Source organism: Nostoc sp. NMS7, from assembly GCF_017115085.1.
Lineage (GTDB): Bacteria > Cyanobacteriota > Cyanobacteriia > Cyanobacteriales > Nostocaceae > Nostoc.
In genome coordinates this window covers 57672-103679 of the sequence record NZ_JABXKJ010000185.1, presented here as the reverse complement: position 1 = coordinate 103679, position 46008 = coordinate 57672, and the positions used below count along the sequence as shown (strand labels likewise).

The 46008-nt window shown below is 42.3% G+C and carries 41 protein-coding genes and 1 pseudogene (1 of these 42 cut by a window edge); 15 read left to right on the top strand and 27 right to left on the bottom strand.

From position 1 onward, the window contains the following. Positions 1 to 437 (bottom strand): DUF2231 domain-containing protein (locus HWQ38_RS20770; RefSeq protein ID WP_292797186.1); only part of this gene is annotated, 437 nt, incomplete at its 3' end. Next, the gene (locus tag HWQ38_RS20765) at positions 434 to 934 is read right to left on the bottom strand and encodes a DUF2231 domain-containing protein (RefSeq protein ID WP_292797184.1); all 501 of its coding nucleotides are present in this window, start codon (positions 932 to 934) and stop codon (positions 434 to 436) included. The genes HWQ38_RS20765 and HWQ38_RS20770, both read right to left, overlap by 4 nt. A gap of 981 nt (positions 935 to 1915) precedes the next feature. Here HWQ38_RS20765 and HWQ38_RS20760 point away from each other — a divergent pair. Continuing rightward, complete coding sequence (locus HWQ38_RS20760; RefSeq protein ID WP_292797181.1) at positions 1916 to 2488, top strand: chemotaxis protein CheB; 573 nt, start codon at positions 1916 to 1918, stop codon at positions 2486 to 2488. Positions 2489 to 2491: 3 nt separating this feature from the next. Then, entirely contained in the window at positions 2492 to 4534 is a 2043-nt protein-coding gene (locus tag HWQ38_RS20755) for a response regulator (protein WP_292797179.1), read from the top strand. Positions 4535 to 4611: 77 nt separating this feature from the next. On the opposite strand, the gene HWQ38_RS20750 is transcribed toward HWQ38_RS20755, so the two are convergent. The 4 genes from HWQ38_RS20750 to HWQ38_RS20735 form a co-directional block, all read right to left on the bottom strand. Beyond that, positions 4612 to 5790 carry an extracellular solute-binding protein gene (locus HWQ38_RS20750; protein ID WP_292797177.1) on the bottom strand — a complete coding sequence of 393 codons (1179 nt, stop codon included), beginning with the start codon at positions 5788 to 5790 and terminating at the stop codon, positions 4612 to 4614. 147 nt (positions 5791 to 5937) lie between these two features. Further along, positions 5938 to 7140, bottom strand: coding sequence for a nicotinate mononucleotide-dependent phosphoribosyltransferase CobT (gene cobT, locus HWQ38_RS20745; protein WP_292797175.1), 1203 nt, complete (start codon positions 7138 to 7140; stop codon positions 5938 to 5940). 49 nt (positions 7141 to 7189) lie between these two features. Beyond that, positions 7190 to 7927 carry a DUF2232 domain-containing protein gene (locus HWQ38_RS20740; RefSeq protein WP_292797173.1) on the bottom strand — a complete coding sequence of 246 codons (738 nt, stop codon included), beginning with the start codon at positions 7925 to 7927 and terminating at the stop codon, positions 7190 to 7192. Positions 7928 to 7940: 13 nt separating this feature from the next. After that, complete coding sequence (locus HWQ38_RS20735) at positions 7941 to 8642, bottom strand: Crp/Fnr family transcriptional regulator (RefSeq protein WP_292797207.1); 702 nt, start codon at positions 8640 to 8642, stop codon at positions 7941 to 7943. Positions 8643 to 9281: 639 nt separating this feature from the next. Here HWQ38_RS20735 and HWQ38_RS20730 point away from each other — a divergent pair. Further along, on the top strand, positions 9282 to 13253 hold the full coding sequence (locus tag HWQ38_RS20730; RefSeq protein ID WP_292797171.1) for a hypothetical protein: 3972 nt from the start codon (positions 9282 to 9284) through the stop codon (positions 13251 to 13253). A gap of 548 nt (positions 13254 to 13801) precedes the next feature. After that, entirely contained in the window at positions 13802 to 14455 is a 654-nt protein-coding gene (locus tag HWQ38_RS20725) for a sugar transferase (protein WP_292797169.1), read from the top strand. Positions 14456 to 14492: 37 nt separating this feature from the next. On the opposite strand, the gene HWQ38_RS20720 is transcribed toward HWQ38_RS20725, so the two are convergent. The 6 genes from HWQ38_RS20720 to HWQ38_RS20695 form a co-directional block, all read right to left on the bottom strand. After that, on the bottom strand, positions 14493 to 15329 hold the full coding sequence (locus tag HWQ38_RS20720) for a carbohydrate ABC transporter permease (protein WP_292797166.1): 837 nt from the start codon (positions 15327 to 15329) through the stop codon (positions 14493 to 14495). Between the two features lie 460 nt (positions 15330 to 15789). Next, positions 15790 to 16365, bottom strand: coding sequence for a 5-formyltetrahydrofolate cyclo-ligase (locus tag HWQ38_RS20715; RefSeq protein WP_292797164.1), 576 nt, complete (start codon positions 16363 to 16365; stop codon positions 15790 to 15792). 72 nt (positions 16366 to 16437) lie between these two features. Then, positions 16438 to 17382, bottom strand: a complete 945-nt coding sequence (locus HWQ38_RS20710) for a GDP-L-fucose synthase (protein WP_292797162.1) — start codon at positions 17380 to 17382, stop codon at positions 16438 to 16440. A gap of 23 nt (positions 17383 to 17405) precedes the next feature. Beyond that, complete coding sequence (gene gmd, locus HWQ38_RS20705; protein WP_292797160.1) at positions 17406 to 18485, bottom strand: GDP-mannose 4,6-dehydratase; 1080 nt, start codon at positions 18483 to 18485, stop codon at positions 17406 to 17408. Positions 18486 to 19104: 619 nt separating this feature from the next. Continuing rightward, on the bottom strand, positions 19105 to 19863 hold the full coding sequence (locus tag HWQ38_RS20700; protein WP_292797205.1) for a sugar transferase: 759 nt from the start codon (positions 19861 to 19863) through the stop codon (positions 19105 to 19107). A 112-nt stretch (positions 19864 to 19975) separates the two neighbouring features. Then, complete coding sequence (locus HWQ38_RS20695) at positions 19976 to 21118, bottom strand: glycosyltransferase (protein WP_292797157.1); 1143 nt, start codon at positions 21116 to 21118, stop codon at positions 19976 to 19978. Positions 21119 to 21555: 437 nt separating this feature from the next. Between HWQ38_RS20695 and HWQ38_RS20690 the strand changes: the two genes are divergently transcribed. Beyond that, complete coding sequence (locus HWQ38_RS20690; RefSeq protein ID WP_292797155.1) at positions 21556 to 22494, top strand: NAD-dependent epimerase/dehydratase family protein; 939 nt, start codon at positions 21556 to 21558, stop codon at positions 22492 to 22494. 43 nt (positions 22495 to 22537) lie between these two features. On the opposite strand, the gene HWQ38_RS20685 is transcribed toward HWQ38_RS20690, so the two are convergent. After that, on the bottom strand, positions 22538 to 23263 hold the full coding sequence (locus HWQ38_RS20685; RefSeq protein WP_292797153.1) for a Uma2 family endonuclease: 726 nt from the start codon (positions 23261 to 23263) through the stop codon (positions 22538 to 22540). A gap of 460 nt (positions 23264 to 23723) precedes the next feature. On the opposite strand from HWQ38_RS20685, the gene HWQ38_RS20680 reads away from it, so the two are divergent. Further along, complete coding sequence (locus HWQ38_RS20680) at positions 23724 to 24599, top strand: SMP-30/gluconolactonase/LRE family protein (RefSeq protein WP_292797150.1); 876 nt, start codon at positions 23724 to 23726, stop codon at positions 24597 to 24599. A gap of 104 nt (positions 24600 to 24703) precedes the next feature. Here the strand turns inward: HWQ38_RS20680 and HWQ38_RS20675 are convergent, their stop codons facing one another. The 5 genes from HWQ38_RS20675 to HWQ38_RS20655 form a co-directional block, all read right to left on the bottom strand. Further along, on the bottom strand, positions 24704 to 26440 hold the full coding sequence (locus HWQ38_RS20675) for an ABC transporter ATP-binding protein (protein ID WP_292797148.1): 1737 nt from the start codon (positions 26438 to 26440) through the stop codon (positions 24704 to 24706). An 86-nt stretch (positions 26441 to 26526) separates the two neighbouring features. Beyond that, positions 26527 to 28224: an ABC transporter ATP-binding protein gene (locus HWQ38_RS20670; RefSeq protein WP_292797203.1), complete on the bottom strand. Its 1698-nt coding sequence runs from the start codon at positions 28222 to 28224 to the stop codon at positions 26527 to 26529. A 73-nt stretch (positions 28225 to 28297) separates the two neighbouring features. Beyond that, the gene (locus tag HWQ38_RS20665; protein ID WP_292797145.1) at positions 28298 to 28474 is read right to left on the bottom strand and encodes a hypothetical protein; all 177 of its coding nucleotides are present in this window, start codon (positions 28472 to 28474) and stop codon (positions 28298 to 28300) included. 89 nt (positions 28475 to 28563) lie between these two features. Beyond that, positions 28564 to 30771 (bottom strand): DEAD/DEAH box helicase, encoded by a 2208-nt coding sequence (locus HWQ38_RS20660; RefSeq protein WP_292797144.1) that lies wholly within the window; start codon positions 30769 to 30771, stop codon positions 28564 to 28566. 611 nt (positions 30772 to 31382) lie between these two features. Beyond that, positions 31383 to 31592, bottom strand: coding sequence for a hypothetical protein (locus tag HWQ38_RS20655; RefSeq protein ID WP_292797141.1), 210 nt, complete (start codon positions 31590 to 31592; stop codon positions 31383 to 31385). Between the two features lie 199 nt (positions 31593 to 31791). On the opposite strand from HWQ38_RS20655, the gene HWQ38_RS20650 reads away from it, so the two are divergent. Then, positions 31792 to 32214, top strand: a complete 423-nt coding sequence (locus HWQ38_RS20650) for a DUF2442 domain-containing protein (protein ID WP_292797139.1) — start codon at positions 31792 to 31794, stop codon at positions 32212 to 32214. Between the two features lie 150 nt (positions 32215 to 32364). Here the strand turns inward: HWQ38_RS20650 and HWQ38_RS20645 are convergent, their stop codons facing one another. Continuing rightward, positions 32365 to 32718 carry a DUF5615 family PIN-like protein gene (locus tag HWQ38_RS20645; RefSeq protein ID WP_292797137.1) on the bottom strand — a complete coding sequence of 118 codons (354 nt, stop codon included), beginning with the start codon at positions 32716 to 32718 and terminating at the stop codon, positions 32365 to 32367. Beyond that, entirely contained in the window at positions 32715 to 33047 is a 333-nt protein-coding gene (locus HWQ38_RS20640; protein ID WP_292797135.1) for a DUF433 domain-containing protein, read from the bottom strand. The genes HWQ38_RS20645 and HWQ38_RS20640 overlap by 4 nt, the downstream gene beginning before the upstream one ends. Before the next feature lie 8 nt (positions 33048 to 33055). Between HWQ38_RS20640 and HWQ38_RS20635 the strand changes: the two genes are divergently transcribed. The 3 genes from HWQ38_RS20635 (at position 33056) to HWQ38_RS20625 (ending at position 34825) form a co-directional block, all read left to right on the top strand. Next, the gene (locus HWQ38_RS20635) at positions 33056 to 33211 is read left to right on the top strand and encodes a hypothetical protein (RefSeq protein WP_292797133.1); all 156 of its coding nucleotides are present in this window, start codon (positions 33056 to 33058) and stop codon (positions 33209 to 33211) included. A 154-nt stretch (positions 33212 to 33365) separates the two neighbouring features. Then, on the top strand, positions 33366 to 34274 hold the full coding sequence (locus HWQ38_RS20630) for a hypothetical protein (protein WP_292797131.1): 909 nt from the start codon (positions 33366 to 33368) through the stop codon (positions 34272 to 34274). 188 nt (positions 34275 to 34462) lie between these two features. Beyond that, a complete protein-coding gene (locus HWQ38_RS20625) occupies positions 34463 to 34825 on the top strand; it encodes a hypothetical protein (protein WP_292797129.1) in 363 nt (120 codons plus the stop codon). 107 nt (positions 34826 to 34932) lie between these two features. Here the strand turns inward: HWQ38_RS20625 and HWQ38_RS20620 are convergent, their stop codons facing one another. The 4 genes from HWQ38_RS20620 to HWQ38_RS20605 all read right to left on the bottom strand — a co-directional run bounded on the left by HWQ38_RS20620 (position 34933) and on the right by HWQ38_RS20605 (position 39477). Continuing rightward, positions 34933 to 37668 (bottom strand): HD family phosphohydrolase, encoded by a 2736-nt coding sequence (locus HWQ38_RS20620; RefSeq protein ID WP_292797201.1) that lies wholly within the window; start codon positions 37666 to 37668, stop codon positions 34933 to 34935. A gap of 170 nt (positions 37669 to 37838) precedes the next feature. Continuing rightward, complete coding sequence (locus tag HWQ38_RS20615; RefSeq protein WP_292797127.1) at positions 37839 to 38783, bottom strand: ADP-ribosylglycohydrolase family protein; 945 nt, start codon at positions 38781 to 38783, stop codon at positions 37839 to 37841. 84 nt (positions 38784 to 38867) lie between these two features. Then, positions 38868 to 39329 (bottom strand): type II 3-dehydroquinate dehydratase, encoded by a 462-nt coding sequence (aroQ, locus tag HWQ38_RS20610; RefSeq protein WP_292797124.1) that lies wholly within the window; start codon positions 39327 to 39329, stop codon positions 38868 to 38870. A 7-nt stretch (positions 39330 to 39336) separates the two neighbouring features. Next, complete coding sequence (locus tag HWQ38_RS20605) at positions 39337 to 39477, bottom strand: hypothetical protein (RefSeq protein WP_292797121.1); 141 nt, start codon at positions 39475 to 39477, stop codon at positions 39337 to 39339. 173 nt (positions 39478 to 39650) lie between these two features. On the opposite strand from HWQ38_RS20605, the gene HWQ38_RS20600 reads away from it, so the two are divergent. Then, positions 39651 to 39869 (top strand): hypothetical protein, encoded by a 219-nt coding sequence (locus HWQ38_RS20600; RefSeq protein ID WP_292797118.1) that lies wholly within the window; start codon positions 39651 to 39653, stop codon positions 39867 to 39869. Positions 39870 to 40085: 216 nt separating this feature from the next. On the opposite strand, the gene topA is transcribed toward HWQ38_RS20600, so the two are convergent. Further along, a complete protein-coding gene (gene topA, locus HWQ38_RS20595; protein WP_292797116.1) occupies positions 40086 to 42737 on the bottom strand; it encodes a type I DNA topoisomerase in 2652 nt (883 codons plus the stop codon). A gap of 98 nt (positions 42738 to 42835) precedes the next feature. Continuing rightward, positions 42836 to 43081 (bottom strand): hypothetical protein, encoded by a 246-nt coding sequence (locus HWQ38_RS20590; protein ID WP_292797114.1) that lies wholly within the window; start codon positions 43079 to 43081, stop codon positions 42836 to 42838. Here HWQ38_RS20590 and HWQ38_RS20585 point away from each other — a divergent pair. The 4 genes and pseudogenes from HWQ38_RS20585 to HWQ38_RS20570 all read left to right on the top strand — a co-directional run bounded on the left by HWQ38_RS20585 (position 43074) and on the right by HWQ38_RS20570 (position 45094). Further along, complete coding sequence (locus tag HWQ38_RS20585; protein WP_292797111.1) at positions 43074 to 43247, top strand: hypothetical protein; 174 nt, start codon at positions 43074 to 43076, stop codon at positions 43245 to 43247. The two genes, HWQ38_RS20590 and HWQ38_RS20585, sit on opposite strands and share 8 nt — an antisense overlap. Positions 43248 to 43256: 9 nt before the next feature. After that, on the top strand, positions 43257 to 43550 hold the full coding sequence (locus tag HWQ38_RS20580) for a hypothetical protein (RefSeq protein ID WP_366933333.1): 294 nt from the start codon (positions 43257 to 43259) through the stop codon (positions 43548 to 43550). Continuing rightward, positions 43537 to 44030: pseudogene (locus HWQ38_RS20575) on the top strand (DUF6745 domain-containing protein). The gene HWQ38_RS20580 and the pseudogene HWQ38_RS20575 overlap by 14 nt, the downstream one beginning before the upstream one ends. 353 nt (positions 44031 to 44383) lie before the next feature. Further along, positions 44384 to 45094 carry a PEP-CTERM sorting domain-containing protein gene (locus HWQ38_RS20570; protein WP_292797106.1) on the top strand — a complete coding sequence of 237 codons (711 nt, stop codon included), beginning with the start codon at positions 44384 to 44386 and terminating at the stop codon, positions 45092 to 45094. Between the two features lie 153 nt (positions 45095 to 45247). Here the strand turns inward: HWQ38_RS20570 and HWQ38_RS20565 are convergent, their stop codons facing one another. Then, positions 45248 to 46008, bottom strand: partial view of an iron uptake porin gene (locus tag HWQ38_RS20565; RefSeq protein WP_292797104.1) — the 3' portion only. 865 nt of this gene lie beyond the right edge of the window; the window shows 761 of its 1626 coding nt (coding positions 866–1626); the start codon falls outside the window, past its right edge — the gene reads right to left on this strand; its stop codon occupies positions 45248 to 45250.

Below are 46008 nucleotides of genomic sequence, written 5' to 3'. Positions count from 1 at the left end.
TGTTTGCCCCAAACGAAGCGCTGCCATCCTCTCCAGATGGTCATGCCAACAATCAGCGCTAATAACAACACACCACCTACACCATGCCAAATCATGGTTTGCATTGCTTGTAATCCCCAAGCACTCTTCATATCAGCTGGTGGTGCTGCTAAAAGCATTTCGTAAAAGCCTGCTGCCACGGTGAAAAATGTAATGATGCTGGCAGCTAGCATGTTGTACCAGCCAACATCAAATAATTTGTCACGTTCCACAGTAATTGCCAAAAATTTGAAGACCCATTTTTCAAAGGGGAACAGAACACCAACGATATCGAAGGTAATCCCAATGATGAATAAACCCAAGGTGAGATGGACTAAGTTGGGATGAATGGGAATTGTGTAAGGTAATCCGTTTGCGCCTAAAGAGCCGGTCAATTGGTCAATTAATTCTGAGTTCATCGCAACACACCATCCTTTAGTGCTTCTACAACTGGCACTGTATGCAATCCATATACCCAAACAAGTTGATCTCCGAGATATACCTGCAAGCCAACTATCAGGATTAAAACTAGTCCGGCTCCCAAATAATAAATTGGTACTTTTTGCGGGTTGCGGCTACGAATTACATAACGCCAAGCTGTAATTGCGGTGATGATTCCCGAAAGCGACCAACCAATCAGCGTATGCAAATTCAGCGCCGATTTAGCTAGGGTGTAAGGCTGTGCTAAACCCGCTTCAAACTGACCAAAAATGATCGCGGCGAAGATAGCGATCGTGGCAACTAACATATTCCACCAACTCACCTCAAAAAGACTGGCTTTACCAGTAAAATAGCCAACTACATCGCAGAAAAAAGAAAACAATACCATCGCAATTACGAAGTGGACAAGGATGGGATGAATCGTATCTGGATAGGGTAAATTGTGGTCGTTCAAAGATGTAAAATACTCAAGCATTGTATTCTCCTGGACATATCTACCGCACTTTGGTCAATCAATCTTGGATTTTAGATTTATTCCGTCCCTGACGAGATATAAACCAGAAGACCCTAATCCAAAATTCAAAGTCGCAAATCTAAAATCGTTAGTGAAACTTTAATGATTTATGGATACTCACTAACCTCACCACAAGTATCCATCCATAATTGACCAGAATCTGTTCAATATCTGCGCCGTGCAATATGCTTAATTATGTCTTAGCTTTTTGTAGACAAATATAGTAAGCTTGCCTAGATTGAATAACTTCGGTTGCGATTAATTTTCTCATGTCAATAGTCTGTAACAGCAATTTTTGATGTAGCTAAACTAAATCGCTGTCCTTTGTTGATTTGCTTAACCTATCTTTTAGCTTAAGTAAATTTTTATGAATTGTCAAAGCAATAAAAATTAAACTTTTAAAAGTAAGTTATTTAGCAAAAAAATATTTTCACAATGTATCGATTCTGGCATTAATAAATATTTTAAAAAGCCTAAATATAATATTTTAATGCCAAGTACTTTACAATGATAAAATATTGAATTGTGATCCAAATGACAAAAATATATAATTTTGAGTAGTTGGTATAAAAGCGAATCAAGGTAAGTTAGTAGCTGTGGTGATGGAGAATGCTGAAAGGATTTTATCAGCCATTAAGTCATACTAAAAGGATGTTTGGAAAGTCTCTAGACCGGGCGATTAAAAATCGCGGCTATACAGACTTGTGTTGAGCGCAGTCGAAATACAAAACCCACACTTCGACCCTTCTCTACGAGACGGTGCGCGAAGGGCTCAGGGCAAGCAAGCTCAGTGACCGCCTGCATGGGTTAAAAACTCTTGATTTTCTCTTATTCTACGGAGTTTAACTAAGTTTTGTGTAGTGACAAATTATATTCGGCCAATACTTTTAAAACATCCTCTAAGATTGAAACCCACATTCTACAGGTGGGAGAACTAAACAAGTGTCGTTTAAAATTGTGGTGATTGGTACTTCTTTGGGCGGATTATCAGCATTAAAAATTATCCTGGGGAACTTACCAGCAGACTTTTTAGTGCCGATCGCAATCGTACAACACCGTCACAAGGAGTCTAATAACACACTCCAGGAGTTATTACAAGAATCCAGTTTGTTGCCGATTCGAGAAGTGGAAGACAAAGACGAAATACTATCAGGACATATCTACCTAGCTCCAGCAGATTATCACTTACTAGTTGAACTAGATCACTTTGCTCTTTCGACTGATCAGCCTGTTTCCTATGCCAGACCATCTATCGATGTGCTGTTTGAGTCAGCAGCCGATGTCTACACTGAGCAAGTTATTGGTGTAATATTGACAGGGGCAAATCAAGATGGTATGCAAGGTCTGAAGAAAATAAAAGCACGGGGAGGATTGACTATTGTCCAAGAACCTGCCACATCTGAGTGCAATGTTATGCCAGAGGCAGCAATTTCTGCTGTTGCAGTAGACTGGATTTTGACACTCTCAAACATTGCTTCCCAAATGGTCAAGCTTTGTCACTCATCACGGAAATAAACCATGCAGATGGAACCGAAAGTAAACATCCTCCTAGTGGATGATAAACTAGAAAATTTGCTAGCACTAGAAGCAATCCTAGAAAAACTAGGGGAGAATCTGGTGAGAGCTACTTCTGGGGAAGAAGCTTTGAGGTGTCTGCTAAATCAAGACTTTGCGGTGATTTTGCTGGATGTGCAAATGCCAGGGATGGATGGCTTTGAAACTGCTACGTTGATTCGCAATCGGGGGCGATCGCGTCACACTCCAATTATCTTTCTCACCGCCTTTAGCACCAGCGACCAAATGCTGTTTAAAGGCTATGCCTTGGGTGCAGTTGATTATTTGCTCAAACCATTAGACCCGAATATTTTGACTTCTAAAGTCACAGTATTCGTAGAACTATTTAAGAAAACAGAAGCCGTCAAGCAACAAGCCGCGCAACTGGTAGCCGTGAATGCAGAGCTCAGGCAAAGTGAAGAACGATTGCGATCGCTGAGTACTTGTTCACCCGTTGGCATTTTTGAAATTGATACTGAAGGAGGATGTAGGTATACGAATCCCCGCTATCAGGCAATTTGTGGTTTGCAAGCGGCAGAGAGTTTAGAAAAAAGATGGCTAGAATCAGTTCATCCAGAAGATCGAGAACGAGCAGTTAGCAGTTGGTCTAACTACATTCGTCAAAGTCGTGACTACTCCGAAGAGTTTCGCTTTCAAACTGCTGACGGTAGCATCCGTTGGGTTCAGGTTCGCTCATCACCAATGCTTTCCGGTCAAGGAGAATTGCTGGGATATGTCGGCACTCTCGAAGATATTACTGAACGCAAACAAGCAGAAGATGTCCGCGCTCAAGTGATTCGAGAACAGACGGCAAGGGCCGAAGCAGAAGCAGCAAATCGGATGAAAGATGAGTTTCTCGCCGTTCTCTCCCACGAACTCCGCACACCCCTAACCTCAATGCTGGGCTGGTCAAAAATCCTCCGCTCTAAGAAACTTGATGATAAAGCCACTGCCCGCGCCTTGGAAGCAATCGAACGCAATGCGATATCTCAGATGCAACTAATTGAGGATATCTTAGATGTATCCCGAATTATCCGGGGTCAGTTGCGGTTAAATGTAGCTGCTGTGAATCTGATCACAGTCATGGAGGCAGCCTTAGAAGCAGTGCGTCCCCTAGCAGAAGCAAAAGATATTAAGTTAAATACTGTCCTGGATACTTCGGTAGGGTCAGTTTATGGCGATCCAGCCCGTTTACAGCAAGTTGTCTGGAACTTACTAACTAATGCGATTAAGTTTACCCCCAAAGGTGGCAAGGTAGAAGTGAATCTGTCAGTAGTCTGTGGTGAAGGACAACAAACAACTCACAGATACGCCCAAATTCAAGTTATTGATACGGGCATTGGCATCAGTTCCGAGTTTTTACCTAAAGTATTTGAGCGTTTCCGGCAAGCAGACAGCACCACAACGCGATCGCACAATGGACTAGGACTAGGGTTAGCGATCGTCCGTCATCTAGTGGAACTGCACAAAGGTACAATTTTTGCCCAAAGTTTAGGCACTGGACAAGGAGCAACCTTTACTGTCAGACTGCCACTGCTACAAGACAATCGGGGTAGCAGGTGGAATGGAGAAGCAGGACAGATTTCTTCCCCTGTGCCATCGACACCCCTTGCAGGATTAAGAGTTTTAGTTGTAGATGATGAAGCAGATACCCGTAACTTTCTCAGTTTTATGTTTGAGGAGTATGGAGCGATCGCCACTGCGGTAGCATCAGTTGATGAAGCGCTAGCAGTAGTTGAACAAGCAAAACTAGATATCCTAATTAGCGACATCGGCATGTCAGAGCAAGATGGTTATACGCTGATTCGGAAACTGCGGTCTTTGGAACCAGAAAAAGGCGGACGTATCCCAGCGATCGCTTTAACAGCATACACGCGAGAGGAAGACCGCCTAGAAGCCCTAAGAGCAGGGTTTCAGCAGCATTTATCTAAGCCAATTGACCCCACTAAATTGATTGCTATGGTTGCCAATGTATTAAAACTACCTCTGGAAATTTCAGCCAGTTGATTTGGGAGTGGGGAGTCTTACTTGTTTACTCAGGACTGGAAACTCGGAAAAGAGCAACTGTTTTGCTCAATGCCCAATTAAACCTTAATTTTGGCGAATAAAGACTCGTATTGTTTTATTACTGATGGGGGTAAGGGAAGCAAAAATTCACTTTTATTGAAAATTTGGCGATTGCTCTCCAACAGGCTCCATAATGGTTCTTCGATATCCGAAGCGACAATATCTCTAGAAATTGGCGAATTACTTTTGGTCAGCAGCGAAATTTGTTTAGCTGTGCTTCGTTGCCAACAAAAATCAATCCATTGAGTTGATAAAGTATTCGTAGTAATACCTGCCGGACGTACCCACAAGTCTGCCCAGATTGCTGTTCCTGACTGGGGGATAACTGCTGCAAGTTGTGGATAACGTCCCAGAACTGGCAGCACATCACTTGACCAACCAACGGCTAGCCAAGTGTCTCCCATAATTAGAGGTTGCAAGTAGTTATTGGAACTGTAAAACTTCACCTGTTGGTTTAATGTCTGTAATTCTTTTTCCAAGTCAGGTACTTGGTCAAGATTCTCTGTATTGTAAGATTTTCCTAGCTTCTTTAAGACCAGACCAATAACTTCTCGTGGTTGATTAAGTAGGGAAATGTGCTGCTGCATTCCATCTCGCCATAAATCACTCCAATCTTTGGGCGTCCATCCCAATTTTCGCAACTTGTCACGGTTATAAACAATTACCGTGCTACCCCAACGGTAAGGCGCACCCCACACCTTCCCTTGAGTGTCCAAGTTACCTTGGTCGTTCCGCGTTACTAATTTCTTCCAGCTTTCATCTAAAACAGACCACTGCTTTAATTGGTTTCCCTCTACCTCTTGGAGTGGTTGAATCAATTTCTGCTCAATAGCTGCTTTTAGCCAGTAATCGCCCAATGTCACTAGGTCTGCCTCAGCCGTTTTTTGATCTTGTATAAAGGGTATAAAGCGACGTATAAAGGGTATAAACTGCGTCCATTCCTGCTCATCGGTGACTTTTGGTTTCTGCTGCCAATTTTGTAATTGCTGAAATAAATCCTGTATCTGCTCAACTGGAGCAAACTTTAACTGCACCTGTTGCTGCAAACCTTTGTGGAACTGATTCACCACCTGACCAGGTATAGAACCTTTTAATAACTGTACTTTTAGTTGCCTCTGGTTCTTTCCACCACAGCCAAAAAGCAGTTGTGAAAGTGCCAATGTGCTTGTGCCTAGCAAAAAAGACCGTCGATCCATTGATTTTAAATTTGAGATTTTTGATTATTTGGCTAAGTAAAGCTTTGCGTATAATTGTAGTGAATTGAGGGTTGAAATTTAAACCCATAGGGGCGGCGCGATCCGCAGCGTAAGGGCGCAGACGTAGGCACACAATGTTACTACAACTTAATCAAATGCTGTACTTAGCCGTTGAAGTTGGGCTTCAATGGCTGCCAAAAGTTGGTGTTGCTGCCAATCTTGGCTAAGATGGGCGGCTATGCAAGCGGCTCCAGCACCCATGCCTTCTTTGACAAAGCCCTGCTCATAAGCTCTCAATTGGGGATAACGAGAATCAGCAAAGCTCAGATGAGTTGCTAATAGGGGAGGGGTTCCTCCACTCTGAGTTAAGCTGCCTTTTCCTAAACTGAGGGCTAAGTCAACTGTAGCGCCAGTGGGGTCTTCTGCCACCCAGCGAGTTGTACCGACAACTACTGCCTCTGGTCGCCATGATAAAGTGTAAGCTTGAGCGATCGCACTCACCAGTGCATAAACCGCCAACATTTGCGTCCCACCAGCCAGCATTACACCACAACTACGACTAGCTGCGATCGCCATTCCAGCTACCACCACTTGCATCGGATCACCCACGCCGGCAACGAGTTGTAAAGGATCAACGGAATTTTGGCTTTGATATTGGAAGTTTATCTCGCCCGGCTCCCTACTCCCCATCATCTTCTCCAGTCCCGTTTGCACTAAGTCCCACTTTTGCGCGTGGTTACAAACAGGGTGGCTACTGTTAACTTTTCCGGCAGCATCTATACCTAAACCAGTTAAGATTGCCAGGGCTGTTGTGGTACCTCCAACGACGCACTCACCGAGAATCAGATACCCCTGTTGGATATTGGCAGCAAGGCGTTCTCCCCAAAGTAGCCCTTGTTTAAACAAGTGGTGTACCGTTGTGATTTCCATAGCAGCACCTCCACTTAAACACTTAGCGGCAGCGCCACCCAAATCAATTACTGGCACAGCAGGAGGCTGGGGTAAACCAGCATTAAACAAATGAACTGGTATTTTTAGCGACTCAAAGACAGCGCGAGAAATTAGCACAGGTGAAGCCCCAGCCGCTAATGGTGGTAGGGGATATTGGGCTTTATGTTCTGCGCCGTAATACAAAAACTCGGCATCGGCACAAGCGGTATATTTTCGATCCTCTGGGGTGCGACCAGCGGCTGAAATTCCTGGAATTAAACCAGTTTCAGTAAATCCTAAAACACAAGCAAATATGGGTAGATAACCACGATACCGTCGTAGCCATTCTTCACCCTGTTCTTTTTGGGTATAAATCCGAATTTGGGCACTTCTACTGGGCGAAGCCGAAGTATTGGGCATGGGGCATTGCTGATTAGCTAGGACTCATCATTTAACGAAATACTAATGACTAACCTTCATAATCCATAAGGACTTGTACCCAGCGTGGGGGACGGGGAATGGGATTCCCCAAGCGGTCGAAAAGGAACCATGCTGCCAGGTGTACTACAAAAAGGTAGATAAAGTTGTTGAGTAGAATTAAAGCGATCGCACTCACTTGAATCAAAAACACACTGGGACTCGCTAATAAACTCAAGTTAAAAAATACCCACTCAAGGATCTCAGTTGCCTGGGTAATTCCATAAATCCACAGGTCTTGACCGGACAAAACAGACAGCAACCACAGCTGAAAAAAGACTCCCAAAGTACCCAACAGCGTACCCAAGGTAATAGAAACAATCCAGGGAACACGACGATACCACGCCGCCCCCAAAAGCACGCCCATAAACCCGTAGGGCATGACAAACAGTAAACTGCGAGACGGCCCCATCAGTACCGTCAGCAGTAACCCGCAGGTGAGTGCCGCCATCCATGCCGCACGTTTGCCCCAACGCAAATAAACTAGTGCGATCGGTACCGGAAAAAATATCCGCAAAACTGGCCCCAAGGGAAAGTAGAAATTAATAAACCAAATCAAGCTAGCGGTACTCGCTAAAAATGCCGTTTCTACCATCCTCAAAGGTGCATCAGCCTTGACTTGAGGAGGCATTAACTGCTGTTCTTTGTCTAACCAATGATTGTGGGGAGTTGGAGATTTAGGCGATGGATCTTTCTCCGGCTCATCTGGCAGAGAATCTAAAATACTCATATCTGACAAGTTCTTAAACGATCATTCTTTCCAAGGCTGACAAATCGGGAATACAAACAGTATCTTGATCCCGTTTAATCAAGCCTTTTTTTTCTAGCCTTGTCAACACTCGTGTCACGGTTTCCCGCGCCAGTCCGCTCAAACTACTCAATTCCCGATGAGGTAAATTGGGTATTTCGGTTCCTGTTTGCCCTTTTTTTCCCTGTCCTTCTGCTAAAAATAGCAACGTATCTGCTACCCGTGACTGGCTATCAGATTCCCGCAACCGCAATCGCCGATTTACTTGCCGCAAACGTCGCGCCATTAGTTGCGCTAATCGAACTCCCGCTAAGGGTTCTATCTGAAGCAACTTGACAAAATCTTGAGCAGGCATACTCCCAATTACTGTTGCGGCTAAGGTAATCACATCTGTAGATCGAGGTACTTCATCTAGCGCCGCCATTTCACCAAACAATTCCCCTTTGCCAAGAATATTCAGCGTTACCTCTTTTCCTTCCAGATTGTAGGTGCGAATTTTTACCCATCCGTCCAGAATAAAATACACAGAACCGCCCCAGTCATTTTCCAGCAGAATCACCTGATTGGCTGGGTGAGTGCGGGTGACAAGATGGATCAGGGCTGATTCCACAGCAGCTTCTGGCAACCCTTGAAAAAAGGGAGCCGAGTTGATCATCCAGGGATTAGCCTGTGCTTGCAAGCTATATCGGTCTTCCATTACGACATTTTTATTCAAGCTGCTATATACACACAACAAACAAGGGACTTCCAATAAATAAATTATTCAATCTTGTGGGGTGGGCGACACGAGAGCCTTTGGCTATGAGCGGGCAAGATGCCCACCCCACAAGAAGTAGTTGAGTATTTTTTTATTTGTCAGTCCCCAAGAGCGCCATTTTTAGCCTAAGCTATCATTGCATAGCTCCCTTTCAAAAAGAAAACTAAACTATGCTACATAAGAAAACGACAAGAACGTTTTTCTAAATAATCTTTACCTATAAGTTTAAATGGGGTAAAGTTTTGCAAAAAGTAGTTTATAGTCGGCGGTTGTATTGCTTAGGGGTTAGTTAAGAATATAGGCAAACAACATCAATGATACTAAAGTGAGTAAATTATTGCTCAGGTATTTTAGTAATTTTCCAAAATAGGCAACCAATGAGCTGCAAAACTAAGCTTTTTAAACAAACGCTGACTGAAGATTGCCACGACTCCCACTAATCCATAACATAATGACAGTTACAAGTTCTAGCAGTGGCTTTTGCCACTCAAAACTTCTCCCATGGTCGAGGCTGCGCGAACGTGATTGTAAAGTAATTGTCACATTATTTGACATAAATTTCTAGATAAGGTAAGAAAAGTGACTTTCAGTGCAGATGAAATTCAAAAGCTGATCGCAGACATTGACAACTTACTTGCCAACGGTGGCAAGCGCTTGTCTAGATTTCTGTCTGGTCAGGCGCAAGAGCCTAAAGAAGTTTTAGAACGAATTCGCAGCTTCTTGGTGAGGTTACAAGAAAAAGAAGCATTAGAGAGCGGCATCCCAAATCAGTCTTCTGAAGAATTGCGTTCGCCTTCCTTAACAAAACTTATTGATCATGGTAATAACCAGTATCCTCTACCGCCGCTTGAACCCAGCCAGGAACAGAGTACTGTTGGAGCAGAACAATTAAAAAGTGAATTTTCGAGATTGATTGAGCCATTGCGATCGGAATTAGAAGGGCTATTGCAAGAAAGAGCCACTCTCATACAAGAAATTCGGCAGTTAGAGCAAAGGCGATTGCAAAACTTCTCCTTAGCGCAGCAGTTGACAAACCAGGATCAGATGATTACCGAGTTTTTACAGGTACTCATGAGTCGTCTTGTGCCAACTTTAACGCCACTGGTAGCACAGACGGGGGAAAATTCCGCCAGTTCTTCAGGAGTAACTAATCACGCAACCTCTGCAACTCAACATTTTTTAGAATCACCAGAGGGTGCGGAGCAGTTAACCCAGCTAGCCAGGGAGTTGGATCAACGCCTATTATCACTAGATGGGACGGTGAATGTAGTCTTTGATGCGCTACAGCGCAACATTAATACTTATTATGAATCTCTGTCGCAAGCTGTGGCAAGAATGCATAGCAAGGGGATGCAAGGCGAACAGGTGATGGCCAGCTTTTTCAACAATTTGACTCAGAATTTACAGCAACAATCCCCTAGTTCCCAGTCATCTTTGCTGGGGGTAGAATCTGAGACACCACCATCATTGCTTGAAGTTGCGCCCCATCCCTTGGACTTTATACAGCCAGAAACTTCATCTTCACTCACAATTAATTCTGAGCAACAGGAGACTACCCTCACAGAAGATTTAGATGCAGCGCTGTTGCAGGTTGGTTTACACTCCTCTCAATCTTCTGAAACCGCGACGGAATTACCGCAAGATATTTCTGCGTTAATTGGTGATGAAGTAGACCAACTTTACGCTAGTTTGTTTGGTACTGATGATGTTAATAATTCCAGCCTCGATGTTGACTTATCTGCTTCTACAGCCTCCCCCTCAACGCTGAACATCGCTGAGGGCACACCTGTACCTTCAATACTAGATATGGATCTTTCAACCCAAGAGACTTTAGTAGAAAGCAGAGATTCATCATCAGAGCCACAGTCAGAACTATTTTTTCAAGAGGATACTGACCAAAATTCGCTTGTTAGCTTGTTTACGCCACAAACAGACAGTTTCCCGGTGCAATTCGACACTCAGCCAGCTAATGTTGATACAATTAATATCCTAACTGACCTATTGCCTGACACAGGTAGTGAGCAGCAACTGTTGGAAGTATCATCTTCTGGGGATAATCCTACAACTACAGCACCAGTTACTCCAGAAGTAGCAGAAATTGCGATCGCATACCCCTACGAGCCAGCGAGCTACGCGCAACCTCTGGTAGAGACGCCTAGCGAAGGTATCGCCACATCGGAAGTATTAATTAACGATGATCAGCCAGAACCTTCTTCAGATAACTACATTACTGCTTCACCCCAAGAAAACTTGCTTTCTGTTGAGTCAAACCAGTCTCCAGTCGTACCTGATATTTCTTTAGACGAAGAACAGTTGCAGCAATTAGATCGAGATTTGGCTAATTTTGATCGGCAGCTAAATTCGGAGTTACAGCCAGATGCTAACTTGAATATTTTCTCGGAACTAATTAGTAACACTCAAGATACAATCCCTACAAGTTCCCCGGAACGGCAAACAGAAAATCTCCAAATAGTAGAGAATATTTCAACTACTCTTCCCCAGGTAGAAACTGAACAAAAGGAAGTCATAACTCCTGTTCCCGAAAGTTCTTTATCTTCAATTTCCAACTCCATAAATAATCCAGAAGTTTCGCTCAATCTTCTAGAATCAGTTTGGTATTTAGGAATTGATTTAGGTACAACAGGAATTTCTGCCGCATTATTAAATCGCTCAACTTTTGTTGTACATCCTATCTACTGGTCAGCAGAAAATCCGCCGGGAACAAGTTCCTTTCAGCAATCATTTCGTTTACCAACAGAGGTTTATCTGCCTACAGCTTCTATACCCCAGAGTGAAAATGAAAGTATCGAAGCACATGAACAGATAGCACCTGCGGCTGTTGCCCAAGATAAAGCCCCTGACCACTCGGCCACCAGTTCTGCAACATCGAGATCAACAGTAGAACCGACGACAAATAATCTCTACTCGGCGCAGTTGAAGCCCTATTTACAAGTAGCTATTCCCTACAAGAGTGAACGGCAAAAATGGGAACCTGTTTTGCAATTAAATGAATTTTCGGCAGGACCTTTGATTTGGGTTGTGCGATCGCTCTCTAAACTACTATTAACCCTCAAATCTGACCAAACAAGTACTACACCTAGTTTAATGGTTGCTGCTGTGGGGATCAGCGAAGAAAATTTTCCGCAGATTATCAGTAATATTGCTGGTGTAATTTGTACCTGTCCATCTAGCTGGTCGGAACAATACCGCTTTAACGTGCGCGAAGCTTTACTCACTAGCAAACTGATTCAACATCCGCAGCAAGTCTTTTTTGTGGAAGAAGCGATCGCTAGTCTACTCCCAGAACTCGATGCTGGGAACGGTGAGCAAGTAAAATTAAGCGATAGTCAAGGTGATCATCCGGCAAAAACCAGTGAACATCCGATTGTTGGCAATACCCTGGTGATGAATATTGGAACAGCTGCCACAGAAATGTTGCTGGTCGATCTCCCAGAAACCTTACTGCAATTGACATACAATGATTTCATGCTCCACAGTTTTGCTTATGGTGGCAAGGGAATTGAACAAGATATTATCTGCCAGCTGCTATTGCCACCTAAATCTCGGCAATCACGCCCCGAAACACCAAGCGATCGCCAAATTATTACCACTAATCCTTGGCAATGGCAACCCTCAATTCCGGGTTTAGACCAAATGCGTTGGCAGAGTTTAGGGTTGGAAGAATTAGAACTACCCAGAGTCGGAGAACCAGATATTATCGCTCGGATTCGCCTCCAGCAACGTCTAGAAAGTTCTCTACTGGGACAGGCGGTATTAGATGCGGCACTAGCCCTAAAGTTGATTTTGCAACACCAAGATTCTTTTACCCTGGAATTGGCCGATCAGCAGTGGATTTTGCAGCGACGAGATTTAGAAAGCCAAGTATTTATCCCCTTTGTGCGCCGCATCAACCGAGAACTCAACAAATTATTGGTAGCTCGTGGCATCCCTACAGAAGCAATTAATCAAGCTATCCTGACTGGTGGGGTGGCTTGTGTGGGGACGGTGAACCGATGGCTACGGCAAAAACTCCCCAACGCTAAGATTATCCAAGATTTATATCTTGGCGAAAACGGCGCTCCTAATTGCAGTCGGGTTGCCTATGGTTTGGCAATGCTGCCTTTACATCCCCAGATATTAGATATACCCAGGCAACAATACACTGATTATTTCCTATTTACAGAATTGCTGCGGCTGCTACCAGATCGACCCTTATCTTTCGGTGAAGTTATCCAGTTATTTGAAGGTCGTGGGATCAATACTCGCACTTGTCAGGAACGCCTGCTAGCTTTTTTAGAAGGTGAACTGCCTTCAGGCTTGATACCTTCAGTCACAGACTCAGCTTGGCTTACCCAGAGTTCGCAACAAAATCCCGACTATCAGGCGATCGCCACAGCACCACTTTTTGAAAAACAAGGGAGTCTCACTTATCGTCCTAATTCCCAACAACTTTTGTCTTTGCGTCGCTATTTAGATGCGATCAAGGCTAGTAATCAGCAATCACTGGAGGAACCATATACGGTGAATTTCGACTTAGAGGTTCATCGTTGAGACTAGAACATCACGCTGTAAATAAGCATACTACTACTACTTTGTCAAGCAAGTAATGAAGAGTTTGTAGTAAGCACTAAAGTTAAAGTCCTTATACCAATTTGAAAAATGATTGCGACAGATGAAAAGCTGAAACACTTATCCAATGGATGTTTCACAATCCAAAATCTAAAATCTAAAATGGTATTGCCCTTCTTTTGAAGGAAAGCCGAGTCGTTTTTCATCCCCGCACCTTTAGTACCAAAGGCGCAACTATGTTGCTGTTTCTCAGGGGCGCTTATTCTCCCGTTTCTTTCGTGTAATTTTTGCGATTTCTAGCATAGTAGAGTCGTATCTTTTTTATTTGATATAAAAAATACTGTAAATTTATAATCTATCATCTTAATTGAAAGATTCTGTAAACTTTGGGTTTTGGGTTTTTATATTGTTTAAATTTTGTCTATGTTAACACTCAGTAGGAGTGACAAAACACGTAAAAATCCCCTAAAAATTATGTCCATGTCTACACTACTAATACAAAAAGTCCTGTTGTAGATAAGTTAGCCATTGTGAATAATCTTTATCTTTATTCAGTTAATTCCTCGGAACAGCCTTTACACCCGTCAACTTTAAGCGTCAGAAAACGATTAATTGACATTGTTGGAGCCATTGTGGGGCTGATTATTACATTTATAGTAGCAATTCCCGTAGTAATTGTTACCTTTATAGATGAGCCAAGTCCAATATTTTATTCCCAAATTCGCTGTGGTTTGAACGGAAAAACTTTCCGCATGTGGAAATTCCGCTCCATGATCGTCGATGCTGATAAACTCAAGCATTTGGTTGAAAACCAAGCCAAAGGTCACATCTTTAAATCTGTTGACGATCCTCGCATTACTCCTGTGGGTAAGTTTTTGCGGCGTACTAGCTTGGACGAATTACCCCAATTTTGGAATGTTTTGTTAGGCGACATGAGTTTAGTTGGTACTCGTCCACCTACTCTTGATGAAGTCAGCCATTACGATCTACACCACTGGGATAGATTGCGAGTCAAAGCAGGCATTACCGGAGAATGGCAGGCTAATGGACGATGCAGTATTACAGACTTTGAAACCATTGTCAAGATGGATATAGATTATCAGCAGAAGTGGTCTGTAACTTATGACCTAAGTCTGATTATTAAAACTATCTGGGTAGTATTGAAAAAGACTGGTGCTTATTGAATTGGGCATTGGGCATTGGGCATTGGGAGAGAGATTTTTAACCCTTTACGCCGCTACCAGTTTCTGTGGGTACAATGTAACGTTGTAAAAATAAGAATAGTAATAATACTGGGGCGATCGCAATTACTGAACCAGCAGCTACCAACCGCCAGTCAAGGGAAAATGTCCCTACTAGCTTTGCGACTCCCAAGGGAAGAGTGTATAAATTTTCGTCTTGGATGACAATTAAAGGCCACAAAAAGTCACTCCAAGCACCAATGAATACGAAAATAGCTAAAGTTACCAGTGCTGGGCGAACTGCTGGTAACATAATATGCCACCACAAACCTAACTCCGAACTGCCATCCATCCGGGCGGCTTCTTCTATCTCTTTGGGGACACTCATGAAAGCTTGGCGCAACAGAAAAATACCAAAGGCAGAAGCTAAACTCGGAAAAATCATTCCCAAATAACTATTTGTCAAACCCAACTGGACTGTCAAAATATACAGGGGAATCATCACGATTTGGAAAGGAATCATAATCGTGGAGACGATCGCTACAAAAATCCAGTCTCGCCCCACAAACGACAATCTTGCCAACGGATAGGCAGCTAAAGCGCAAAATAGCACATTTAAGCCCACAGTCAGCACTGACACCAAAGTACTGTTATACAGGTATTGTCCAAAAGGTAGAGAGTTCCACACACTAGAGAAGTTATTTAGTGTTGGTGACGCAGGCAATAACTGTGGCGGCGACTGAAAAATATTTTCCGTAGGCGATTTTAAGGATGTGCTAATTAGCCATAGTAAAGGAAAGAGCATCAGCAGTGCGATCGCTCCCAATAGCGCATACATTAGCAGAATCTGCGATCGCGATTTTTTCCAGTTCAGCATTTGATTTTGCAAATTTTATTTTGTAATTCAACAGAAATGTAAACACTCATACTACTTGCAGTTTATTTTGAAAAATATTTAAGGTATTAATAATGCAAGCTAAATGTGTAACAGATGATCATCAAAAATCTGGTTAAAGCAATTCACTTAATTGTGTTATTGAATTTATTCAGATGAGAAAAGGCATTGTGTTGCATAAATTAAAATATTATCAGATTTTTTCATATTGGAGGCTAGTTGTGATCATCTCGTCAATTATTGCTTGCTGCTCAGTGTAGATGACGTTCGATTAGTTATAAAACATTTGATAAACTGTCTTCATCAGACCTCTTGCAAAAGTTCCTAACACCCCACCCCCAGCCCCTCCCCGCGTGCGGGGAGGGGAGAATTTGACGTAAGTCAAAGGCGGGGGTGGGGTTCTTTTTTTTGATTTATGTAAGAAGTCTATTATCTGAATCCTTCAGCCTTTTGGACTCAATCCGGTTTCGGTAGAAACAGCTTGTAGTGGTTTATCCCAAGATTCAATCGGTATTTGGGACAAATAGGCAAACTCAAAGACAATTCCGATAGTCGGCTTTGTCTGCCACTGCGGTAAACTGAGCAAGCGATCGTAATATCCGCCGCCATAACCCAAACGATATCCTTGATAGTCGCAAGCTACACTGGGGACGAGAATCAAATCTATTTCAGCAGCATCTAAGATTGGAGTGTCGGGGTGTGGTTCAGTAATGCCATAAGCGCCATTTTGCACAGAATCATTCGGTGTCCAAATATGCCAATATAGGGATTTATCAACGCAGCGAGGAAATCCCCAACGGTATTTGGTGTCTGCAAATAGTGGACTGAGGTCAGGTTCTTGACGAAAGCTGAAATAAGCGAGTATTGTTTTTGCTTGGGTTAATAAAGTAGAGTTTTGTAAATGAGAGCATAAGCGATCGCTTTTTTCTCTCCACTCTCCAACGGACATTGATTGACGTGTTTTGAGTAAAGTGCGGCGTAGTTGTGCTTTATTTAGTTGATGATTAATTTTGTCCATAAAAATTTATAGCGTCAAATAAATAAGCTGGGCATTGCCCAGCTTAAGTACACTACACTCATTGGTACATCGTTATGCAGCGTGTTGACGATACCATTCAATGGTATTCTTTAGCCCTTCCTCAAAGCTCACCTGAGCCGTGAAATTAAAGCCTTGTTTCGCCCTTTCAGTATCTAAACAACGGCGTGGTTGACCATTAGGCTTGTCAGTTTGCCAAACAATTTCACCCTTAAACTCCATCAATTGGCAGATCAAAGTTACTAAATTAAGGATGGAGATTTCCTCACCCGTTCCCAAGTTAACTGGTTCTGATTCGTTATAGAATTGAGTCCCCATAATAATCCCCCGCGCTGCATCTTCTGAATAGAGAAACTCGCGCGTAGGACTGCCATCACCCCAAACTGGAAGTTGCTTTTCTCCCTTAATTTGGGCTTCGTGAACTTTGCGAACTAATGCGGGAATGACGTGGGAACTTCCAGGGTCAAAGTTATCTTCTGGGCCATATAAATTTACTGGCAGGAGGTAAATCCCATTAAAACCATACTGCTGGCGGTAAGATTGCAATTGGACTAAAAGTGCTTTTTTAGCAATTCCGTAGGGGGCGTTAGTTTCCTCTGGATAGCCATTCCAAAGATCATCTTCTTTGAATGGCACTGGGGTAAATTTAGGATAGGCGCAGATTGTGCCAATACATACGAATTTTTGTACTCCCGCTTGATAGGCAGCGTGAATTAGCTGGGTTCCCATAATCAAGTTATCGTAAAACAACTCTGCGGGTTTTTCGCGGTTTAGACCGATGCCACCGACATGAGCTGCTAGGTGAATGATTATGTCTTGCTGGTCAACTGCACGTTGGCTATTTTCCCAGACACGTAGATCGGACGATTGCGATCGCGGTATTGTAATCTTCTCACGATCAGCTCCTGCTTTACACAGTTGATCGATCACCTGACGACCTAGAAACCCCGACCCACCAGTGACCAGAATACGTTGATTTTTTAGTTCTAAGGCGGTCATATTTTTATCCTCTGTGGTGCGAATCAGAAATGGAGAGCGCCCAGTTCTTGACGAGTAGTAGCAATATCATGTGGAAATTGCGAGCCATTTCCATTCGGTGAAGTGTGACCCAATGCTTGTAAATCTGCTTCTACCATTAGGGAAACTAGTTCTTCAAAGGTTACTGATGTTGTCCAGCCCAATTTTTGCCGTGCTTTGGTAGAATCGCCAATCAACAACTCTACCTCAGATGGACGGAGGTAACGCTCATCAAACTCTACATAATCTTCCCAATTGAGATTTACATAATTAAATGCCAGTTCCAAAAACTCTCGCACCGAGTGGGTTTCACCAGTCGAAATTACGTAATCCTCTGCTTGGTCTTTCTGCAACATCAACCACATTGCTTTCACGTAATCCTTCGCATAGCCCCAATCTCGCTTGGCATCTAGATTACCCATGTAAATTTTTTTCTGCTTCCCAGCAACGATACCAGCCACGGCTCTAGTAATTTTGCGGGTTACAAAGGTTTCACCGCGCCGTGGTGACTCGTGGTTAAAAAGTATGCCGTTACAAGCAAACAAACCATAAGACTCACGGTAATTTATAGTTTGCCAATGGGCGTAAACTTTAGCACAGGCATAAGGACTGCGGGGATAGAAGGGCGTTGTCTCATTTTGAGGTATTGCTTGTACTAAACCATACATTTCTGAAGAACCCGCCTGGTAAAATCGCACCTGAATTCCAGTACGCTGTTGGTAGTCCCGAATTGCTTCCAACAGACGCAGCGTGCCCATTCCTACAGCATCCACCGTGTATTCTGGGGAATCAAAACTGACTCTGACATGGGATTGAGCGCCGAGGTTGTAAATCTCTACTGGCTTGACATCTTCTAAAATCCGCCGCAACGTCGTACCATCGGTTAAGTCGCCGTAGTGTAGAAACAACCTTACTCCGTCTTTGTGGGGGTCTTCGTAAATATGATCGATACGGTCTGTGTTGAAGGTAGAAGTCCGGCGAATGATGCCATGAACCTCATAACCTTTTTCTAGCAAAAACTCACTTAGATATGAACCATCTTGACCAGTAATACCAGTAATCAACGCTCGTTTCTGTTGCGTCATGCTCAATTATTCCTTATTGTTCTTTGATTAAAAAGTTACAGGCAATCTGATACAACCTAGCAATTAATTGCTGAATTGCCTAATGGGAAACCTACGAGTTCTTATTGTTAAAACACTTTTTGCCTAAATAAATATACTTAACAAAAAGGAATTTAACACGTAAGCCAACCTGAGATAGATGAAGATTATTTAATTATGTATATTTTTTTAGATAAAGATTCTTTTTGTGTACGTTGTTTTTTGTCAAAACTTCATATATCTCTAGTTTTGTGAAGATTCAATAAAATAGGATTTTAAATTAGACTTCTGGCAAAAATCTGAATATGAGCAAAACGAACCACAGAGAGAAGTTTCAGCTAGGTAGAAAGACATAAACCTCGTCCATTTTGAAAACTGAAGTAAGTAGTACAGGCAGCGTTCGACTGACTTGTACTGAGCTTGGCCGCTACTACCTGCATTTTAGCAAGATGCTGCCGCTACTTTTAAAACTATAGTTCTCAAAATAGATGGAGTTTAAATAGAGATAACTATATAAAGCAAAGATGAACAGTCGTTTAGTCTAGGGCAATTGGTACTTAGGGGCATTAACTGCCCCCCAGAATCCACCCTAAGTAGTTACTCAGTATGCCCCGTTATTTTTGGGCAGAATGACCACATCAACAGTTTTCAAGATGATCCATAAATCAAGCCAGAAATTCCTAAATTTCACATAATGCAGGTCTATTTGGACTCGCCGAGGGTAGGGAATATCATTACGCCCAGACACCTGCCACAATCCAGTAATTCCTGGACGGATTGTTAAAATCTCATCAATGTGACAACCGTATTTTGGCAGTTCTTCTGCTACTAAGGGTCGGGGGCCGACTACACTCATGTCCCCTTTTAAAACGTTCCAGAACTGGGGAAATTCGTCTAAGCTAGTAATTCGCAAAAATCGACCAATTTTGGTAATCCGGGGGTCTTGTTTCAGCTTAAAACTGCTCTCAAATTCTTGTCGCAACTGGGGAGATGTTTCCATCATTTGCACCAGGATTTCGTCTGCATTGCTCACCATTGTTCGGAATTTAATACAATAAAACGCTTTGTAATTTTTCCCTACCCGTTCGTGGACATAAAAAATTGGACCATCTGAGCTCAAAGCAATCAGCAAGGCCAAGATTAAGTAGACCGGGAAGAACAAAATTAACACCGACAGCGAAAACACTATATCGAACAGTCGCTTGGCAAACTCTCCGTTTAAACCCTGAAAGGATAAACCTTTGGGTTTAACTTTTGGCGTCTTTGTTTTTTGACCGCGTTTTAAGAAAGTCCGCGTAGACGCTCTAGTGTCTTGCCGTACGCCTCGCTTGCCGGAGAGGAGTGAGCTCTGGGCAGTCATCATACTCCTTAATAATCCACACCACACATAGTCCCAATATTAAAGCGAAAATGAGGTGCTTCTGGGGGGAAATTGCCAAAAGCCTAAAAAAATAAGAGATTAACCAAGACCATCATTCCAAAAACGGTCTTTTTTCGTTGCACTTGTTTACAAAACCGAGAAAACGATCTGCAAAGATTTGCGGTGAAAACTGGGCGGCGTGCGATCGCATATACTCAGAACTGAAAGAACCCTCATACATTTCAAATTTTTCTACTGCCTCCACCAAAGCCGCCTCTGTTTGCGTCCTGAAAAATATACCTGTCCCTGTATCCACACAAGAACGGATATCTCGCACTGTTTCTAAAGCACCTCCTGCACCATAAGCAATCACTGGCGTGCCACAAGCCTGTGCTTCCACTAGGGCAATACCAAAATCTTCACAAGCTGCATACACAAACGCCTTAGCCCTAGACATATATTTTTTTACCACATTATCGGGTTGCCATCCCAGTATTTCGATATTGGAGTTTGCCATCTCGCGGATTTTTTCCATTTCATCTCCTGTACCAATGACTACTAATGGTCGTTTTAGTTGATTAAAAGCGTTGACAATCAACGATACTTGCTTATAACTCACTAACCGGGAAACTGTCAGGTAAAAGTCCTCTTTCTCAGACAGAAACGGAAATTCCGCAATATTCACTGGTGGGTAAATGACTGTGGCTTCTCGCCGATAGCAACGCCAAATTCGCCGAGCTGTATACTGCGAGTTGGCAATGAAGTAATCAACGCGATTGGCACTCAATACATCCCACTGGCGCAAACGATGTAATAAATATCGCGTTAACCACCCAGGTAAACCACTACCCAGTTTGCTGTGGCGCAGATAATCAAAGGTCAAGTCCCAGGCATAGCGCATCGGGCTGTGGCAGTAGCAAATATGCATCTGTTCGGAAGTGGTAAGGATTCCTTTGGCAACAGCGTGGGATGAAGACAGAATTACGTCATAATGGCGCAAATCCAGTTGTTCAATTGCCAACGGCCACAAAGGCAAGTATTTTTGTACGCCGTTGCGGGCATAGGGAAAGTGCTGGAGAAACGTCTTGCCAATCTGACGCTTGTATAAATAACTTTCTCTATTGCTGGATTCAAAATCGATTAGAGCATATAAATCAGCATCAATATGATTCAAAATTTCTCGGACAACGAGTTCTGAACCACCGGTGGCTTTGGGTGTCAGCCACTCATGAACTAAAGCATATTTCAAGGGCACAGCTAAACAATTCAAAATTCAAAATGACGCTCTCTACCAGACCCTTCGGCAAGCTCAGGGCATCGCGCTGCGCGTAGCTTGTCCTCCGCAGGAGTACGCGGACTCGCTAACGCTACGCTAACAAAATTCAAAATTGAAGGAAGATAGTCTTCTTAGACTCCGACTGAAAAGTTTCAGTTTCTCCTTGTGATTAATTAACGGGAAGCGCCCTAGATTAGCAAATGGGACGCAATCTTTCCCCCAGAGGTTCCAGATAGATGCTGTAACCTGATAACCTCAGATTGGGCATTGGGCATGGGGCATTGGGCATTGAGCATGGGGCATTGTCTCCCTCATCTCCCTAATCTCCCTCATCTCCGTCACTCCCCAGTACAGACGCGATTAATCGCGTCTCTGCCCACTCCCTTAACAACAACTGATATAGAAAGGGGAAACTTATGCGAATTCTAATTATGGGTGGTACTCGGTTCATTGGTGTCTATTTGACTCAACTACTAGTGGAACAAGGACACGAGGTGGTGCTGTTCAATCGTGGGAATCGGCCAGCACCTTCTTTACAGGGAGTAGGACAAATTATAGGCGATCGCACGGATGCTACCCAAATAAAAGCAAAATTATCACCAGAAAAGTTTGATGTCATTTTTGACAATAATGGGCGGGAACTGACTGATACTCAACCACTGGCAGAGATTTTTCAAGATCGAGTGCAACATTTTGTGTATATGAGTTCTGCGGGGGTGTATCTCAAATCTGACCAATTGCCCCACATAGAAGGTGATCTAGTAGATCCCAAAAGTCGCCACAAGGGTAAGCATGAAACAGAGGCTTACCTGACTCAATTGGGATTGCCCTTTACCTCTATTCGTCCTACTTATATTTACGGACCCCGTAATTATAATGAGTTGGAAGGCTGGTTTTTTGACAGAATTGTGCGCGATCGCCCGATTCCTATCCCCGGAAATGGCTTACATATCACCCAGCTAGGTCATGTGAAAGACTTGGCAAAAGCTTTAACTCAGGTTTTAGGTAATAAACAAGCTATAGGACAGATTTATAATATATCTGGCGATCGCTTTGTCACTTTTGATGGTTTAGCCCGTGCTAGTGCTGTAGCTGCTGGCAAATCACCTGATGCTGTAAAAATCGTCCATTACGACCCGAAAAAGTTTGATTTCGGCAAGCGCAAAGCTTTTCCAATGCGAGTGCAGCATTTCTTTGCTTCGGTAAACAAAGCGCAAACAGAATTAAACTGGCATCCTGAATATGATTTAATTTCTGGGTTACAAGACTCTCTGGAAAATGATTATTTGGCGAATGCAAAAGACAAAGCCGAAGTAGATTTCTCTGTAGATGAGGAGATTTTACAAGCTGTTTAACAACAAGATTCCCGACTTCTCTAAAAAGTCGGGAATCTGAGCCTTATATTTCATCTGGATTGATACCTAATTCGCGCAATTTTGCTGCTAATTTATCAGCCCGTTGCCTTTCTTGTTCTAGCTGTGTAGAAATCCAATTTCCTCTTTCATCGTACCAACGTAACCACGAACGATCAATACCTTGGTAAGCGCCTTGCCAAAGTCCCAAACCTAATTGTATTCCTGGCATCCACACTCTAGAAGTAGTTACATCTATTTCGTGATAACTATCTGCAACTAGTTGAAATGCTTGCAGCTTATCAGTGTAGCGGTCAAAAACAATATAATAGGGAACTCTTAAAATTCGTTCATAAACTTCCCATTTGGTCGGTGGTTGGTTAACTTCTCTGAGAGTTTGTCCCAAGTCTTCTTTTTCTGTCCCTGGAGACAAAAGTTCTACCATTACGAAAGGCGCAACCCCTTCTTGCCAAATCACATAACTTAAACGTAAATCTCGCTGTTCATAAAGGCGGGAAACTCCGACTACTGCAAACCAATCTGGGCGTTTGTACCACAGTGGATGGTGCAGGTCATAATAAATATTTAAGTCAGAGGCAACCAATACCTGATCTGCTAGATATGTCGGAGGAGAGAAGGTATCGCCTAAAAGTCGGGGTTGCAAAATGTGAAATTCGTCAGGCAAGCCAGAGTCCTCCGGGTATTCACTGGGAAGATCATACATGGTAGGTAGGACTTCTTTGGGGGAGAGAGGCGGGTCTGTTTGGTACATAAGGGGAATCTTGACCGACTAACTTTAAGTTAACGGATCAGGGCAAAGGTTTGGTCAAAGTCAAAAGAAAGAATCTTTTCTTTGACCTGGGAAAGACACGATTAATTGATTTTTAGTTTTTACGGGAACAGCAATAAAGATTTTCTCTTTTTATTTATTTTCAATATAAAGTTAGTAATGCAGAATTTTGTGGTTATACCGCATATTTTATCTTAAAAAAAGCACCTAATGAATTAAACACAACAAAATTAACTAATAATAAAGCTCAAAATCGAAGCTGGATATTGACAAACCCAACAATCAGAGATTAGGATTGTACCCATGATTTAATTAGTTTGCTTGCTAATCAGTAAACAACAGATATGAATAAAGTGGAGTATCTTATTCTCAAGTCTGTTTTAGATTTTCATGAAACTCTCAAAAATGTTGCAGAAGATCACAAAATATCTCATAACTGCTTATGGGACAATATCCACTCCACAATGTTCTAGAAGCCCGTGCCCGTTTAGGCGAAAGCCCGATCTGGGACTCTACACAAAACCTACTGTACTGGGTCGATATTTATAACCATCGGGTGCATCAGTTTCATCCTGCTACGGGGAAAAACTGCTTTTTTGATGTGGGAGATGTCGTAGGTGCGATCGCAACAGCAGGTGCAGGTAGATTAATTATGGCACTGCGTCATCACCTAGCATTTCTCAACACCCAGACAGGTGAAGTTACCCCCATTTTGGAGATTGAAGGAAATCTGTCAGATAACCGTCTTAATGATGGCAAATGCGACTCTCAAAGACGCTTTTGGTTTGGCTCAATGTGTTCCTTAGAAAAACCCCAGGCTAGCCTCTATCGCTATGACCCTGACAATTCATTGCATGTCATAGAAATAGGATTAACTATCTCTAATGGTCTGGGGTGGAGTCCTGACGAAAAGACGTTTTACTTGACAGATTCCCCCCATAAAAAAATATACGCTTACGACTTTAACTCAATAACAGGAAACATTAGTAATCGCCGTATTTTTGTTGATTTAACTAATGAATCCTTCTACCCAGATGGGTTGACAATAGACAGTCAAGGACATCTCTGGTCAGCTATGTGGGATGGATGGTGTGTGATTCGTTTCAACGCCAAGGGTGAAGAGATACTGCGGATAAAGCTACCAGTGCAATTGCCAACTAGCTGTACTTTTGGGGGTGAGGATTTGCAAACACTTTACATTACCACTGCTTCAGTTGGACTCAGCCAAGCAGAGATTGAAAAAAGTTTCTACTCTGGTGATTTGTTTGCTCTCCAGACTGATGTTAGTGGATTACCTGCATATACTTTTCAGGGGTAATTAATACTAATTCGTGATTATAGCTAGTAAGTTGGGTTGAACAAAGTGAAACCCATTATTTCCTTGAATTCCAAAAGTTTTCGATTTACTGAGTTTTGGGAAAACTAAACAAATGTCCCAAATTGTAGACCATACAAATTGGCGTATACACCCTGTTTAGCAATCAACTCTGCATGGGTTCCACGCTCAACAATTTTACCTTGCTCAACTACCAGTACTTGGTCGGCGTTAATCACCGTGCTAAGGCGGTGAGCAATGACAAAGCTAGTGCGATCCTTAAACAGCCGAGCAAGTGCTTCCTGAACTAGGGCTTCGGTACGAGTATCAATGCTGCTGGTGGCTTCATCCAAAATCAAAATTCGAGGATTAATTAAAACCGCTCGCGCAATACTAATTAGTTGTTGTTGTCCTTGACTCAGGCTAGTTCCCTGCTCTCCCAAACGAGTTGCATAACCTTGGGGTAAACTAGTAATAAACTCGTGAACATTGGCAATTTGTGCTGCTTGTTCAATCTCTGCTTGGGTGGCATCTTTTCGACCAAAGGCGATATTTTCGGCAACTGTGCCACTTAACAATATTGTATCTTGCAAAACTATCCCAATCTGACGCCTTAAACTTGCTTGTGTGACACGCCGGATATCAATATTGTCAATAGTAATCATACCACCCAAGACATCATAGAAGCGCAAAATTAAGTTGATGATTGTGCTTTTCCCTGCTCCAGTTGCACCCACTAAGGCAATCATTTGTCCTGGTTTGGCATGAAAATTTGCCCCCTTAAGAGCCAACTGGTTATGAGCATAGCCAAATGTTACATACTCAAACTTGACTTCACCCTGAATTGCTGGCATTTCTATTGCATCAGGCGCATTTTGCAGCAATGCAGGTTCATCGAATAGGAGAAAAATTCGTTCTAATCCTGCGATCGCTGATTGGGCTTGGGTGTAAAATTGACTAAGAATTTGAATTGGCTGAAAAAATTGCTGAACGTAAATTAGGAATGAAGTTACAGTTCCTACTGTTGCTTCACCTTTTACTGTCAGATACCCCCCATAAACTAGCACCCCTGCTGTTCCTACGGTGTTAAGAAAATCAATTGAGGGTAAAAAGGCAGAGGTAATTCCTACAGCTTGTACATTCGCATCCCGATTCGCAGCATTGAGAGTATCAAATTGCTGCATATTATATTGGATGCGATTAAATGCTTGTGCTTCCCGAATACTGTTAATATCTTCCTCGAACCTCGCCGAAAGTTGACCGATAGTCTGTCGCGTTACCCGAAATCTTGTTTTTGCCCATGAAGCAAACAATCCTGTGGCAAAAATCATCAAGGGTACAACTAAGTTGCTCATCAATCCCAATTGCAGGTTGAGCAAAAGCATGGCGATGATAATCCCAATTAAGCTGAATACATTGCCAATAATTTGAGCGATCGCCATTCCAAATGTTTGCTCTACAGTACTGACATCATTCAATAAACGACTCATTAAGTCACCCGATTGGCTACGATCAAAAAAGCCCAAGGGTAAGCTTTGAATTTTTATGAAAATATCACGACGTAATTGACCCAAAAGATGCTGCATAATCCAGCCAATCTGCCTAATTTGACTTCTGATAATCAAACTACCAGTAACATAGACAACTGCTAGCAGAATTAACATCTGCATTAAACCCCGCCAGTTCCCACGTATAATCAAATTGTCAATTGACCAACCGACAAGAAATGGGCCTGTGGCTTGACACGCAGCACCAGCAATTACCAATCCTATAGTCATCAAAATATCTTGGCGATAAGGGAGAAAGTATTGCAGAAATCGTCGCAGTGTTTGGTAAGAAGGCAAAGTATCTTTTGATCTAAAAATATTTTTTTTAATCACTTTAAATTCGAGGTTTCTAATAAAATGAGAACTCCATAAACCCGATTTATTTAAGAAACCGAGTTTATTTGTTTAACTTGTGATTCTAAAATAGAACCGTACAAGGGACTCCCCAGCATCAACTCTTCATGGGTTCCCTGAGCAACAAGTTCTCCTCCATCAATCAAAAGAATCCGGTCAGCATTTTTGACTGTACTGATACGTTGAGCGATCGCAAATACTGTACAAGTTCGACTCTTCATTAATTTATCAAGAGATGCGTAAATTTGCCTTGCGGTTTTGGCATCGACCGCAGATGTGCTATCATCTAAAATTAAAATTCGATAATCAGTCAGAAACGTGCGAGCGATCGCTATCCGTTGTTTTTGCCCTCCTGATAAACCTACCCCGCGTTCTCCCACAATTGTTTCATAGCCATCTGGCAAACTGATAATAAATTCGTGAATATGGGCAATTCTAGCGGCTTCCATCACTAGCTCTAAGGGAGCATTGGGTATAGCATAGGCAATATTATCGCGGATGCTACCTGAAAAGAGCCTCGTTTCTTGGAAAATCATCCCAATATGCGTGCGTAAACTATGAAGTGTAAAATCACGTACATCATTACCGTCGATGCGAATTGCTCCCTCTGTCACATCATAAAAGCGGGGAATCAGGTTGACAAGGGTGCTTTTTCCTGAACCTGTCCTCCCTAAAATTGCAATCAGTTCGTTAGGTTTGGTTTCAAAGGAAACGCCTTTAAGGGCATAATTAGTCGCCCCAGGATAGCGAAAAGACACATCCTCAAAGGTAATTCTGATACTGCTGGTGTGAAAAGGAATTGCATGAGGGCGATCGCGAATTTCCTCTTCAGTATCAATTACCTCATATACTCGTTTAGCCGAAGCCGCCGCCTGTGCAATTCCTGCCGAAGCGAAGCCCAACTGGAAAATTGGTTGGAGAACCACAGCTAAATAGGAATTAAAAGCTACTAATTCCCCAACTGAGAATTGTTTGCCAATGACAATGCTACCACCATAACCAAGCACCCCTAACGTTACTAAATTGTTTAACAAAAATATAAAGGGGAAAAGATTAGAAATTGCCCAAATTGCTTTCAGGTTAGCAGCGATTACTTCCTGATCTCTGTAAATATAACGTTCAATTTCAGCGTCTTCTCGAACAAAAGCTTTAATTAAACGAACGCCGAGCAGGTTCTCTTTCAAAACTGCATTCAGTTCTCCCAATAGCTGTTGTACCCGACCAAATAGCATTCCAGCTTTCGAGAAAAACCGGAACAACAAAAACGCAGCGATGGGTACAGCAGTCAGTGTAATTAATGCCAATTGCCAGTTCATTACTAGCAAAATTACAGTAATTGTAACTAAAGTCAAGATGGAACTGATGACCTGAAGTAAAGTAGTACCAATGAAGGTGCGTATTTGTTCAATATCTCTGGTAATCCGCGTCAATAGTTGTGAAGTTGGGGCGCGATCGTGATAGCTGAAACTGAGGTTCTGAATTTTGTGGAAAATCTGATTTCGCAATCTGTAGGCGACTCCTTGAGCAACTGCTTCTGCCCAAAAACCCTGTCCAAAATTGGATACTCCTCTAGCGATCGCCACACAAATTAACAAACTGCCTGCTTGAAAAACAACATCTAAGTCTTTTTTAGCAATACCTTGGTCAATTCCCCACCGGAAAAGTTGTGGAGTCAAAGCATTGGCAGCAATCAGGAGTAACAAACTCAGCAAAGCACCTATACCCATCCAGCGATACCCATTCAGATACCCTAAAGCGCGTTTGAGTGATTGGATTTGTGAAGGGGAACCGACATCTTGTTTAAGCAACGTTGTAGTTGTACCTCGTTTCTTTGGTAATTAATTCTCTAAACCGTAAAATCTCATCTGCTGCTTGCTGATATCCACCTATTCCAATACTGCGTAGGTTTTGCTTAAAAAATAAACAACCTACGAATATTCTTAACCGAGCAGTATTGCCACCTATAGCGGTTTTCATTTGAATGCAATACACTTTGACCTATCTCCTTTTAGGAGAAAGGCTTTGAATCTTACTCCCCTTCCCTTGTAGGGAAGGGGCTGTTCTTGTTAGGTCTGTATTTCACTCAACACAGAAGCGTTATATTCTCTCCACAGTGCTACTTGCTGTTTGAGTTCTCTTATATCTAAATAATCGCTAGCAAAAGCTTTCCGTAAAAGTGGATGAGGAATAAATTTATCATACTTTTGAATTTCTGGTGCTTCTGAAGTACTGACTAAATCTTCTGGGGTAATTCTTTGCTCACACAAGGAAGCAATTTCACGATAAAGATATTTAAATTTATCCTTGCCTAATTTAATTGTTAAATAATAGGGATTTACTCCGCTAATACTTGTAATTTCCAACGATTCTCGACAGTAGGAGTTGAGTAATCTTTCTAAGGTGCGATAAGCAACCGTACCCATCCAAGGAAAAATGCAGCATTTACCTTTTTCCAATTGCAAGATATTATGTTTATCTAATCCAACTTGCTGCGCCAATTGGCGAACTTTACGTAAACGTTGCAAAGCATTTTTTTGCAAATAGCTGTACTCGACATTCTCAAATAAAACTTGCCGCATTCGTTGCAAAACTTTGGTATGAATAGTACCACCACTACCACGCCAATAAATACTAGCTTTCCCCTCGGCTTGTTTAACAAAGATAGTCTTCTTTTTAAAATCAACTTCTACGACTTCCCAACTTCTTCCAGCTAAAGCAAATTGATTACCAACAGCAGGCGGCGTGACAATACTACCCATTTCCGTTGCACCTTGCTTAACAATATATTCTTGTTGTTCAGCAAAGACAGCATAAAACTGAAATTTTCTCACAATCTTTTCTCCTACCAAACCCAGGATTAATTTACCTTGTTCAGTATGTTGAATATGACCAATATCAATTAAATAGCGTAGCAATAGTTGGAAATCCTCTTTAGAAATAGTAGCAAAGGGCGGCAGACTAAAAATTTGTTTAGCTAGGGCATTAGGTGAAATTTCCCCCATTGCTGTTATGATACTCATTGTTTGGTGATAAAGCAAACTTAAAGGATATTTAATTAGTCTGATTGGTTCAATCCATTGCTCCTCTAAATAAAGTTGAATGATAGCGATACACTGCAAAAGTTGCCAGGGCATTTGCTCTGGTAGAGAAGCTTCTGGTAATGGTTTATCTTCGGCACAGATAAAGCGCATATCGGCAGTTTCACCTCTTCGCCCACTACGTCCTAAGCGCTGTAAAAAGCTAGCTACAGACAAGGGTGATTCTAACTGAATAACTCGCTCTAAATGACCGATATCTATGCCTAATTCTAACGTCAGAGTGGCGGCGGTAACAGCTGGATTGTTGGCTTCACGCATCGCATTTTCAGCTGCTTGCCGCAAGCTAGCAGATATACTCCCATGATGCACATGATATATATCTGGTAGTCCTTGTTTTGTGGCAATTTGTCGCAAAGATGCTATTACAGATTCGGTACGCGTCCGATTATTTGCAAATATCAGGCATTTGCGAGATTTGCTGAGGTTGAAAATATGTTGTTCATCAGCTGTCGCCTCTGATTCATCTACTTCATCAGTAATATAAAAATGTTCTACAGCTAGTTTGATTTGGCGTTTTATCGCGTCAACTTGCGGTGTAATCACTGGCTTATCTGTTCCAGAACGCAACCACTCTTCAGCTATTGAGTAATCCCCAAGAGTTGCTGATAAACCAATACGGCGCGGTTGTTTTTGCGTCAACTTTGCTAAACGTTGTAATTGGCAAATAATTTGACAACCGCGTTCTGAACCCATAAAGGCGTGAATTTCATCAATAATCACAAATCTTAAATCACCAAATAAGCGAAGTAGGTCGTTATTTTTGTTGATTAACAAACTTTCTAGAGATTCTGGTGTAATTTGTAAAATGCCTTGAGGATTCTTTAAAAGCTTGTTTTTTCGACTTTGAGAAACATCACCGTGCCAGTGCCAAACGGGAATATCTGCTTCTTTGAGTAAGTCGTTGAGGCGCTCAAATTGATCATTAATTAAAGCTTTGATTGGACTAATATATAATGCCCCGATAGTTGCAGCCGGGTTAGTATGTAATAGAGTTAAAATTGGTAGAAAGGCTGCTTCTGTTTTACCCGCAGCAGTTGCAGCAGTAACTAGCAAGTGAGCATCGGTGTCAAATATAACTTCACAAGCGGCAATTTGAACTGGTCGTAATTCAGTCCACTGGTGATGATAAATATATTCTTGGATGAAGGGTGCAAGTCTGCTAAAGGCATCGCTCATGTTTTTATAAATAATTAGTAATACCAATTCTGTATGAAAATCTTCCTCCAGAGTGGATTTCGATATCCCCAGTGCATTAGACGTAGGTTGGGTGGAGCGGAGCGCAACCCAACTGATTATCGGCTCAACGATACACTAAAATGAATGCGTGAATTACTTAAATAAACAAGCAAACAAGCGAATTGAGTAAGTCATAAGCCTTTTGGCTTGCGGAAAACACCAAAATCAGTAAGTCATAAGCCATTTTGAGTGAGTCAAATGCCATTTGACTTACGGAAAACACCGAAATAAGAAAGTGATATGGCATTTTTAGTAAGTCAAACGCTATTTTACTTGCGGAAAACACCAAAATAAGAAAGTGATATGGCATTTTTAGTAAGCAATATCTCATTTTGAGTAAGTCGAATGCCATTTTACTTATCAAATATGAAGTTTTGAAAAAGCAATATGCCTTTTTGCTGATTGAATATGAATTTAAGTTAAATATGCGATGCCCTTTTCTACGAGACGCTGCGCGAACTGCTCAGGGTAAGACCTGCGGCGGGCGTAGCGATCGCAATTGGGAGAGATTAACCCACGATCTTGCAACACTTTTGCTCAGTTATGGTTTTTTATCCACCGTCTGCTGCTTGCATCTGCTTTAGAACTGCTGCTTGGATTTTGGCATCAAAGTCGGGATCATCTACAGTTGTGATAATATTGCGTGGGCGATCGCCAAGTCTATCCAGATATACTCGAATAGCTATTTTGTCCTCACGATGTCGGAGAAAATATTGCCTCAATTCCTGATCAGACATGGCTGCATAGTTGACTTGACTCATTAGAACACCTCTCCATCCGGCGTAATTTGAAACTTAAGATTCTCAGTGCTTCCAGCCAAAACATAAAGATTGCTGGTTCGATCATCTACGCAGACAAGATGTATGGGCTGAAGTGTAATATACCTTAGCCAGTAGCTAAGACGATATAGACCTCTCAATTGGGCATCAGGGGTATCACTTGATAAACAATAACAATATCATGGTTAAAAAAATTGCGGCTACAGAAGTATTAAAAGAAAAGCTAGCCAATGCCAGAGCAAAGTCAGATGCGATCGCCACATCTGAAGCACAGGCTACTCGTGCTTTTTATGACCCTTATTTAGGAATGATTATAGTTTTCTTGTCCAACAAATGTATGTTTGGGTTCCCTTCAGAGGCAGGAGAAGGACTAGCGGGTGCTTCAATTAAGGACTTAGCAGAAGTAGAGGTAACACCTTCTGGTGAAGGATTACACTGGAAAACCCTAGATGTAGATTTGAGTATTTCTGCTTTGATGAATGGAATATTTGGAACTAAAAAATGGATGGCTGAACTTGCGAGAAAGGGTGGAAGTTTCACTTCTTTTGCAAAATCTGAAGCATCTCGACTGAATGTTACAAAGGGCGATCGCCCCCGAAAATAAACTATACTGTCTACTGATGAAGCTTGATGTATTAACTCACCATAAAGCGATCGCATCTAACGCTGTAGTTCTGCTGCAACGACTTGTTATGTCGCATTTCTCACCAACTAATCGACACACATCCATAGTAATCCCGCATCTTGGAGTTACTTAGAATGGGATAGACATGATCTGATTAACCCATTCCTCAGCAGTAGAAGCTTCCCAAACGAGGATGAGTGCTTCAATTGCATCACTGAGTGACAAATTCTGGGAAAGAATCAAAATTCCAGAACTGGTTTTTGACATTATGAACTCACCAAACTCAGTAGGCATGGTTTTACGATCATGGGTCACGAGGACTCTACCATCCTGTGCTGCGATCGCCAATACCTCTGAATCTTTCTTACCTTCGAGCAATGCTGTATAGGCTGATTGAAAATCAAGATTTGGTTGCCTACGTATCGTGCCAGTTACAATCGCTTGGCGTAGGTCAGCATCTGCTTGAAATCGAACTATCGTCATGCCTCGCTGTGCTTCTGTATTTGAGCAGTTTTTAATTTTTGATACAGAAGTGGATTTTTCTCTCTAAGAGAGTGTTGCAATTTCTCAAACTCTTTTTCACCTTCTTTTAAATACGCATCAATTAGCTCTCGGTTGGCAAGATAAAAGGTAATAGCACCATAAACCTGCTCCAGCGAGAGTAATGGAAAGTTTTGGGTAATGCTTTCAGGAGACTCACCATTCAAAAAGGCATACACAACTGAATCGAGAGAGATACGAATCCCTTCGATCCAATATCCTCCATCTCGTTGTTCAATATATGGCTTTGCTCTCTTCAGTGCTGCTGTCATAAAACTGCTTGCGACTCTTTACTTCGATATTAAGCGATCGCATCTCAAGTTGGGGTGTGGAGTCAGCCAGGATTAAAGAAGCCTTGGGATTATCGGTAGTCGAAGCAGTGGATGCAATCGAGTGCGATAAAGGTATTTGTAACGATACTGCTTCCAAAGGTTAACTTTGTGTTAAATGACTGAAATTACAGATAAAAAGTAACTTATGTTACATACTTTATCTTAATAAATTGGTAATAGTATCTAAGCATAAATACTATTTACTCAATGATTTACAGCTGCTTTTTACACTATTTAGTGCTTGTATAGATGTTTTTTTTGAGGATAAAATCAAGAAATTCATTATTATTTATAGTAGTCGGCTCGTTTTGTATATCATTATTACTTGCATTAATTCATACTGCATTCACAATAAATATTATTATTAGTATATTCGGACTAACTTCATTTTTATCAGGTATATTTTTATATTTAAGAAATCAAAGGATAGTAAAAATCCAACCTAGATTAGCAGCGATAAAGCAGATAATACCAACAACGAATAAACAAAGAACAGTTAATACAAATGGTGGTGCTTATAATGAAAAAATTGGAAGAGATTATATTGGACGAGATTATGTAAATAAATATATTAATATTAAAAATGAAGAAGTAGAAATTAGTGCAGATATTTCAGAGACACTTGGTGATTTTAAAGATATATTGAATGAAATTATAGTTAAAAGCTCAGATCCGGGACAAGTAATATCTCAATTTTCTCAAGAATTAGCTGAAGAATTACGCAAACAGCCAGAAGTCAAAGCTAGTTTTAATGAGAAAGAAGATAGTAGTGAACAAGAATTAGCAAATAAGATTATTATAGATTTATTGACTAAAAGTTATGACCAACTTAGTCAAATTAATCAAATTACTCAAATAACTCGAACTGACCAAATTAATCAAAGCAGCCAAATTCAAAAATTAAATAATTCTAGTCCCTTGGAATACACATACTATATTCCTGACAATGACAGAGATGTAATACTATATAATGGATATACAATTTACTTAGCTAAAGACCATGTAAATATGTGGAATTTAGAAATTCAAAGAGAGGATGGTTCTCCTTTAGATTTAATTAAGCGAAGACGCTTCTCAAGTAAAGATAACGCTATTGGAACAGCAAAGAAAAAAATTGATAAAGACAGGATAACTAATTGGAAAAGTAATATAAATAATCCTGAGTAAATTAAGGTAATTATCCAAAAATTAACTATGTTAATCTGTAGTGAAACTTTTGTGACTTACACTTTTAGCGATAAGATTCATTTAGGCATTAAACTCATAAGAAATAATGAACATCGTATCGCATTGCGGAACAATTACCGTGATTTTAACTACAATATACGGAATGAAACGTTTTTGGAGATAAATCAATGGCAGGCGATCGCACTATCAATACTGGCGGTGGCAACTACAACGAACGCATCGACGGCAGCTATATCCAAGGCAATTTCTACGCTGCCGGACAACCGCAAAGCGTCGCTGATGCTGCCGCAGAAATACAACAACTGCTCGAACAGTTAGACAAGTTGTATCCAAGCAATACTACCACAGCCAAAACGGCAATCGCAGCAGAAGCACTAGCACGAATTGAAGGTGATAAGTCGTTGTCAAAGCGTGTCTTGAGTGCCATCAAAGCAGGTGGTGTCTCTGCTTTTGAGCAATTCCTGAATCATCCCGCCGCCAGTTTTGTAATTAGTGCGTTAGAAGATTGGCAAAAGACTAAGAGAGCCTAGAGAGTCTGTCCACTAATATATATATGTGGACAAAAACAAAAGTATGTAGATCAGGATAAAATGCCTATTTTGGGCTAAATCTTTAGGTTTTCTTTCTAGCGATCGCATTACGAATTACGCACAGCACTACTAGCCTTCAACTTCGGATAAGCAATGCGTTTGTGATGAAATTGCTGCCAAACATCCACAAATATCTGGGCAATTTGTGACATTTCTTCTCGTGTTAATCCTGAATCTACGAGTTGATTATCTTGCCATTTGGCACGCAGAATATTATTCAGCATTGCTAAAGCTTGTTCAGTCGAGACATCTTTAAGCGATCGCTTCTTTTCCAAAGGTTTAGCCGATGCTTCGAGCGATCGCAGCGCCGCTTCGCAAGAATCTGCTAACATCACAATTCCGGTTTCCCGTGATTGGGGAATTGGGCCATCGTAACGAAAGTCTGCGTCGTCTACTGTTAAACTTGGATCTGACTGAGCCATTTGCTGGGCTTGGTGATGAAAATAGGCAATCAGCATCGTTCCCTGATGCTCTGGAATAAAAGCTTGAATCGCCGTCGGTAAAAGGTGTTTACGCGCCATCACTACCCCTTCGGTTACGTGCCTTTTGATAATTTCTGCACTCTTCCAAGGGTCTTTAATCTCTGTATCATGTTTATTCGGCCCCCCCATTTGATTTTCAATAAAGCCAAGGGGGTCGTGCATTTTGCCAATATCGTGATATAATGTTCCAGCCCTGACTAATTCAACATTGCATCCCAGTTGTTTAGCAGCAGCTTCCGCAAGGGTAGCCACAAACAGCGTATGTTGAAAAGTTCCGGGTGTTTCAGTAGCGAGTCGTTTTAATAAGGGGCGGTTAGGGTTCGCCAGTTCTGCGAGGCGGATTGGAGTGACTAAATCAAAAACTTTTTCCAGATAAGGACTCAAGCCTAAGGCGACAACACTCCAGCCTAAACCGGATAAAGCAAATAACGCCGCTTCTCGGAGAACTATATACCAGTCCTGACCAAATGCTTGACCAATTAAGATTTTAACAACCAGGTAAATGCTGCCCTGAGTTAAAGCGATCGCAATACCCAATAATGCCAATTCTTCACGCGATCGCAATCTCTGTGCAATGTAACTACCTAATATTGCTCCGCCTGCACCAGCTAAAAGCGCCGCCTTGCTCATCTCCAAGCTAATTGCTAATATCGCTGACAGCAATCCCACAACTGTCAACCCCAAAGTCGGGCCGTAGAAGCTTCCCAACAATAAACCAAGGGCGCTCCAGGTGGTATAAGGCAATCCCATCGTGATCACTGCTGGCACACTCAGAGTCAGCAATAATACTAATAGGCGATCGCGTTGTCGCAATTCGTAATTGATATGTCGTTCTACCCAGACAAAAATCCCAATGGCGATCGCAATAAAGCTTCCTAACTTCACCAACTCTTGCCATTTTACCTGACGGCGAATCAGGTGATAATACTCCAGCACCTCAAAGTTCCACGCACTAATCTGCTCTCCTTTTTTGACAATCACGTCACCATACCGAACCTGCACCATTACGGGTGTCACTCCAGCAGCAGCCTTTTGAGCGTTTTGTCTCGTTTGTTCTTCATCTTTTTGCAGATTCGGCTTGAGTACAGTTAACAACAGGTTTTTTGCCAAAGTTTCAGAAGATTCTGGTACAAAGGTTTGTAATTGTAAACTCACCGCATCTTGTAAGATATTTTTTGGTAGTCCCTGTGGGATGCCTTGGGTGAGAATCCGTTCTGAAGTCTGATGGATTCCCATTTTTGTTTTTTCCCACTCCTCATCTAACAAATCCAAAAGCAGAGATTCCTCGTATACTGCTTTTGAGCTAACAGTCTCTAACTGTAAAAGTTTGGCAGTGGCTTGCGTATATCTTGGGCGTACTTGAGAAATTTGGGCAATTAGTGAGGATAAGTTTTTCTCAGAAGTTGTGACACGGTAAGATTCTAGTTCTGCTACTGCTTGAATAAAGTCACTGTTTTGAGAAAAATCAACTGGCTGTGGCTTTACCTGCGAACTCTGGGAATCAGATTTTTGTGGTGTTGTGCGTGGCTGATTGGGTGCAGCTATAGATGATGAACCGGATGAAGCGGCGGTTTGTTCTGTTCCTTTCTTCTGCTGATTTTTAGTATTTTCTATAGCTACTAGCAGTGCTTGCCATTCCGAGTCAACACAAGAGCGAAGGTAACGCTGGCTAGAGATGGACAAAACTACAGGATCAAAAAAAGGAAAAGCTCCAGCAACGGCACGAATTTTGTTACCATCATCCAGAACTTGTTGCAAATTTTTGTTGATTTGTTCGTTCGTTGCCGCATCAATCATCAACATTTGTAAAGAGCTATTACTGACAGCTTGGCGCTCGGCTGCGGTTTTTTTCTGATCTTCGATGCTAGCTGTGTAAGGCGCTGTAATTGTCTGGGGCGCGGGATGTCCTACTTGGAGTTGAGTCTGGTTGTATAATTTATACCCAATAACGCCTGTTAGAGACACGATAGCGATCGCCAAAATTACGGAGTAACGCTGTTTATGTGCCCAATCTAAACCGACTACATAAATACTACTCTTAGTTTTGATCGATTTTGCTTTTGATTTAAGCGCTCTTTCTTGTTTTCGGCGATGCCGACGGCAGGCATCGCCAGAGCTTTTGTCATTGGTTTTTGATAAAAACAGAAGTACATTCTTGAACATAGTCCTTAGAAGTTCGCTTCTATGGCTTTTGCATTTGGGACTTCTGATTAACTTTCCCTTACGGCGTAGTGCTTTGTACTGTCGCCGCCAGTGAGTCAATTGCTGGGTAAAGAACTGCAAAAATTGCTGCATTTTTATTATCTCTGCCTGCAATTGCCGACTTTGATAGCTTCAAAAAAGACAATTATCAGGGAAGTTTGATCTGCGGAGGCTAATTAATAATTCGTAATTCGTAATACTTCTCTACGAGAGGCTGCGCCAACGGCTGCGCTCAGTACAAGTTCGTAATTAAGAATTGATAACTATTGTTAACGCGATCGAATAACGCGAGCAGCTGCGTAAACACAAAGCAAGTCCACCTCACATCCTTCTTCTGTTAACTCCCTTGGATTTAAGGTAATATCATACACTCCTGACCACACCGCCACAAATGCATCGATTAATTTTAACATTTGGGAAAAGCTAGTTAATCCCCACGCTGGAGAATTCTTCTGCAAGTGCAAGACTTGCCAATTTATGGGAATTCCACCTATACCATTATATGCGCCTGATAAAGCACCAGTAATTACACCTGTAGCCTGGGAGCATAGAGGCGTAGCATCTTGCACTTGAGAATTTCCATTGTGAGTCGCTCGCAAAACTGCCAGGCGAAAGTCTTCCAAAGTACTCAAAAAGCAGTAAAATGCCATAGGAATAATCTTACTGAGTTTTTCTTCCCTAGCAAACTCAGCTTCCGCCCTTGACAATCCCGCCCCTTGCTCTAATAGACTCTGGACTATTAATAAATTTTTGGGGATTGATGTCGGTGTTTCTCCGATAAAAGAAATTATTTGCGGGATGATGGTTAGGGAGTCAAGTTTTTCAGTTAAGGCTTGAGCGAGCGCATATCCTACCGCGAGTGTTCCATCCCGTACTACTGGGTCATCCTCCCAGATTTTGAGTACATCCAGCAAGTTTTGTCGGAGCTTAATTGGATTTTCATGAAAAAAAAGTGCTACTGGTAGTGTGGCAATAATTATTTTTATCGATATGTCATCAGTTGCTGCTAAATGAAGAGATTCTTGTTGCTGACGCCCTATCCAATCATCTAAATCTAATCTACCCAAGGCAATCAAACTCTGGGTACCCAGAACCGCCATTCTACCCAAATTTAGGTAACTCGGAAACTGTATTTCACCACCAGAAGCTAAACTTTCCCCCAGGAATGCTCCGAGTAAAGTACCTTTAAACCGACTTATAGGAGAGTAACGCATAGAATTTCGGATTTTGGATTTTGGATTTTGGATTGAAGAATTTAACCCAAAATCTAAACTCTAAAATCAATTCGTTTTTCATGCTTATATGCTTCTTAAATGATTCACTAACGCTTGTAAGCCCAACAAGTAACTTTGTCCGCCAAAACCACTTATTTGCCCAATCGCTACTGGGGCGATGTAAGAATGATGGCGAAAATCTTCCCGGCGGTAAATATTACTCAGATGCACTTCTACTGTGGGCAAATTAACAGCAGCGATCGCATCCCGCAATGCCACACTTGTATGGGTATATGCCCCCGCATTAATCAAAATTCCCTGATATTGTCCTAATGCGCCATGAATATTATCTACCAAAACTCCTTCATGATTTGACTGTACAGAAAAAACTTTCGCCTGTAACTTGAATCCTTCTTCTTCTAACAGGCGGTTAATTTCAGCTAATGTCAACGAACCATAAATTCCTGGTTCTCGCTGTCCTAGCAAATTTAAGTTTGGCCCATGCAGTGCGAGAATGCTTAAGGGTTGCAACGTCGAGTTCAGCACTTTCGGGCTAGTGGCGACGGCGCGAGCGATCGTTCACAGGAATCGGAATCAGTTCCGGTTCCCGTTCACCCTCTGGTCCTAACAGGCTCTCAATTAGCCTACGAGCTAATTCCTTAAGCTTTTCCAGCACCTTTTCTATATAGTCCATGAACTGACCGCTCCTGAGATACTACCTCAATTTTTGATTAACAGGTACGCAGAAAATGGCATATTTTCGCACCTGTAGCTTCTAACCGGGCCCAAACACAATCCTGTATTTCGGACATAACCCACCTCTAAAACTTGGCGTTGTGTTCACCCTTACTTTTTAGAGTATCACACTTGCAACCTACCCAACTTCATCCTATCAAGGATGGAGATCAAGGGTCAAGAGTCGGACTTTGGACTCTTGAGTGCCAATTTCAGATTGAAGAAAAGCCGATAGCCCCAACGGAGAGCGAGTCAGACGCTTTTACGTCGCTAACTCCTTTCTACCAGACGCTACGCGATCGCTATCGAGCGTCTTTTAGATTTTTTGATTTTCCGTTCATGCCCGACTAACGTCAAGCTAAGTCAAACAAATCCAAAATCGTTCCACTGAGCATCTCGACTTACTTCGACTGCGCTCAACACAAGTCGCTCGATGGAACCGTAGCCGTACTCCTTCTCTACGAGACGCTCCGCGAACAAAGAAGCAAGCTACGCGTAGCGTTCCGTAGGAAAGTCCTAAATCGTTCGACTGAGCGTAGCCGAAGTCCAAAATTGTTTGACTTGCAATTAACCTTCTGCCGCCTTTTTTTTCGCCGCAGTCGTTGATGACTTAGCAGTTGACTTAGATTTGGAACTCGTTGATTTACTCGTTTTGCTAGTCGATTTCCCAGTCGATGCTTTACTTGCCAACAAGTTCAGCGCCGCAGCCAGCGTTATATCTTCTACCGATTCCCCTTCTGGGATACTCACATTAGTTTTGACATGCTTAATGTAAGGGCCATAGGGTCCATCGTAGATGTTGATTGTTTCCCCGTCCTCTGGATGTGGACCCAATTCGCGTAAGGCTGCCTTAGACTTGCTGTTGGTGGAACTGCGTCCCTTTTTTGGTTCGGATAACAATTCTAATGCACGTTCTAGACTAATTGTCAATACATTATCAGCAACTTTTAGGGAACGGTAGTCTTTCCCCTCCTTACCCTGGTCATGAACCACATAAGGGCCAAAGCGCCCCAAACTTGCTTGAATTTTGCCGCCAGTGACTGGATGAACTCCCAATGTCCGGGGTAGTGCCAACAGACCAACAGCCATTTCCAGAGTCACGGTTTCCGGGGTGACGCCTTTGAGTAGGGAGGCTTGTTTCGGTTTGGGGTTTTCGTCGGTTTTGTCGCCCAATTGGACATAGGGACCATAAGCACCAATTTTCACATAAATCGGTTCGCCAGTTTCGGGATGCCGACCGACCTGATCTGGACCTGTGGTTTTTTGTCGCAGCAACACTTCTACCTGTTTGGGGTCGAGGTCAGCTGGTGTCAGGTCTTTGGGAATTGAGGCGGTAATAACCCCCTCACCATTTTCGACTTCAATATAAGGGCCATATTTACCAATGCGGACTTTGGCCTCTAGATTCTCCAGTATTACAGTTCTAGCTTTGGTGGCATCAATTTGACTTTCCTGTTCTCTAACTAGGGTTTCCAGTCCTTTCTCTCCCAGATAGAATTTCCGCAAATAGGGTAGCCATTTCACTTCACCTGTAGCAATGTCATCAAGGGTTTGCTCCATCTTCGAGGTAAAACTGGGATCAACAATATCTGGAAAATGTTTTTCCAGCAAGTCGGTGACGGCGAAAGCGGTGAAGGTGGGAATCAGAGCATTAGTCACCAATTGGGCATAACCCTTGTCGATGATCGTGCCAATGATGCTGGCGTAGGTACTGGGACGACCAATACCTTCACTTTCTAAGGTTTTCACCAAAGTTGCTTCGGTATACCTAGCTGGCGGTTGAGTTTCGTGCCCAACTGCGTCCAGTTCTGTACAATTCGGATGATCTCCCACTTTCAGATTCGGCAAAATTACTTCCTGGTCTTCTAGTGCTGCTTCCGGGTCGTCTGAGCCTTCAACGTAGGCACGTAAGTATCCGGGAAATTCAATCCGTTTGCCAGAAGAACGAAATCCCGCGTCCTCGACTTGCAATTGCACGCTAATTTGAGTTTGGCGGGAATCAGCCATTTGACAGGCGACAGTCCGCTTCCAAATCAAATCGTAAACCGCAAGTTCCCGACCGCCCAAAGCCGTTTCTTGGGGGGTGCGAAAGCTGCTACCTGCTGGACGAATTGCTTCGTGCGCCTCTTGTGCGCCTTTGGATTTGGTAGTGTATTGCCGAAGTTGGGGACTGAGGTATTGTTTACCGTAGAGCTTTTCTACACAACTACGAGCAGCTGCGATCGCCTGATCTGACAAATGCACCGAATCTGTCCGCATATAGGTAATATACCCCTGCTCGTACAAATTTTGAGCAACCCGCATCGTGTCACGGGCTGAGAGGCGCAGTTTCCGGTTAGATTCTTGTTGCAACGTCGAGGTGGTGAAAGGTGGCGAGGGTTTGCGCGTCACCGGGCGTTCCTCGATCTCGCTAACACTCCAAGTTTTTCCAGTCAGGCGTTCCTTGAGCGCTACCGCTTGGTCTTCGTTGAGCAATAAGACATTGCGACCGACGGTAATTTGTCCAGTTGCTGCGTCAAAATCGCTGCCGTTAGCTATTTTCGCTCCTGCCAATGTTACCAACTGGGCACCAAAGGGGGTTTTTTCCTTTGACAAACTGGCTTTCAAATCCCAGTACGTACCCTCATGGAAAGCACGGCGTTGGCGTTCCCTAGTCACTAAAAGTCGCACAGCTACAGATTGCACTCGCCCAGCAGATAATCCCCAGGCGATTTTTTTCCATAGCAGAGGAGACAGGGTATAACCTACGAGTCGATCTAAAATCCGCCGCGTTTCTTGGGCGCGAACCAACTGCTCATCGATATTGCGACAGTTGCTCAACGCTTTTTTGATCGCGTCTTGGGTAATTTCGTGAAACACCATCCGCTTAGTCGGAACTTTTGGCTTCAGCAATTGGTATAAATGCCAACTAATGCTTTCACCTTCCCGGTCTTCGTCCGTTGCCAGAATCAGTTCATCTACATCTTTGAGGGCTTCTTTGAGCTGAGTGACAATTTTCTTTTTGTCTTTCGGGACAACATATACCGGTTCAAAGTCGGCGTCCACATTTACCCCTAGCTGCGCCCATGTTTCCCCCTTGACGGCAGCAGGAATTTCACTAGCCGACTGAGGTAGGTCACGCACATGACCCATAGATGCCTCCACCCGATAGCCTGATGGCAAGTAGTTGCGAATGGTACGAGCTTTGGTTGGAGATTCGACGATGACGAGAGTTGACATGGAAATTTCAAAAAAAAGAATAGCTACTAAGCTAAACAGTCAAATTGAGGTAATTTTTGCAAATTGTCAAGATAAAAGGTCACGCTTAGGGCGGTGATTTAATCCTCACATAAACTGCCCGTTAGGGCGAAAATCCGCTTAACTTCGGGTGCAGTCCTTCCTAAAGGATAGGGTAGGGGAACGCTGGGTGTGAATATTCCAGCTATTTCAATCTTTAACTTATCTAACGCATAATTGGCGAGTAAAGTTTTCAAAATATCCTTTAATTGGGGAATGGTGAGTGGGCTTGCCGTGAGCGTAGCCGAATGGGAATCGGGAGTGGGGAAGAAATAACCAATGCCCAATACTTCTCTACGAGAGGCTGCGCCAACGGCAACGCTACTTCGACGCCGCTCAGTACAAGTCAGTACAAGTGCCCAATGCCCAATACCCGACTCTCATAGAGCTTGTGCCAAAATTAAACCAAACTTAAGAGTAAAAGCGAAGTGGGGTTTCTACCTATCCGCTTGAGACAAAATGATGCAAGCAATTCGTCAAGGTGATGTTATCTTACTACCTGTGCAGCAGGTTGAAGGACAAAAAATACCTCATTTAACTTTGGCAGAAGGCGAAGTTACGGGCCATAAACATCGTATTACTGAGGGCAAGGGGGAATTATACGAACAAGATAGCACACTCTATTTACGTGTGTTTTCCGAGTCGGCATTGCTAGCTCATCAGCAGCATAAAGCTATTTCTATTCCCCAAGGTAACTCGATGCTGAAAATTCAGCGAGAATACGAGCCTGAAGGTTGGCGCTATGTCGGTGATTGAAAAGTTAACGCCTGAGCAAGAAGCTTTAATTCCAGTTTATCGGGAAAAGTGGAGAGCGATCGCGCTTTCAACTGAGCGAATTGATCGTGAAAAAGCCTCTGAAGCGGTCAAAGCTACTTATGTTTTGATTGGTATGGAAGAACCTGAGATAGTTTTTTATGATAGCCCAAATGCTGCTTTGATAACTACTTTAAGCAAATTATCACAAGAACTTAGTAGCGATTGGGATAGTGGTTCTGATCAGAGGAAAATGCCGAACTACGGCGAGTACTAATTGAGGGTATCGGTTACGCCAGAATTTCCGAGGAATTACAAGCTATTGAATTAGATAATTGGCAAGAATATACACTATTAAAAATTGATAACAATGTGGATATCGAGCCAATTTATTTATTAAAAATGACTTGCCCCAGTACAAGCTTTATTCACGCCTTGCGAGTTCCACCAAATATGAACTCAGCGCGTGAAGCAATTCGCTGAGTAAATTGGGATGTTGATCCAGAAGAATTTGCTGTGCAAACCTGAGTTTTGAGTTGGACAACAAACTAAAAAAATAGTAAGTATAAACACAAACGATCGACCCTACCATACATCAGTAAAATTAGCTGTACAAAATAAAGCTTAAAAATTCAATAAAACTTCATTATTTCAGTATATATACTAAAAATTTTTTAGATTAATTATCTTCATATGCTTTATTTTAAATAGCTTTTTGCCATCTTCAGATTTATTGGCTCAATAAATTGTTTTGGTAAAAATGATTGCCTATAACTACACAGATACCAGGATGATATGCCAAAGTATGGGTATCAAATGTTTAAGGAAATAAATCAATGTCTACTCTCCAAAAACTATCATTAGCTTTAGTTGGAACAGCAGTTCTTTTGATGAGTGCTAACCCAGCTGGCGCTGTTAGCCTGACTAAAGGAGGCTCCATACCTGTTGCAGGAGAAGGTCAATACACTAATATTGAAGGAGCTACAACGATCAACTTCAATTCCGGGGCAGCAACCGATCCAAACGGATTTGTTACTTACTCTGCAACCAATGGAATTGTCCAAGGAAGTGTAGATAGTCAATATGCTACCCCCTTCGGTGATACCAGCAAATATCTAACAGTTGCGCCACAAGGTGCCCAAGCTAACGGTAAGGATATTGCAGGAAACACTGGTAATGAAACTATTACCTTTGCTAAGGCTATTAATTACTTTGGCCTTTACTGGGGGTCAATAGACGCATATAACTTTGTGGATGTCTATAGTGGAGGTAATTTACTAAAAACATTTAGTGGCGCAGATGTTCCAGGCGCTCCAGCGAATGGTGCACAGAGTGGTAGTGCAAATAATGTCTATGTTAATTTGTTAGCAGACACAGGAGAGACTTTTGATAAAGTAGTTTTGAGATCAACTGGTCTTGCATTTGAAACTGATAACCATAGCTACAGACTAGCTAGTGTCCCTGAACCTACTGCAACATTAGGCTTGCTAGCGTTCGGTATTATGAGTGCTGGTTCATTTGTGAAACGGAAATCAAAGTTAGGTTAAAATCATCTATTTAGACCGACTGGCAAACTAACAATCTCGTTCTCCTTTTAAGATATAAAACCCAGCATTTTTTGCTGGGTTTTTATTTTGAAATCATCCAAAAAGGTGAAGACACAAAGAATAAATTTGCGTCTTTAGGTAAGATTGGGAAAATTAGAAAGTGAATGTCGTTCTCACTGTACCAATTACGATATCGTCGTTTTGATTGTTATGATCTGGCGCTGTTAGCCAGATAACTCCTGGGGTAATGCTGATATTGTCACTCAGTTGATATTGATAGAAACCTTCAATGTGATATGAAGTGTCTGGATCTTTGTTAATACCTGCATTGCTGAGAGAACTGCTCACACTAGTAACTTTAGGTTCCATACCCACGATAATGCCTGCAATGTTACCTTTTTTACCAAGATCCGGGAAAGCCAATGTGACGGCATAGTTCCAGATTTCAGCATCACCAGGAGTCACTGAAAGGACGCGAGCTTTCGTCAAGCCAGCCCAACCGCCAATCACGAATTTTGAGCTAGGTTGAAAGGATGCTTCTATACCGTAGGAGTTACTAGAAGCATTCTGCAATATGTTGTCATTAGCGTTATTGCTACCACCACTACCATTGGCAAAAAAAGTATTTTTGTAGGCGTTAATGTAGGTCAAACCAAAGGTAATTTGGTTGCTAGGCTTAACAGTTAACTGCGCCATTGCACCATAAGCACCGTTGAATAGTCCAGAGCCTAGCTGAGGGTTAGCAGCATCATTCGCTAAATACCCCAAGCTTAGTTCCAGGTTATCACTGAACTCGTGTTTTATTCCTATACCAGTACCATTGACTAGATAATAAATTGGGTTGCGAGTCCCAAAATGGGAAACGGCACCAGTACCACCGTCCCCATCTAGGTATGGGTTGACTGTGTTGGTGA

What these genes read in the sequence shown, in the direction of transcription:
- HWQ38_RS20765 (WP_292797184.1), bottom strand. Translation starts at nt 934, where the DNA reads ATGCTTGAGTATTTTACATCTTTGAACGACCACAATTTACCCTATCCA.
- HWQ38_RS20755 (WP_292797179.1), top strand. Translation starts at nt 2,492, where the DNA reads ATGCAGATGGAACCGAAAGTAAACATCCTCCTAGTGGATGATAAACTA.
- HWQ38_RS20750 (WP_292797177.1), bottom strand. Translation starts at nt 5,790, where the DNA reads ATGGATCGACGGTCTTTTTTGCTAGGCACAAGCACATTGGCACTTTCA.
- cobT (WP_292797175.1), bottom strand. Translation starts at nt 7,140, where the DNA reads ATGCCCAATACTTCGGCTTCGCCCAGTAGAAGTGCCCAAATTCGGATT.
- HWQ38_RS20740 (WP_292797173.1), bottom strand. Translation starts at nt 7,927, where the DNA reads ATGAGTATTTTAGATTCTCTGCCAGATGAGCCGGAGAAAGATCCATCG.
- HWQ38_RS20735 (WP_292797207.1), bottom strand. Translation starts at nt 8,642, where the DNA reads ATGGAAGACCGATATAGCTTGCAAGCACAGGCTAATCCCTGGATGATC.
- HWQ38_RS20720 (WP_292797166.1), bottom strand. Translation starts at nt 15,329, where the DNA reads ATGCTGAACTGGAAAAAATCGCGATCGCAGATTCTGCTAATGTATGCG.
- HWQ38_RS20715 (WP_292797164.1), bottom strand. Translation starts at nt 16,365, where the DNA reads ATGGACAAAATTAATCATCAACTAAATAAAGCACAACTACGCCGCACT.
- HWQ38_RS20710 (WP_292797162.1), bottom strand. Translation starts at nt 17,382, where the DNA reads ATGACCGCCTTAGAACTAAAAAATCAACGTATTCTGGTCACTGGTGGG.
- gmd (WP_292797160.1), bottom strand. Translation starts at nt 18,485, where the DNA reads ATGACGCAACAGAAACGAGCGTTGATTACTGGTATTACTGGTCAAGAT.
- HWQ38_RS20700 (WP_292797205.1), bottom strand. Translation starts at nt 19,863, where the DNA reads ATGACTGCCCAGAGCTCACTCCTCTCCGGCAAGCGAGGCGTACGGCAA.
- HWQ38_RS20690 (WP_292797155.1), top strand. Translation starts at nt 21,556, where the DNA reads ATGCGAATTCTAATTATGGGTGGTACTCGGTTCATTGGTGTCTATTTG.
- HWQ38_RS20685 (WP_292797153.1), bottom strand. Translation starts at nt 23,263, where the DNA reads ATGTACCAAACAGACCCGCCTCTCTCCCCCAAAGAAGTCCTACCTACC.
- HWQ38_RS20680 (WP_292797150.1), top strand. Translation starts at nt 23,724, where the DNA reads ATGGGACAATATCCACTCCACAATGTTCTAGAAGCCCGTGCCCGTTTA.
- HWQ38_RS20670 (WP_292797203.1), bottom strand. Translation starts at nt 28,224, where the DNA reads ATGGGTATAGGTGCTTTGCTGAGTTTGTTACTCCTGATTGCTGCCAAT.
- HWQ38_RS20665 (WP_292797145.1), bottom strand. Translation starts at nt 28,474, where the DNA reads ATGAAAACCGCTATAGGTGGCAATACTGCTCGGTTAAGAATATTCGTA.
- HWQ38_RS20660 (WP_292797144.1), bottom strand. Translation starts at nt 30,771, where the DNA reads ATGAGCGATGCCTTTAGCAGACTTGCACCCTTCATCCAAGAATATATT.
- HWQ38_RS20655 (WP_292797141.1), bottom strand. Translation starts at nt 31,592, where the DNA reads ATGAGTCAAGTCAACTATGCAGCCATGTCTGATCAGGAATTGAGGCAA.
- HWQ38_RS20650 (WP_292797139.1), top strand. Translation starts at nt 31,792, where the DNA reads ATGGTTAAAAAAATTGCGGCTACAGAAGTATTAAAAGAAAAGCTAGCC.
- HWQ38_RS20645 (WP_292797137.1), bottom strand. Translation starts at nt 32,718, where the DNA reads ATGACGATAGTTCGATTTCAAGCAGATGCTGACCTACGCCAAGCGATT.
- HWQ38_RS20640 (WP_292797135.1), bottom strand. Translation starts at nt 33,047, where the DNA reads ATGACAGCAGCACTGAAGAGAGCAAAGCCATATATTGAACAACGAGAT.
- HWQ38_RS20625 (WP_292797129.1), top strand. Translation starts at nt 34,463, where the DNA reads ATGGCAGGCGATCGCACTATCAATACTGGCGGTGGCAACTACAACGAA.
- HWQ38_RS20615 (WP_292797127.1), bottom strand. Translation starts at nt 38,783, where the DNA reads ATGCGTTACTCTCCTATAAGTCGGTTTAAAGGTACTTTACTCGGAGCA.
- HWQ38_RS20605 (WP_292797121.1), bottom strand. Translation starts at nt 39,477, where the DNA reads ATGGACTATATAGAAAAGGTGCTGGAAAAGCTTAAGGAATTAGCTCGT.
- topA (WP_292797116.1), bottom strand. Translation starts at nt 42,737, where the DNA reads ATGTCAACTCTCGTCATCGTCGAATCTCCAACCAAAGCTCGTACCATT.
- HWQ38_RS20585 (WP_292797111.1), top strand. Translation starts at nt 43,074, where the DNA reads ATGCCCAATACTTCTCTACGAGAGGCTGCGCCAACGGCAACGCTACTT.
- HWQ38_RS20580 (WP_366933333.1), top strand. Translation starts at nt 43,257, where the DNA reads ATGCAAGCAATTCGTCAAGGTGATGTTATCTTACTACCTGTGCAGCAG.
- HWQ38_RS20570 (WP_292797106.1), top strand. Translation starts at nt 44,384, where the DNA reads ATGTCTACTCTCCAAAAACTATCATTAGCTTTAGTTGGAACAGCAGTT.